This window comes from Streptomyces sp. NPDC050509 (genome assembly GCF_044457965.1).
Lineage (GTDB): Bacteria > Actinomycetota > Actinomycetes > Streptomycetales > Streptomycetaceae > Streptomyces.
Map to the genome: position 1 here is coordinate 284160 of NZ_JBITHL010000009.1, position 56722 is coordinate 340881.

Annotated in this window: 49 protein-coding genes, 1 tRNA gene and 3 pseudogenes (1 of these 53 running past the window's edge); 32 read left to right on the forward strand and 21 right to left on the reverse strand. The window is 71.3% G+C overall.

Annotation, left to right across the window (positions count from 1 at the left end; all coding sequences use genetic code 11):
- Positions 1-367: 367 nt before the first annotated feature.
- The 3 genes from ACIBJC_RS26290 to ACIBJC_RS26300 all read right to left on the reverse strand — a co-directional run bounded on the left by ACIBJC_RS26290 (position 368) and on the right by ACIBJC_RS26300 (position 3704).
- The gene (locus tag ACIBJC_RS26290; RefSeq protein WP_399296455.1) at positions 368-1570 is read right to left on the reverse strand and encodes a serine hydrolase domain-containing protein; all 1203 of its coding nucleotides are present in this window, start codon (positions 1568-1570) and stop codon (positions 368-370) included.
- Between the two features lie 183 nt (positions 1571-1753).
- Positions 1754-2398 (reverse strand): response regulator, encoded by a 645-nt coding sequence (locus tag ACIBJC_RS26295; RefSeq protein ID WP_399296457.1) that lies wholly within the window; start codon positions 2396-2398, stop codon positions 1754-1756.
- 4 nt (positions 2399-2402) lie between these two features.
- A complete protein-coding gene (locus ACIBJC_RS26300; protein WP_399296459.1) occupies positions 2403-3704 on the reverse strand; it encodes a sensor histidine kinase in 1302 nt (433 codons plus the stop codon).
- A gap of 106 nt (positions 3705-3810) precedes the next feature.
- Here ACIBJC_RS26300 and ACIBJC_RS26305 point away from each other — a divergent pair, with 106 nt between their 5' ends.
- Both ACIBJC_RS26305 and ACIBJC_RS26310 read left to right on the forward strand, forming a co-directional pair.
- A complete protein-coding gene (locus ACIBJC_RS26305; protein WP_399296461.1) occupies positions 3811-4626 on the forward strand; it encodes an ABC transporter ATP-binding protein in 816 nt (271 codons plus the stop codon).
- Positions 4623-7268 carry an FtsX-like permease family protein gene (locus tag ACIBJC_RS26310; RefSeq protein WP_399296463.1) on the forward strand — a complete coding sequence of 882 codons (2646 nt, stop codon included), beginning with the start codon at positions 4623-4625 and terminating at the stop codon, positions 7266-7268. Before ACIBJC_RS26305 ends, ACIBJC_RS26310 begins: the two co-directional genes overlap by 4 nt.
- 512 nt (positions 7269-7780) lie before the next feature.
- Here the strand turns inward: ACIBJC_RS26310 and ACIBJC_RS26315 are convergent.
- A complete protein-coding gene (locus tag ACIBJC_RS26315; protein WP_399296465.1) occupies positions 7781-8848 on the reverse strand; it encodes a DUF5937 family protein in 1068 nt (355 codons plus the stop codon).
- Positions 8849-9045: 197 nt separating this feature from the next.
- Here ACIBJC_RS26315 and ACIBJC_RS26320 point away from each other — a divergent pair, with 197 nt between their 5' ends.
- The 3 genes from ACIBJC_RS26320 to ACIBJC_RS26330 are packed head-to-tail and all read left to right on the forward strand — an operon-like array spanning position 9046 to position 13838.
- Positions 9046-10833, forward strand: coding sequence for a CocE/NonD family hydrolase (locus ACIBJC_RS26320; RefSeq protein ID WP_399296467.1), 1788 nt, complete (start codon positions 9046-9048; stop codon positions 10831-10833).
- Entirely contained in the window at positions 10830-12155 is a 1326-nt protein-coding gene (locus ACIBJC_RS26325) for a CapA family protein (protein ID WP_399296469.1), read from the forward strand. The genes ACIBJC_RS26320 and ACIBJC_RS26325 overlap by 4 nt, the downstream gene beginning before the upstream one ends.
- 30 nt (positions 12156-12185) lie before the next feature.
- Positions 12186-13838, forward strand: coding sequence for an AbgT family transporter (locus tag ACIBJC_RS26330; protein ID WP_399296471.1), 1653 nt, complete (start codon positions 12186-12188; stop codon positions 13836-13838).
- A gap of 568 nt (positions 13839-14406) precedes the next feature.
- Here ACIBJC_RS26330 and ACIBJC_RS26335 read toward each other — a convergent pair.
- Both ACIBJC_RS26335 and ACIBJC_RS26340 read right to left on the reverse strand, forming a co-directional pair.
- The gene (locus ACIBJC_RS26335) at positions 14407-15309 is read right to left on the reverse strand and encodes an MBL fold metallo-hydrolase (RefSeq protein ID WP_399296473.1); all 903 of its coding nucleotides are present in this window, start codon (positions 15307-15309) and stop codon (positions 14407-14409) included.
- Positions 15310-15359: 50 nt separating this feature from the next.
- Positions 15360-16640, reverse strand: coding sequence for an MFS transporter (locus ACIBJC_RS26340; RefSeq protein ID WP_399296475.1), 1281 nt, complete (start codon positions 16638-16640; stop codon positions 15360-15362).
- A 129-nt stretch (positions 16641-16769) separates the two neighbouring features.
- Here ACIBJC_RS26340 and ACIBJC_RS26345 point away from each other — a divergent pair, with 129 nt between their 5' ends.
- The 3 genes from ACIBJC_RS26345 (at position 16770) to ACIBJC_RS26355 (ending at position 19103) form a co-directional block, all read left to right on the forward strand.
- A complete protein-coding gene (locus ACIBJC_RS26345; RefSeq protein WP_399296477.1) occupies positions 16770-16979 on the forward strand; it encodes a hypothetical protein in 210 nt (69 codons plus the stop codon).
- Complete coding sequence (locus tag ACIBJC_RS26350; RefSeq protein ID WP_399296479.1) at positions 16966-18357, forward strand: amidase; 1392 nt, start codon at positions 16966-16968, stop codon at positions 18355-18357. The genes ACIBJC_RS26345 and ACIBJC_RS26350 overlap by 14 nt, the downstream gene beginning before the upstream one ends.
- Positions 18358-18524: 167 nt before the next feature.
- Entirely contained in the window at positions 18525-19103 is a 579-nt protein-coding gene (locus ACIBJC_RS26355; RefSeq protein WP_399296481.1) for a TetR/AcrR family transcriptional regulator, read from the forward strand.
- 340 nt (positions 19104-19443) lie between these two features.
- Here the strand turns inward: ACIBJC_RS26355 and ACIBJC_RS26360 are convergent, their stop codons facing one another.
- The 6 genes from ACIBJC_RS26360 to ACIBJC_RS26385 form a co-directional block, all read right to left on the reverse strand.
- Positions 19444-19794 (reverse strand): type II toxin-antitoxin system VapC family toxin, encoded by a 351-nt coding sequence (locus ACIBJC_RS26360; RefSeq protein WP_399296483.1) that lies wholly within the window; start codon positions 19792-19794, stop codon positions 19444-19446.
- Between the two features lie 74 nt (positions 19795-19868).
- The gene (locus tag ACIBJC_RS26365) at positions 19869-20117 is read right to left on the reverse strand and encodes a hypothetical protein (protein WP_399296485.1); all 249 of its coding nucleotides are present in this window, start codon (positions 20115-20117) and stop codon (positions 19869-19871) included.
- Positions 20118-20824: 707 nt separating this feature from the next.
- Positions 20825-20909 (reverse strand) — tRNA-Ser (locus ACIBJC_RS26370).
- A 56-nt stretch (positions 20910-20965) separates the two neighbouring features.
- Positions 20966-21448: a tRNA adenosine(34) deaminase TadA gene (tadA, locus tag ACIBJC_RS26375; protein ID WP_399296487.1), complete on the reverse strand. Its 483-nt coding sequence runs from the start codon at positions 21446-21448 to the stop codon at positions 20966-20968.
- On the reverse strand, positions 21449-22006 hold the full coding sequence (locus tag ACIBJC_RS26380; protein ID WP_399296489.1) for a hypothetical protein: 558 nt from the start codon (positions 22004-22006) through the stop codon (positions 21449-21451). It lies immediately after the preceding gene.
- Between the two features lie 256 nt (positions 22007-22262).
- A complete protein-coding gene (locus tag ACIBJC_RS26385; RefSeq protein WP_399296491.1) occupies positions 22263-22487 on the reverse strand; it encodes a hypothetical protein in 225 nt (74 codons plus the stop codon).
- A 149-nt stretch (positions 22488-22636) separates the two neighbouring features.
- Between ACIBJC_RS26385 and upp the strand changes: the two genes are divergently transcribed.
- Positions 22637-23272 (forward strand): uracil phosphoribosyltransferase, encoded by a 636-nt coding sequence (upp, locus tag ACIBJC_RS26390; RefSeq protein WP_399296492.1) that lies wholly within the window; start codon positions 22637-22639, stop codon positions 23270-23272.
- Positions 23273-23356: 84 nt separating this feature from the next.
- On the opposite strand, the gene ACIBJC_RS26395 is transcribed toward upp, so the two are convergent.
- Positions 23357-23980 (reverse strand): LytR C-terminal domain-containing protein, encoded by a 624-nt coding sequence (locus ACIBJC_RS26395; RefSeq protein ID WP_399296494.1) that lies wholly within the window; start codon positions 23978-23980, stop codon positions 23357-23359.
- A gap of 125 nt (positions 23981-24105) precedes the next feature.
- Positions 24106-24408 carry a type II toxin-antitoxin system VapB family antitoxin gene (locus tag ACIBJC_RS26400; protein WP_329827479.1) on the reverse strand — a complete coding sequence of 101 codons (303 nt, stop codon included), beginning with the start codon at positions 24406-24408 and terminating at the stop codon, positions 24106-24108.
- A gap of 1044 nt (positions 24409-25452) precedes the next feature.
- On the opposite strand from ACIBJC_RS26400, the gene ACIBJC_RS26405 reads away from it, so the two are divergent.
- The 3 genes from ACIBJC_RS26405 to ACIBJC_RS26415 all read left to right on the forward strand — a co-directional run bounded on the left by ACIBJC_RS26405 (position 25453) and on the right by ACIBJC_RS26415 (position 27439).
- Positions 25453-26400 (forward strand): Scr1 family TA system antitoxin-like transcriptional regulator, encoded by a 948-nt coding sequence (locus tag ACIBJC_RS26405; RefSeq protein ID WP_399296497.1) that lies wholly within the window; start codon positions 25453-25455, stop codon positions 26398-26400.
- Entirely contained in the window at positions 26357-26488 is a 132-nt protein-coding gene (locus ACIBJC_RS26410) for a DUF397 domain-containing protein (RefSeq protein ID WP_399296499.1), read from the forward strand. Before ACIBJC_RS26405 ends, ACIBJC_RS26410 begins: the two co-directional genes overlap by 44 nt.
- 171 nt (positions 26489-26659) lie before the next feature.
- Positions 26660-27439 (forward strand): VOC family protein, encoded by a 780-nt coding sequence (locus ACIBJC_RS26415; protein WP_399296501.1) that lies wholly within the window; start codon positions 26660-26662, stop codon positions 27437-27439.
- 93 nt (positions 27440-27532) lie between these two features.
- Here ACIBJC_RS26415 and ACIBJC_RS26420 read toward each other — a convergent pair whose 3' ends face one another.
- Complete coding sequence (locus ACIBJC_RS26420; protein ID WP_399296503.1) at positions 27533-29080, reverse strand: M28 family peptidase; 1548 nt, start codon at positions 29078-29080, stop codon at positions 27533-27535.
- Between the two features lie 149 nt (positions 29081-29229).
- Positions 29230-29889: an HhH-GPD-type base excision DNA repair protein gene (locus tag ACIBJC_RS26425; RefSeq protein ID WP_399296505.1), complete on the reverse strand. Its 660-nt coding sequence runs from the start codon at positions 29887-29889 to the stop codon at positions 29230-29232.
- 189 nt (positions 29890-30078) lie between these two features.
- Here ACIBJC_RS26425 and ACIBJC_RS26430 point away from each other — a divergent pair, with 189 nt between their 5' ends.
- From ACIBJC_RS26430 to ACIBJC_RS26460, 7 genes are all read left to right on the forward strand, one after another.
- Positions 30079-32466 carry a germacradienol/geosmin synthase gene (locus ACIBJC_RS26430; RefSeq protein ID WP_399296507.1) on the forward strand — a complete coding sequence of 796 codons (2388 nt, stop codon included), beginning with the start codon at positions 30079-30081 and terminating at the stop codon, positions 32464-32466.
- Positions 32467-32542: 76 nt separating this feature from the next.
- Positions 32543-33826: a beta-ketoacyl-ACP synthase 3 gene (locus ACIBJC_RS26435; RefSeq protein ID WP_399296509.1), complete on the forward strand. Its 1284-nt coding sequence runs from the start codon at positions 32543-32545 to the stop codon at positions 33824-33826.
- Positions 33810-35177: a beta-ketoacyl-[acyl-carrier-protein] synthase family protein gene (locus ACIBJC_RS26440; RefSeq protein WP_399296511.1), complete on the forward strand. Its 1368-nt coding sequence runs from the start codon at positions 33810-33812 to the stop codon at positions 35175-35177. Before ACIBJC_RS26435 ends, ACIBJC_RS26440 begins: the two co-directional genes overlap by 17 nt.
- Positions 35178-35319: 142 nt before the next feature.
- Positions 35320-37548: an acyl-CoA dehydrogenase gene (locus ACIBJC_RS26445; RefSeq protein ID WP_399296513.1), complete on the forward strand. Its 2229-nt coding sequence runs from the start codon at positions 35320-35322 to the stop codon at positions 37546-37548.
- A 40-nt stretch (positions 37549-37588) separates the two neighbouring features.
- Positions 37589-37846: an acyl carrier protein gene (locus tag ACIBJC_RS26450; RefSeq protein ID WP_399296515.1), complete on the forward strand. Its 258-nt coding sequence runs from the start codon at positions 37589-37591 to the stop codon at positions 37844-37846.
- Complete coding sequence (locus ACIBJC_RS26455; RefSeq protein WP_399296517.1) at positions 37843-39081, forward strand: beta-ketoacyl-[acyl-carrier-protein] synthase family protein; 1239 nt, start codon at positions 37843-37845, stop codon at positions 39079-39081. Before ACIBJC_RS26450 ends, ACIBJC_RS26455 begins: the two co-directional genes overlap by 4 nt.
- 168 nt (positions 39082-39249) lie before the next feature.
- Complete coding sequence (locus ACIBJC_RS26460; protein ID WP_399296519.1) at positions 39250-40107, forward strand: SDR family oxidoreductase; 858 nt, start codon at positions 39250-39252, stop codon at positions 40105-40107.
- A gap of 145 nt (positions 40108-40252) precedes the next feature.
- Here the strand turns inward: ACIBJC_RS26460 and ACIBJC_RS26465 are convergent.
- Positions 40253-40354, reverse strand: a pseudogene (locus tag ACIBJC_RS26465) (LysR family transcriptional regulator); the annotation flags it as partial.
- On the opposite strand from ACIBJC_RS26465, the gene ACIBJC_RS26470 reads away from it, so the two are divergent.
- Positions 40326-41276, forward strand: coding sequence for an LLM class flavin-dependent oxidoreductase (locus tag ACIBJC_RS26470; protein WP_399296521.1), 951 nt, complete (start codon positions 40326-40328; stop codon positions 41274-41276). The pseudogene ACIBJC_RS26465 and the gene ACIBJC_RS26470 sit on opposite strands and share 29 nt — an antisense overlap.
- Positions 41277-41328: 52 nt before the next feature.
- Here ACIBJC_RS26470 and ACIBJC_RS26475 read toward each other — a convergent pair whose 3' ends face one another.
- On the reverse strand, positions 41329-41532 hold the full coding sequence (locus tag ACIBJC_RS26475) for a DUF397 domain-containing protein (protein ID WP_399296523.1): 204 nt from the start codon (positions 41530-41532) through the stop codon (positions 41329-41331).
- Positions 41529-42410 (reverse strand): helix-turn-helix domain-containing protein, encoded by an 882-nt coding sequence (locus tag ACIBJC_RS26480; protein WP_399296524.1) that lies wholly within the window; start codon positions 42408-42410, stop codon positions 41529-41531. Before ACIBJC_RS26480 ends, ACIBJC_RS26475 begins: the two co-directional genes overlap by 4 nt.
- Before the next feature lie 250 nt (positions 42411-42660).
- Here ACIBJC_RS26480 and ACIBJC_RS26485 point away from each other — a divergent pair, with 250 nt between their 5' ends.
- The 6 genes from ACIBJC_RS26485 (at position 42661) to ACIBJC_RS26510 (ending at position 48548) form a co-directional block, all read left to right on the forward strand.
- Complete coding sequence (locus ACIBJC_RS26485) at positions 42661-43113, forward strand: ATP-binding protein (RefSeq protein ID WP_399296526.1); 453 nt, start codon at positions 42661-42663, stop codon at positions 43111-43113.
- On the forward strand, positions 43110-43361 hold the full coding sequence (locus ACIBJC_RS26490) for a hypothetical protein (protein WP_399296528.1): 252 nt from the start codon (positions 43110-43112) through the stop codon (positions 43359-43361). The genes ACIBJC_RS26485 and ACIBJC_RS26490 overlap by 4 nt, the downstream gene beginning before the upstream one ends.
- Positions 43362-44092: 731 nt before the next feature.
- Complete coding sequence (locus ACIBJC_RS26495) at positions 44093-44992, forward strand: aminoglycoside phosphotransferase family protein (protein WP_399296530.1); 900 nt, start codon at positions 44093-44095, stop codon at positions 44990-44992.
- Between the two features lie 575 nt (positions 44993-45567).
- A complete protein-coding gene (locus ACIBJC_RS26500) occupies positions 45568-46329 on the forward strand; it encodes a 3-oxoacyl-ACP reductase family protein (RefSeq protein WP_399296532.1) in 762 nt (253 codons plus the stop codon).
- Positions 46330-46519: 190 nt separating this feature from the next.
- Positions 46520-47365, forward strand: a complete 846-nt coding sequence (locus ACIBJC_RS26505) for a PP2C family protein-serine/threonine phosphatase (protein WP_399296534.1) — start codon at positions 46520-46522, stop codon at positions 47363-47365.
- Between the two features lie 79 nt (positions 47366-47444).
- Positions 47445-48548, forward strand: coding sequence for an MASE1 domain-containing protein (locus ACIBJC_RS26510; protein WP_399296801.1), 1104 nt, complete (start codon positions 47445-47447; stop codon positions 48546-48548).
- Here ACIBJC_RS26510 and ACIBJC_RS26515 read toward each other — a convergent pair.
- A pseudogene (locus tag ACIBJC_RS26515) lies at positions 48545-49397 on the reverse strand (triphosphoribosyl-dephospho-CoA synthase). The gene ACIBJC_RS26510 and the pseudogene ACIBJC_RS26515 sit on opposite strands and share 4 nt — an antisense overlap.
- A pseudogene (locus ACIBJC_RS26520) lies at positions 49394-49965 on the reverse strand (protocatechuate dioxygenase); the annotation flags it as partial. The pseudogenes ACIBJC_RS26520 and ACIBJC_RS26515, both read right to left, overlap by 4 nt.
- Before the next feature lie 338 nt (positions 49966-50303).
- Between ACIBJC_RS26520 and ACIBJC_RS26525 the strand changes: the two are divergent.
- The 6 genes from ACIBJC_RS26525 to ACIBJC_RS26550 form a co-directional block, all read left to right on the forward strand.
- Positions 50304-51119, forward strand: a complete 816-nt coding sequence (locus ACIBJC_RS26525) for an endo alpha-1,4 polygalactosaminidase (protein ID WP_399296803.1) — start codon at positions 50304-50306, stop codon at positions 51117-51119.
- A 318-nt stretch (positions 51120-51437) separates the two neighbouring features.
- Positions 51438-52724 carry an ABC transporter substrate-binding protein gene (locus tag ACIBJC_RS26530; protein WP_399296535.1) on the forward strand — a complete coding sequence of 429 codons (1287 nt, stop codon included), beginning with the start codon at positions 51438-51440 and terminating at the stop codon, positions 52722-52724.
- A 224-nt stretch (positions 52725-52948) separates the two neighbouring features.
- Positions 52949-53977 (forward strand): carbohydrate ABC transporter permease, encoded by a 1029-nt coding sequence (locus ACIBJC_RS26535; RefSeq protein ID WP_399296537.1) that lies wholly within the window; start codon positions 52949-52951, stop codon positions 53975-53977.
- A gap of 35 nt (positions 53978-54012) precedes the next feature.
- The gene (locus ACIBJC_RS26540) at positions 54013-54879 is read left to right on the forward strand and encodes a carbohydrate ABC transporter permease (RefSeq protein ID WP_399296805.1); all 867 of its coding nucleotides are present in this window, start codon (positions 54013-54015) and stop codon (positions 54877-54879) included.
- Positions 54880-54936: 57 nt separating this feature from the next.
- On the forward strand, positions 54937-55989 hold the full coding sequence (locus tag ACIBJC_RS26545; RefSeq protein ID WP_399296539.1) for a carbohydrate kinase family protein: 1053 nt from the start codon (positions 54937-54939) through the stop codon (positions 55987-55989).
- A protein-coding gene (locus tag ACIBJC_RS26550; protein WP_399296541.1) for an alpha-glucosidase/alpha-galactosidase crosses the window boundary here: on the forward strand, positions 55986-56722 show its 5' portion. Its footprint extends 589 nt past the window's final position; only the first 737 of its 1326 coding nucleotides appear in the window; its start codon is at positions 55986-55988; its stop codon lies off the right edge, out of view. Before ACIBJC_RS26545 ends, ACIBJC_RS26550 begins: the two co-directional genes overlap by 4 nt.

The window sequence follows — 56722 nt, forward strand, 5'->3', positions numbered from 1 at the left end:
GTCGCGAGAGTCTAACCGTATGAACGGCAATGCCCTGAGGCCGCTTTTCCCTTGACGCGGCATTTATGGACCAAGGACCCGGAAGTCCGGGCCCTTCGCCTGGTAGCGCGCGTCAGGGAGGGCCGCACGATGGAGGGGCGCCCCGCGGATCCGGCAAGAGTCCGCGGGCGACGAACCGGCCTCCCTCTGCGGGGTCCGTGCCGCGCACTCCCCCCTGACGCGGTGCGGACCCACGAGGCCGGTTCCCCAGGGGGAGCGGCATCATCCCCCCCGATGCCGCTCCCCCTGCCAGGTCGCCTCCGGGCCCGAGCACGGGCCCGCGCGCCCCCGCCCCGCCTCGCTCCCCGTCCCAGCGGCCTCAGCGGTCTCAGCGGCAGAGCGCGCCGTCGACGGCGTCCTCCATCTGCTCCAGGTCGGACAGCTCGGACGGCAGAACGGTCACCGCGAAGTTGACGGCCCGGCCCTTCTCCGTGACGCCGCCGCGGGTCTCGTACCCCGGGATGTCCCCGCCGTGCCCCCAGTAGACGCCGCCGCAGGACAGCGGCTTGCTCATCAGGCCGAGTCCGTAGCGGGCGCCGGGCGACGGGTCCCCGGTGGCCGGGACCGTGGTGCGCATCGCGTCGAGCTGCGCCGGCTTCAGCAGCTTGCCGTCGAGCAGCGCGGTGAAGAACCGGTTCAGGTCGCGGTTGGTGGAGACCATCGCCCCCGCCGCCCACGCCGAGCTGGGGTCGGACACCGAGACGTCGCGCAGCGGCCCGCCGGGCTGGTCCGCGTGGTAGCCCTTGGGGTGCTTCTCGCGGATCCTCATCTCCCCGGCCTGCGGGAAGTACGTGTGCTGGAGCCCGATCCGCCGGACGACCCGCTGGGTGATCTCCTCGCCGAGCGGCCGGCCGGTGACCTTCTGCACGATCAGCCCCGCGACGACGTAGTTGGTGTTGCTGTACCCCCACTGCTCACCGGGCTGGAAGGCGGCCTTCCCCTTCAGCGCCATGTCGATCAGGTCGCGCGGCTCCATGTAGCGGTGCTGGAAGTCGGCGTAGTCGCCCGCGATGGCCTCGGTGTACTCCGGCAGTCCGCTGGTGTGCTGGAGGAGCTGGCGCACGGTGATCCGGCGCCCGTCGACCCCGTCACCCCGGAGCAGGCCCGGCAGATACGTCTCGACCGGCTCGTCGAGGCCGATCTTCCCCTCGCCGACCAGTTGCAGCACCACCACCGAGGTGAACGTCTTCGTGTTGCTCGCGATCCGTATCTGCCCGTCGGCCGGGACCGGGGTACGGGTCGCGAGGTCGCCGACCCCGGCGGCGTACGTCCGCGTACGGCCGTCCCGCTCCTGTGTGGCGGCCAGGGCACCGGGGCGTGCGCCGTCGCGTACCAGGTCGTCCACCAGCCCCCGCATCACGTCCTCGCCCTGCCGGTCCCGCTTCTCCTGGTGGGCGCCGCGGCCCGTGTCGGCCGCCGCGTACGCGGTCGGCAGCCCCAGGCCGGCCAGCAGCGTGAGGGCGACCAGCGCGGTGACCTTACGGGAACCGCGGCGGCGGACGGGAACGGCGGCGGGAACGTGCTCGGACATGCGGAAACTCCTCCGGGACGGGCGGCCGGGTCGGTGGTGACCGGGTCGGCCCTCAGCATGTCCGCGAAGCCGGTGCGGCCGTAATCCCGCTCGCTGGGGTATGGAGGGTGGTGCTGACTACACCTCCGGCCCGCGCCTCGGACCGCCCACGACGCTCTCAGGCCGCCCACCGCCCTCAGGCCGCTACGCCCTCAGATAGGTGAGCACGGCCAGCACCCGCCGGTGACCGGCGTCCGTCGTGGGCAGCCCCAGCTTGGTGAAGATATTGCCGATGTGTTTGTGCACCGCGCCCGCCGAGACGGTCAGCAGACCGGCGATCGTCGCGTTCGAGTGGCCCTCCGCCATCAGCCCCAGCACCTCCCGCTCACGCGGGGTCAGGCTGTGCAGCGGGTCGTCGGCCCGGCGGCGTACCAGCAACTGGGCGACGACCTCCGGGTCCATCGCCGTACCCCCGTCGGCCACCCGCTGGAGCGCTTCGAGGAAGTCGCCGACCTTCCCCACCCGCTCCTTGAGCAGATAGCCCACCCCGCCGCTGCCGTCGGCCAGCAGCTCGGTGGCGTAACTGTCCTCCACGTGCGCCGACAGGACGAGCACCGCGAGCCCCGGCTGCCGGCGCCGCGCCTCCACGGCGGCGCGCAGCCCCTCGTCGCGGTAGGTCGGCGGCATCCGTACGTCCACGAGCGCGACGTCGGGCCGGTCGGCGGCGACGGCGGCCAGCAGGTCGGTGCCGTTGTCGACGGCGGAGCTGACCTCGATGCCCTCGGCGCGCAGCAGGTGGGTGAGGCCCGCCCGCAGCAGGGCGTCGTCCTCGGCGATCACGATGCGCACGGGCTCACACTCCTAGGGGGATGACAGCGCGCAGCACGGTGGGACCGCCGCGCGGGCTGGTGAGCCGGGTCGTACCGTCGAACGCGGCGACGCGGCGCTCGATCCCGACGAGCCCGGTGCCGAGGGCGTCGTCGGCGCCGCCGCGGCCGTCGTCCGTGACCTCGACCGTGAGCAGGTCGCCCTCGGCGTGGAGCGCCACGGAGATCCGCCGCGCCCCGCTGTGCTTGACGGCGTTGGTGAGCGCCTCGGCCACCACGAAGTAGGCGGCGGCCTCGACGGCGGCGGGCGCGCGCGGCAGCTCCCCCGCGTCGAGGGTGCAGTCGATGGCGCAGTGCGCGACCAGCGCCGCCACCGCGCCGGAGAGCCCGCGGTCGGTCAGTACGGGCGGATAGATGGAGCGGACCACCTCACGCAGCTCGCCGAGCGCCTCGGTGGCCGCGTTCTGGGCGGTGAGCACCATGGGCAGGGCGGACTCCGGGTCGCGGTGCAGGGCGCGTTCGACCATGCCGAGGTGCATGACGACGGCGACGAGACGGTTCTGCGTCCCGTCGTGGAGGTTGCGTTCGATGCGCCGCAGCTCGGTGCCGTGCGCTTCGAGCGCGGCGGCCCGGGTGGCGGTGACCTCGGCCAGGCGCTCCACGAGCGAGGTCTTCGGGGGCGCGAGCCGCGCGGCGCTGATCCGCGCGTACCAGCGGGCCAGCGGCGGGACGAGGAGCGCGCCGAGCGCGCCGTACCCGGCGGCGGTGGCCAGCGCGAGTCCGGCGTCGTCCCAGGACGCGACGGGGGCGTCCAGCGTGGTCACGGAGCCGGGGACGACCGGCCAGAGCGCGGCGATCACCACGTTCTGCACCACGCCCGCGGGCGCCCCGACGCCCACCAGCCCGGTCAGCGTGCCGAGCGTGGCCTGAAGGGTCAGCCAGCCGGTGTCGCGGCGGATGCCGGGGCTGGTCAGTACGGCGGCGAAGTCGGCGTGGTCGTCGGCGGGCTCCCGCGCGGGCGAGGGGATCGGCGTACCGAGGAAGCCGCCGGTGCGGCGCCGTTCGAACGCGGCGAGCCGGCGGACGGCCCTGGCGGTACGGGGCAGCAGCGGCAGGGTGACGACCGGCGCCACGCTCAGGACGAGCGCGACGAGGGCGAACCAGGAGGCGATGCCGGAGACGACGCCGATCGCGAGGAACCTCACCTGCCGGGGTGTCTCCCGCGCCCATGTCTGAAGCCGGGGCCGCTGTCGGCCCGGGGCGGGGTCGGTCACGTCGGGGCTGCTCCCTGGCACGCGCATGGTGGAGTGGGCTCTACCTTCGATCATGGCACGCACGGGATGGTTCGTGTCAATGGCTCCGACCTACCGTCAGGGCGTCGACGCGGTCTGGCGGTCGACTCCACTGTCGAACGCACGGACGAAGGGTCGGGTCATGGCGCTGAAGGGGTGGCTCAAGGAGCCGGGAGGGGCGCGTCCGCCGGTGGCGCCGTCGCACTTCGCCGTACGGCTGGAGGCGGCGACGGCGGTGTACGGGGCGGGCAGTTCGGGGCGCGCGGGCGGCTCCGGCGGTTCTGCTGAGGTCACCGCGCTGCGCGAGGTGACGGCCGGGATCCACCGCGGCGCGTTCACCGCCGTCATGGGCCCCTCCGGCTCCGGCAAGAGCACGTTCCTGCACCTGGCGGCCGGTCTGGAACGGCCCGCGTCAGGACGGGTGCTGCTCGGCGACACCGACCTGTCCACGCTGAAGGAGACCGCCCTGACCGAGCTGCGGCGCGACCGGATCGGCTTCGTCTTCCAGGCGTACAACCTGATCCCCGCGCTCGGCGTCACCGACAACATCACCCTGCCGCTGCGCTTCGCGGGCCGCGCGACCGACCCCGCCTGGCTCGCCGAGATCGTCTCCGCGGTCGGGCTCGACGGCCTGCTGGACCGGCGGCCGAACGAACTCTCCGGCGGACAGCAGCAGCGCGTGGCCATCGCCCGCGCGCTGGTGACCCGCCCCGACGTCGTCTTCGCCGACGAGCCGACCGGCGCGCTCGACACCAACACCGGCGCGCAGGTGCTGCGGCTGCTGCGCCGGCTGGTCGACATGCTCGGCCAGACGGTGGTGATGGTCACCCACGACCCGGTCGCCGCCTCGTACGCGCACCATGTCGTCTTCCTCGCGGACGGCCGGATCGTCGGCGAACTCGACGCGCCCACACCGGAGTCGGTGGCGGCGCGGATGACCCACCTGGGGGAGCGGTGAAGAACGTCAGGAGTTCCACGCTCTCCTTCGCCTGGCAGTCGATCCGCGCCCGCCGCACCGAGTTCGTCGCGTCGTTCCTCGCGGTGCTCGGCGGCGCGATCCTCGTCACGGCCTGCGGGGTGCTGCTCCAGTCGGGCCTGTTCGCCGGGATCGCCCCGCAGCGGTACGCGGCGGCCCCGGTCGTGGCCGGTGCCGCCCAGTCGGTCACGGCGGAGGTGCCGGAAGGCCCGGACCTCGTGGAGACGCTGCCCGAGCGGGCCATGCTGCCCGCGAAGCTGGTGGAGACGGTCGCGGCGGTCCCGGGCGTCCGCCGGGCGATCGGGGAACTCGGCTTCCCCGTCACGCTGATGACCGCAGGACAGGGCGGCCACGGTACGACGCTCGGCCACGGCTGGGGCTCGGCCGCCCTCACCCCGTACACGCTGCGCGCCGGCGCACCGCCGCGCGGCCCCGGCGAGGTCGTGCTGGACGCCGGGACCGCCGGGCGCGCGGGCGCCGGCGTCGGGTCGACGGTACGGATCGCCACGGCGGACGGCGCCGTACCGTACCGGGTCGCCGGGGTGGCGGCGCCGCCGGGCGCCGACGCGCTGCCGCGCCAGTCGGCCCTGTTCTTCACCGACGACCGGGCGCGTGAACTGTCGGGCCACCCGCGGGAGGTCGTGGCGATCGGGGTCCTCGCGGATCCGGGCGTACGGACCGACGCGCCGGCCGGACTGGCCGGACTGGCCGGACTGTTCGAGGGGGCCACCGACGACACGCTCACGCACCGCGTCGAACAGGCCCTGGCCGCCCAGGGATACGGCGCCGAGCGGGCGGTGGTGCGGTCGGGCGTGGAGCGCGGCGAGGTCGAGTTCCTGGGCGCGGCGCAGTCGCGCTCCGTACTGACCCTGGTCTCGGGATCGTTCGGCGGCTTCGTCCTGATGATCGTCCTTCTCGTCGTGGCGGGCACGCTCTCGCTGGTGGTGCACCAGCGGCGGCGCGAGGTCGCCCTGCTGCGCGCGGTGGCGGCCACCCCGCGGCAGATCCACCGGATGCTCGCGACCGAGGTACTGCTGGTGGCGGGCGCTGCGGCGCTGCTCGGTATCGCGCCGGGGTATCTCGCGGCGCAGGCGCTGCGCGACGGGTTCGCCCGGATCGGCGTGATCGAGGAGGGCTTCGCGCTCTCGGTCGGCCCGGTGCCCGCGGCGGCCGCCGTACTGCTGTGCCTGGGTACGGCGCGGCTCGCGGTGTGGGCGGCGGCCCGTAAACAGGTACGGGTCGGTCCGGTGGCGGCGCTGCGGGAGTCCGTGGTGGAGCGCCCGGACATCGGGCGCGGCCGGATCACCGGCGGATACGTCGTGCTGGGACTGGCGGTCGTGTCGCTGGGCGCGGTGGTGGCCGTACCGCAGAGCCTGGCCACCGTGCCCGCGGTGCTCTGCTCGATGCTCGCCCTGATCGGCATCGCGCTGCTCGGCCCGCGCCTGACGGCCGCGCTCGCCCGGATCGCCGGCGCGGGGCTCCTGCGGCGCTTCGGCGTGGCGGGCTACCTCGCGGCGGCCAACAGCGCGGCGGGCTCGCGGCGGCTGGCGGCGGCGGTGATGCCGCTGGCGCTGACGATCGGCTTCGCGAGCAGCCAGTTCTACAGCCAGACCACGCTGTCGGAGGCGACGCGCTACCAGGCGCGGGCGGCGACGGTCGCGCCGTACGTGGTGACGGGCGCGGGCGGAGTCGCCCCGGACGTCGCGGCGGCGGTGCGCCGCGTACCGGGCGTGACGGCGGTGACCCCGCTGGTCGCCACCGAGGTGGTGGCGGTCGAACAGACCCTGTTCGACGAGCCGTTGTCCCGCTCGACGGCGTACGGCATCGACGCCGCTGGCGTCCGGGGCACGCTGGACCTGCCGGTCGCCTCGGGGACCCTGGACGACCTGCGCGGCGACACCGTCGCGCTGAGCGAGACGGAGGCGCGCTGGCTGGGCAAGGCCATCGGCGACCGCGTGACGCTCGCCCTCGGCGACGGCACGCGCGTGAAGCCCCGGGTGGTCGCCGTGTACCGCGCCAACCTGGGCTTCGGCGACGTCCTGCTGCCGGCGGCCACCGTCCTCCCGCACACCACGGACCGGCTCGCGGACGCGGTCCTCGTCGCCACGGCGTCCGGCACGGACGGGCCCGCGCTGACCGGCGCCCTGCTCCCCCTGTCGAAGGACCATCCGGGCCTGGCGGTGAGCGACCGCACGTCCCTCCAGGCGGCCCAGGACGCGCAGACCCGCTCCCAGGACTGGCTGAACCGCCTGCTGCTCGCGGTGATCCTCGGGTACGTGGCCCTCTCGTCGGCGACGACGCTGGTCACGACCACGACGGCCCGGACCCGCGAACTCGCCCTGCTCCGCCTCTCTGGCGGCACCCGCGCCCAGATCGCCCGCATGCTGACGGCGGAGACCACGCTCCTGGCGGCGACGGCGGTCCTCCTGGGCACGGCGACGGCGGCCGTCCCCCTGACCGCCCTCTCCCTCCGCCTCACCACGAACCCCGTCCCTGCGGGCCCGCCCTGGGTCTTCGCGGCGATCGTGACGACCACGGTCCTGACGGCGCTCCTGGCCATCCGCATCCCGGCGGGCCGCGTCCTGCGGGCCCACCCTCTGGAGGCGATGCGCACCCCGACCTGACGGCCGCGGGTGACGGCATCCCGTCCGGGAGTCAGGGCCGCCGAAGGCCGGGCCAAAGATTGGCGTGTTCACGGCGATATGCGCGGGGCGCCGGCGCCCATACTGCTGTCCGTCGGCTGGTCCGGCTGGTCGGCACACGACAGCGGCGCGGCGGGCCCAGCCGTCGCGCCCACGAATTTCGAGCAGACTCTCGTATGAGGTCATTACGGATGCCCGGACGTCCGAGATCGCTGGCCCACGTCCTGGCCGCAGGCGCGTTCATGGTCGCCGGCCTGTCCGGTACGGCGGCGTACGCGACGGAAACGGCCCCGCTCAGCGCCGCTCCGCAGCTCGGCATCCAGTTCAACGCCGACGGCGATGCGGGCCAGTGCGGCGGGAGGACCGGGGAGCAGTGGGCCGCCTCGCCGGAGTGGACGCAGGCCATCCGCTTCGACACCGACAGCCGTCCAGGCGGCTGCCAGTTGGCGTTCGGCGTCCACGACCCGGACAGCACCCTCGCGGGCTTGCTCGATTCAGCGAACTATGACCCGGAGAAGTTCTACGCCGATGTGCATGAGGTGGTTCACATCGATTCGGTGGTAGACGTTCCTGCCACTTCTCTCCGACGTCAGGAGTCCGGCCGAGCGGAGTTTCGCGAGATGCCGTGAAACCTGCGGTCGCGTCATGTTCGCGCGACGAGCGAGATCCGATGTCGTGATCGCTTCATTGACCATATGGCGGCACAGGATCAGGCGTGCGGGGTCGGAAAGGGTCAGCAACCGCTGGCGTACCTCGTCGATGGAGGGCGGTTGGCGCTGCCATGCCACCGGGTAATGCAGCACGACCGGGAATCCTGGTTCGCCTCGAATGATGAGGTGGGGGCGGCCGTGAATGGTCGGCACGAGGAAGACATGGTTCCCGCGGAGTGGGACATTGAGGTCCTGGAACTTGTCGAAGCGTACGCCTCTGCCGCCCTGAACCACCTGTGCGGCCGGGCTCACCGAGGAGATCAGCTCCGCGAGGGGCAGCTTTCGTAGCCTGGAACGTTTCTGCTCGGCCTCGTCGCGCAGGCGGTCGCGAATGCGTTCCCATTCCTCCGCGAAGAACTCCTCCACGGAGTCCTCCAGTATCCGTACCAGGGTTTTCCGGAACGCCTCCGGATCGTCGATCAATCTCTTCGCCAACTCGCCTCGGGAGAACGAGCGTGCTTCGCATGCCGTGACGAAGTCGGCCGGTTGGGTGAGCGCTCCGCTCGGGTCGAAGGCTCCGCCATGAATCGCGTAGGCGGCGGCCTCGACGAACGTGGTCTCGTCGAGTCGCGACAGGCGATCGATCTCCGTCTCGATTTCCGCGTCGAGCGGAGGGCTCAGCGGGAGCATGAGGCGGCAGCGGCGGCGGGCCCAGAGCGGCGCGAATCGCGTCAGTCCATGACGAAATTCCCGTGGAAGGGATTCGCTGACCCTTGTCAGCCATGACCGGGAGTCCAGGTGGTGGTCGGGCTCGGCCAGTGAGTGCAAGCAGGCCTGAAGCTCGGAGATCGGAGAGGTTCCGATGGTCACGTCCGAACTCTTCGCGCCCCTGAGATCGAGGAGTACTGGCATCCGGTGACTGTAGACGAACAGTTACCGCCCTCGCGGTAACGATCGGGCTCACGGTTCCGCCCGCGACCTAGAGTCCCCGCTCATCAGTGGCACAACGTTGCGAGGGAATGAACGTGGTCGACAGTCCGGGGACAGACAGCACCTGGCAGGCCGTCCCGGAGCCGGGATCCGGATGGCGCCGGGTGATCCGCCTACCGATGCGCGATGGAACCGAGCTGGTCACGGACGTCTACGCGGCCGACCCGGACCCGGCCCCGCGGCCCGTACTGCTGGAGCGCACGCCCTACGGGCGCCGGAAGGCGCGCGGCTCGGACGGGGCCTTCGCGTCCTGGAACCCGCCTCCGCCGGAGGCGGTGTGCCGGCGCTTCGTCGAACGCGGCTACCACGTGGTCCGGCAGGACTGCCGTGGCCGTGGTGACTCCGGCGGTGAGTTCGTCAAGTACCTCAACGAAGCCGAGGACGGCTACGACACCGTCGAATGGATCGCGGCTCAGCCCTGGTGCGACGGTCGGGTGGCCACGATGGGCGTCTCCTACGCGGCACACGTACAGGCCGCGCTCGCCTCGCTGGGGGCACCGTCCCTGTCGGCGATGTTCCTCGACTCCGGTGGCTTCGCCAGCGCCTACGAGACCGGTGTCCGGCTGGGCGGAGCCTTCGAACTCAAGCAGGCGACCTGGGCCTTCGCCAGGGCGAGGACCAGCTCGGCGACACTGGCCGATCCGGTGCGGAGCGACGCGCTCGGGAGGGAGTCGATCGAGGAGTGGTTCAGGCAGCTTCCGTGGCGGCGCGGGCACTCACCCCTGCGGCACGCCCCGGAGTACGAGGACTATCTGTTCGAGCAGTGGGAGCACGGTCGGTTCGGGCCGTACTGGCAGCAGCTCGGCATTTACGGGCGGGGCTATTTCGACCATTTCCCCGACGTGCCGAGCCTGCACATCTCCAGCTGGTACGACCCCTACATCCGGACCGCCGTCGAGAACTTCCACGAGCTGGGGGTCCGCAAGACGAGCCCGGCGTATCTGGTTCTCGGTCCGTGGACGCACGGCCGGCGCAGCGTCTCCTACGCCGGGGACGTCGATTTCGGTCCTGAGGCGACCCTGGACGGCAACCTGGCGGCCGACTACGTCGAGTTCCGGGCGAACTGGTTCGACGCGCAGCTCTCCTCGACGCCGCCGACGGACCCGGCTGTTCGCTACTTCAGGATGGGTGGCGGGTCGGGCGAGCGCACCGCGGACGGCCGGATCGACCACGGCGGTCGCTGGGAGGTCAGCTCGGCCTGGCCGCCGCACGACGCACAGGCCACGGAGTTCTCCCTCACCGCCGGCGGGGAACTCACGCCGGAACCCGGGGCGCTCACCGGGTACCTGGAGTACGACCACGACCCCCGCGATCCGGTGCCGACGATCGGCGGGCAGGTGACGTCCGGCGAACCGGTGATGGTGGGCGGCGCCTTCGACCAGCGCCCCGACGACCGGACGTTCTCCCTGGTGGGGTCGCGGTTGCCGCTCGACGCCCGTCCCGACGTGCTCACCTTCCAGACCGCTGTGCTGGAGCGGGACGTCGTCGTGGCCGGCCCCGTCGTCGCCCGGCTCGCGGTCTCCTCCAGCGCGGCCGACACCGACTTCACGGTGAAGCTGATCGATGTCCACCCGCCGAGCGACGACTACCCGGCAGGGTTCGCCATGAACCTGACCGACGGCATCCTGCGCTGTCGGTACCGCGACTCGTACGAGAAGCCGTCACCGCTCGAACCGGGGCGGGTCTACGACATCACGGTCGAGGCCCCCGACACCGCCAACCTCTTCGCCCGCGGTCACCGGATCCGGATCGACGTCAGTTCCAGCAACTTCCCCCGCTTCGATGTCAACTCCGGCACCGGCGAGGCCGAGACCACCGACCGTCGCCGGGTGGTCGCAACGAACCGGGTGTTCGTCGACGGACGCTCCACGATCACCCTGCACCTTCTCCCGGAGGACTCGGCATGAGCATCCGTACGGGAATCACACTCGCCGCGGTCGGCGACCTCGTCCTCGATGACGACGTCCTGACCCCCCGCCTGGAGGTGACCGCGCCCGGTCTCCTCGACGTCCTGCGCGGCGCGGACGTCACCATCGGGAACTTCGAGACGACCGCGATCGACTTCGACCGTTTCCGCGGCTGGCCGGAGGCCGAGCCGGGGGGATCATGGCTGGTCACCTCGGTCCGTAGCGGAGCTGATGTCCGGGCCATGGGCCTGGACATGGTGTCGAGGGCCAACAATCACGCCACCGACTGGGGGGTGGCCGGCCTGCGCTCCACCAGCGCTGTCCTTGAGGAAGCCGGACTCGTCCACGCGGGCGCGGGCGAATCGCTGACCGCCGCACGGGCGCCGCGCTACCTCTCCACCCGCCAGGGGCGGGTCGCGCTCGTGTCGGCGGCGACCCGCTACCAGCCCATGTCGTTGGCCAGTGACCCGTTCGGCATCGTGCCCGCGCGCCCCGGCATCAACGGCCTGCGCACCAAGAAGTGGTTCGCCGTCCACCCCGCCGAACTCGCGGTCATGGCCTCGATCCGCGACAGTCTCCCACCCGAGTCCCTGCACCACACGGCACGCGGCGCGGACGCACGGGACGGCTCCGTGACGCTCCAGGGAACCGCGTTCATCTCCTCCGACACCACCGGCGGCCGGGTCGGACCGTACTGGCGGGTCGAGGAGGAGGACATCGCCGCCCTGCGTACCAGCGTGCGGCAGGCCAAACAGAGCGCCGACATCGCCGTGGTCGCCCTCCACACCCACGAACCCGGCAACTACAGCGCCGAGCCGCCCCCCTTCATGCGGGAACTCGCGTACGCGGCCGTCGACGAGGGGGCGGACGTCGTCCTCGGCCACGGTCCGCACCAGTTGCGGGGCATCGAGGTGTACCGCGGCCGTCCGATCTTCTACTCGCTCGGCAACTTCGTCTTCATGCAGAACCGGCAGTTTCCGTTGACCCGCGAGGCGTGGCGGCGCACGGGCCTCGACCCGACCCGCCACACCTCCGGCGAGATGCTCGAACAGAAACGGACCAAGGGGCCCTTCGCCGGTCAGGTCTGGTTCGAGAGTGTCGCGGTCACCCTCACCTTCACCCGCTCCGGGCACCTCGACATCGCCCTGCTCCCCCTCACGCTCACCTACGACACACCGCACCACTCCGACCGAGGAACGCCTCAGTCGGCGAACGCCTCCGCAGCGGTGCGAATCCTCGAACGTCTCCGCGCGCTGTCGCGGGCGTACGGTACCGAAATCCTCCTTGACCAGGGTCAAGGTGCCCTTCGCATCGACATATGAACTTGACCCTCCGGCAAAGGAGTCAGAAGCGTGATCCCCACATCTGATCCAGCACAGTCCGAGCCACCGCAGCCCGAACCACAGCGATCCGGTCCGGCGCAGCCCGAGCCACAGCGATCCGAACCACCGCAGCCCGAACCACAGCGATCCGGTCCGGCGCACCCCTCGGGAAGCCTCACCCGTCTCCTCGACAGGGTCGAACGAGTCGGCAACAGACTGCCTCACCCGTTCTGGCTGTTCTCCATCCTCTTCGGTGTCGTCGCCGTCACCAGCTCGATCATGGCCGCGGCCGGTGTCTCGGTCGAGGATCCGGCGACCGGCGACCCGTCTCCGGTCAAGAACGCCCTGTCGGTCGTCGCGATACGCGAGCTGCTCCTGGGGGTCGAGGAGTCGTTCCTGACCTTCGGCCCGCTGGGCACCATGATCATCATCATGCTCGGCCTCGCGGTCGCCGACCGCTCCGGCATGCTCGAGTCCTTGGCCCGGCATGCCCTGGGCCGGGTGAGCCCCAGCTACGCGGTGTTCGCGGTCTGCCTCGCCGGGGCGCTGTCGAAGTTCCTCTCCTACAGTGCGTACGTCATTCTCATACCCCTGGCGGCCCTGGTCTTCAAGGCGGTCGGTCGATCTCCCATGCTGGGCATGATCGTGGGCTTCCTGTCGATCAACGCCGCCGGTGACGCGAACCCGTTCATCGCTCCCGGCGACGTCATCTTCGCCAGGATCGCCACCGAGGCCGCGCAGATCGTCGACCCGGACACGGTCGTCCGGGCCACCGACAACACGTACTTCACCACCGCCTCCGCGGTTCTCCTCGCGATCGTACTCACGGTGGTCACCGAGAAGGTCCTGTCCAAGCGCGAGCACGAACTCGTCCCGGACGACGGCGCCACGGGCCCGGCCACGGGAACCCGGGCCGACACCGTTCCCGCGGAGGTCGAGCTGCGTGCGCTGCGCGCCACCGGCATCGTCGCCGCGGTCTTCCTGGGACTGCTGGCGGTAGGAATGATCCCGGCCGGTTCCCCGCTCCGCGGTGAGAACGGTGCCATCCTCGACTCCACGCTGTTCAACAGCATCGCGGTGGTGCTGAGCGCGTTCTTCCTGGTCATCGGGGCCACCTACGCCCACCGGACCGGCCGGCTCACGAGTTCGCGCGACATACCGAACTTCATGGCAGACGGCCTCAAGTCCATCGCGCCGCTCCTCGTACTGTTCTTCGCGGTCTCCCAGTTCCTGGCTCTGTTCGAGTGGACCGCCATCAGCACCGTCGTCGCGGTCCGGGGAGCGGAGGTCCTGCAGGGGCTGGACGCGCCGATCTTCGTGGTGCTCATGCTGCTCATCGCCGGCATCGCCCTGATGAACTTGCTGATCACCAGTGGGACCGCACTATGGGCGCTCCTTGCTCCCGTGCTCATACCCATGACCATGCTCATCGGGGCCAACCCCGCGACGGTGATGGCCATCTACCGGATCGCGGATTCCTGTACGAACTCCATCACCCCGATGAGCGCGACGTTCGTCCTCACCGTCGGCTACCTCCAGACGTACCAGAAGAAGGCGGGCATCGGCACTCTGGTGTCGTTCACGCTCCCGGCCGCGATGGCGATGATGGCCGCCTGGATCGCGCTGTTCGCGGTCTGGTACGCCCTGGGGTTGCCGCTGGGCCCCGGTGCGCCGATCCGCTGAGCAGACGGTACCGAGGCGGTACTCGGGCCAGGAGCCCGTCCTCACGAAGGACCGGTGCGCCCGCGGCCGTGTGGGCGCCGGTGGACGCCGTTTCACAGCGTCTCTCAGGGGCGCGGATCAATCCAGGCGGATCGTCACAGGGCGTAATGATGCTGCCGTGTGGCGCGGCTCCTGATGCGCGAGATCACGGCAGCATCGCTTTGCCGGGAGGGCTTGCGCGGCAGGTGGACCGGAGGAGTCGTGTCCCCGCGGGCGCGGGGCCGACGTTCGGCTCGCGCGCCCCGGCGTCCCATCCGGGGGAACATCCCCGCAGGTGCGGGGACCACTATTGGGGCGGTGGATCAGTGTCAGCCCTTCGTGGTCCTTGGGGTGCCATGCGTGATCGTGGGTCTCGAATGTGCAGCCCAGTTCGTTGTTGGTCCGGTGGATGAGCAGGGCCCGTCCTTGGCCGGACTGCGGTGAGGAGTCTCGTCTCCCCACCGGATCTCGCCCTGGAAGCGGGCAGGGGCCTCTTCCTCGTCGCGGCCTTGGCCACACCTGCGGTGACCGGGACGGCGTGGCAACGGCATCAGGAAGCGGGGACGGGCTCCAGACGGTAGGCGTCCCCGTGGGCGACCACGCGGCCGGCGGTGGGCGGTGCGAAGTGGGTGCCGAGGAGGAGGGTGTCCGTGCCGGCGAGGGAGCCGAGCAGCTTGCGGCGGGTGGCCTCGGACTGCCGCGGGTCGATGTCGACGCAGGCGCCGATGGCGGGGTGGGCGAGCTGGACGGGGTGGTGGACGCAGTCGCCGGTGATCAGCGCCGTCTCACCCTGGCTGGTCAGTTCCACGGCGACGTGGCCGGGGGTGTGGCCGGGTGTCGGGATCAAGCGCAGGCCGGGGGCGATTTCGGCCCCCTTGTGCGGGACGTCGACCGTGCTCAGCAGACCCGCCTGTTCGACCGGGATCACGGAGTCGCTGAACATCTGTTCGCGTGCCTCCTCCATGTCGTACGTGGCCCAGAACTCCCGCTCGGTGCGGGAGGTGAGGTAGCGGGCGTGGGGGAAGGTGGGGACCCATTCGCCGTTCACCTGCTGTGTGTTCCAGCCGACGTGATCGGCGTGCAGGTGGGTGAGGATCACCAGGTCGACGGAGTCCGGGGGGAATCCGGCGGCGGTGAGGCGCTCCAGGAAGTCGGTCCGCAGGTTGTGCCAGGCCGGGTTGGCCCGCTCCTTGCCGTTGCCGATGCCGGTGTCGACGAGAACGCGCAGCCCGTTCACGACGAACGCGAAGCTGTGGCTGTCGATGTGCAGAATCCCGTCCTGGCCGGCGAAGTGGGGGTGCAGCCAGTCCTGGGCGGTTACCACCTCAGGGGTGGCGTCGGGCAGCAGCCAGGGTCCGGTCGCGGGCGGCAGGGCGACTTCGTCGATGCGGTGGACGGTGACGCCGCCCACGGTCCAGGAGGGGATGGGGGTGGCGGTGGGGGAGGTGTGCATGGTGTGTTGTTCCCTTCGTTCTCTTCAGCGGAAGCGGTCGGTTGTTCTCTTCAGTGGGAGCGGTCGGCTTCGGGGCGGGCCGCCCCGCGTCGGGACGCGGTGAGTGCCGCCAGGGCCGCCAGAGTGAGGAGAGCGGCGGTGATGGCGTAGGCGTGTGAGGTGGTCCCCAGTCCGTAGTGCTGGGTGGCGGCGCCCGCGGCGACGGCGGGCAGGCTCATGGAGAGGTAGCTGAGGATGTAGTAGGCGGCCAGTGTCGCGGCGCGGTCCCGCTCGTCGAGCGAGGCGAGGAGCATACGCAGCGCCCCCTGGGAAACAGCGCCGAAGGCGATGCCGGCCAGCACCGCGCCGCCGTAGACGGCGGGCAGCCCGGCGCCGTGCAGACCGCTCAGGGTCAGGGCCGCGGCGGGCAGGACGGACAGGCAGCCGCCGATCGCCGTGGCGCGGGGCGGCCTGCGCCGCAGCGCCCATACGGTGAGCGCGGCGGTGGCGCTGAGGGTGAAGAAGACCATGCCGCGGGCTGCTTGCGGGGCGTCGGGGGCCACCAGGCGTACGAGGGCCGGGCCGAGGGAGGAGTAGAAGCCGCCCAGCGCCCAGACGGTGCCGACAGCGGCGCCCGTGGCCAGCAGGGTGCGGCGGACCGGGGGCGGGACGCCGACCCGCGGGCGCAGCGACCGCAGCGCTCCCGCGCGGCGGTGGGCCGTCTCCGTGGTGAAGGTGGCCGCGATCGCCTGGGCGAGGAACAACGCCGCCAGCAGTACGTAGACGGTGACGGTGGGGGCGGGGGCGAAACGGACGAGCAGGGTGGAGACGAGCACGCCGGTGGCCATGCCGGCGGCCGGGGCGACGCTGTTGGCCAGGGCGGATCGGCCCGGACGCCGGGGGTTTTCCAGGTCGAGGAGCGCCGCGCCCGCGGCGCTGGTGGCCGCGCCGGTGGCCGCTCCTTGCAGGACCCGGGCGATGGTCAGGGAGCCCGCGCCGTCCGCTGAGGCCAGGAGGACCATGGAGGCGGCCGCCATGAGCAGGGCGCCTGCCAGGACGGGGCGTCGCCCCAGGTGGTCGGAGAGCGCTCCGGCGGTGAGCAGAGCCAGCAACAGGGCCAGAGCGTACGCGCTGAAGACCACGGTGACGGCAAGCGCGGAGAGGCCCCACTGGTCCTGGTAGAGAGGGTAGAGCGGGGTCGGAGCGCTGGACGCGGCCAGGAGGGCCGCGACTATCGACACATCGAGGGCGAAAGAAGCCGTGCGGCGCTTCGTATGTGCGCGGGCGGCCCGATGGGCGAGATGTGCGGGTGCGTCCGCCACCGCGGGGGCGTCGGACATGACGCCGGGCATAGGGGGCTCCTTCCGTAAATGCAATGCATTTGCTTTAAGGAACCGTAGAGCCTACGCTCGGGTTAACGCAAACTGTTGGCTTTTAGTGCGGGGCGCTTCGTTTCCACGCCCCCTGATCAGGAGAAACCCGTGCCCTCCGTTGAGCTCGCGCCGCCCGAGGCCGCCCGCTGGGCCGCCCGTGCCGGACTTCCACTGCCCGATGACCGCCACGCCGCGGTCGCCGCCACCGCCAACCACATCCACTCCGTCGTCGCGGTCCTGCGTGAGCTGGACTTCGGGGACACCCCGCCCGCCGGCGCCTACCGTGCCGGAAAGGAGAAGCACGATGCAGCCGTATGAATTGACCCTCGCCGACGCCGCGCAGCAGATCCGGGCCCGCCGGCTGTCCCCCGTCGAGCTGGTGGACTCGGTCCTCGACCGCATCGACCAGGTGGACCCGCACGTCGAGGCGTACGTCGCGGTCACCGCGGAGCAGGCCCGCGGCGCGGCGCGGGAGGCCGAGCGGGAAGCGGCCCGCGGTGTGTTCCGGGGGCCGCTGCACGGCGTCCCGGCCGGGCTCAAGGACCTGATCGACGTCGCCGGTTCGCCCACCAGTGCCAGTTCCCGGGTCCGAGCCGGCCACCGCGCCGCCGCCGACAGCACGGTCGCCGCCCGGCTGCGGGCCGCAGGCTCCGTCCTGGTCGGCAAGACCCACACCCACGAATTCGCCTACGGCCTGACCACCCCGCAGACCGGCAACGCCTGGGACCGCGGCCGGGTCGCGGGAGGCTCCAGCGGCGGGTCCGCCGTCGCGGTGGCGGCCGGGGCGGCGACCTTCGCCCTCGGCACCGACACCGGCGGGTCGATCCGGGTTCCCGCCGCGCTGAACGGGGTCGTCGGCCTCAAGCCGACCTACGGGCTGGTGCCGCGCCACGGCGTCACGTCGCTGTCCTGGTCGCTGGACCACGTCGGCCCGGTCACCCGCACCGTCGAGGACGCGGCCCTGGTCCTGACCGTCCTCGCCGGGCACGACCCGCGTGACCCCGCCTCGCTGGACACCCCCACCGTCGACCACCGGCCGGAACGGGAGCCGGACCTGGCGGGCGTGCGCGTCGGGGTGCCGCGCAATTACTACTTCGACCATGTCGACGCGGAGGTGGAGGCCGCCGTCCGCCGGGGCATCGCGCAGCTGGAGACGCTCGGCGCCCATCTCGTCGGGATCGACATCCCGATGACCCGGTACATCCAGGCCACCCAGTGGGGGCTGATGGTGCCGGAGGCCACCGCCTACCACGAGGGCACGCTGCGTACGGTCCCCGAGCTGTACCAGGCGGACGTCCGCATCCTCCTGGAGGCCGGTGAGCTGATGGGCGCGGGCGACTATCTGCGTGCCCAACGCTCCCGGACGCTCATGCAGGAGGAATGGGCCCGCATTCTGGAGAAGGTCGACGTGATCGCCGCCCCGGCGGTCCCGATGACCGCGGTGAAGGCCGGTCAGGAGAGCGTCACCTGGTCCGACGGCTCAACCGAGGCCGTCTCCGACGCCTACGTGCGTCTGTCCTCCCCGGCCAACATCACCGGAGTGCCCGCTCTGTCCGTCCCGGTGGGCCACGACACGGCGGGCATGCCGATCGGCATGCAGCTGCTCGGGCGGCCCTTCGGCGAGCGGCAGCTGCTGCGGGTGGGCCACGCCTACGAGCGGACGCAGTCCGCCCGATCGCTCGCGCCGGCCGCCTGACAGCGGCATGCGGGCCGGACGGTTCCGGCGCGGCCCATATGCCGTTCGGCTCCGGTCGGGATCAGGACCGGATGCCCGCAGGGAGGAGACCGGCGAGGGAGCCCTGGCGCGGCCGTCAAGCCGGCATGCTCCTCCTAAACGCAATAACCGTGCTTTAAGGTGGAGTCATGAGTCGTAAGCCGATGGTGCGCCCCGGCGGGCGCAGTGCACGGGTCCAGGCTTCGGTGCACACCGCTGTCCGCGAAATCCTGTCGGAGCGGGGCCGTGACGCGGTGACCGTCCCGCTGGTCGCCCAGCGCGCCGGAGTCACCCCCTCGACGATCTACCGCCGCTGGGGCGACCTTCAGGAGCTGCTGTCGGACGTCGCGGTGGAGCGCCTGCGGCCCGACACCGCGCCGGAGAGCCACGGCGACCTGCTGTCCGACCTGACGGCCTGGGCCGAACAGTTCCTCGACGAGATGTCGTCCCCCTCCGGCCGCGCCTACATCCGTGACGCTCTGCTCGGCGACCCGGACGGCAGCAACGCCGGTCAGTGCTCGGCCTACGCGGCCGAACAAGTCGACGTCATACTCGCCCGCGCGATCGGCCGCGAGGAGAACACTCCCGACGTCGAGACGGCGATGGACCGCGTGGTCGCCCCCATGATGTACCGCATCCTCTTCCGCCCGGCCGGACTCGACGCCGCGTACGCCCGTCGGCTCGTGACCGAGCTCCTCGACGCGGGCGAAGAACACCCCCTCCCATGATCCAGATTCCTCGCGGCCCGCGCAGGGGGATCGCCAAGGCAAGCGCTGCTAACACGCATCCAGGGCTCATCCCCGAATTCCCCCCTCGGGCGCGGGGCCGACGGCACGCGGGCGTCACGGGTTGGGGTCGGCGAGGGAGCATCCCCGCGCCCTTCGGCGATGCTGACCGTGGAGATCGCGGCTGCGTACCCCTCGGCTTCGGCGACCTTGAGCATCAAGGTCATTCCGCGGTCCTGGTCGGCCAGGGCGGGGATGGTCCCTGAAGTGTGGGTGGTGTGGGCTGAGGAGCCCGGATCGGCATGTCGTGCCCCTTCAAGGCGCGGGCAAGGCCGGACAGTGGTCAGGCTCGGACCCATTCCACTGGGCTGCTGCGGCCCATGGATGCCGCGTGGCAGAGCTTCGGAATGTGGGAACCGTCGGTGGAGGCGACCTTCATCGGTCCGTCCGAGCAGGCCGCTGTGGCGACCACGAGCGCGTCCACGACGTTTTCGTGACCGTCCAGACCGGTGTCCTCCAGTAGTTCTGCCGCGCGGTCGGCGATGATCTCGGTCGCGGGGATGACGGTAAGCCGGGAGCGGAGCCAGCGTAGGTGGTTCGCTGCCTGTCCGGTGCGGCGGACTTCGGCGATGCTGACTGTGGAGATCGCGGCTGCGTACCCCTCGGCTTCGGCGACCTTGAGCATCAAGGTCATTCCGCGGTCCTGGTCGGCCAGGAGAGACAGTGGCTGCGCGTCGAGGATGAGGAGAGCGCGGGGGAACGCCGGGGCTACTCGCCGTGCCATGTCCGGCGGGCCTCCTCGATCTCCTCGGGAGTGAAGGAGCCGTGTTCGTCCTCGTAGGCCTCGACGATCTCCCTCGTTTTGGTCAGGGCGAGAGCGTGTTCGACGGCGTCGGAAACGAAGCGAGAGAAACCCCGGGCGCCTGTGCGGGCTTCGACCTCGCGGGCAAGCGACTTGGGGATGGTGACGGACTTCTTGACAGTGGTCTCGTCCGGAGGCGCGTACTCGATAGCCATGCCCGCATTATCCCACCAAGAGTAGGACTTCTGTCCAGCCGGGTTCTTCGTAGGCGGCGCAGCCGCATCTGAGTGGGCTCATCGTGATGGCGGACTTGATCGGGCTGCGGGGCCGACCGCCCCGGCGGCCTCCATGCGCAGCCGCTCGACGGAACACCCCCGCAGGCGCGGGGCCGACGACCAGGGTGCGCCAGCGGTCGCGGGTTTCCTGAGAACACCCCCGCAGGCGCGGGGCCGACACTTGCTGGCCTGGGCTTTTATCTGAGGTCGGCCTTGATTTCTTTCAGTGGGATCGGCCAGGGACGTTGATCGGGGCTCTGTCGACAGGCGGCCGGAAGGAGCAATCTGGTTGTCCCTCATGCGTTGTCAGCGCCAGCATTCAGGTCGTTCCATCACCTTACTGAACTGACGGGAGTTGGTTTTGGTGACCTGGCTGAGGTGAGGCGGGACGGGGCCATGCGGACGGTGCGGCTGGATCTGCGGGCGCTCGTCGTGATGGCGGACGGGATCGCCGGTTACGTGGCCGGGCTGTGGGGATGTCCTCGGAGGGACCGCAGGGGTAGATCCCTCCGTGGGAAGGCGCAACGTGCCGCCCGGGCGGCGCCGGTTGTGCTCCTGTCGCCTCCGGTGCCGTACAGCCGTGCGGCACGTGCCTCACGCAAAACACCCCCCTGACTGCGTTTCCGCAGGTCAGGAGGGTGTGAGAGCGGTAGCGGAGGGATTTGAACCCTCGGTGAGTTTCCCCACACTCGCTTTCGAGGCGAGCTCCTTCGGCCGCTCGGACACGCTACCGAGGGAGAGCTTAGCCCACGGTGGGCCGTGCTTTGAAATCGATAGTCCGTCGGGGGTCAGCGGGATCGGAAGAAGGTGGTCAGGAGCGTGGCGCACTCCTCGGCCAGGACGCCGTGGATGACTTCCGGGCGGTGGTTCAGACGGCGGTCGCGTACGACGTCCCAGAGGGAGCCGGTCGCGCCCGCCTTCTCGTCGAGCGCGCCGAAGACCACCCGGTCCAGCCGGGACTGGACGATGGCGCCCGCGCACATCGTGCAGGGTTCGAGCGTCACCACCAGCGTGCAGTCCGTCAGGCGCCACGCGCCGAGCTTTCCGGCGGCTCTGCGGATCGCCAGGACCTCCGCGTGGGCCGTCGGGTCGCCCGTCGCCTCGCGTTCGTTGTGAGCCGTGGCGAGCGTCGTGCCGTCCGGGGACAGCACGACGGCGCCGACCGGTACGTCACCGGACCTGCCCGCCCGTACGGCCTCGTCCAACGCGAGGCGCATGGGCGCGAGCCACGGTGCGCGTACCGGGTCGGGCGCCGGGTCGGACTCATCCATCTAGCGCACGGTCTCCAGTACTTCGGCCGCGCCCAGCGCCTCCGCGATCTCGGCCATCGCGTCGGTCTCCAGCGCCAGCAGATCGGCCTCGGAGAGGCCCAGGTCGGTCAGGATCTCGCGGTCGCCGACGGCGCCCGTGGGCACGGTGTCGGTGGCCGTGGCGGGGGGGTCGGTTTCGGTGTCGGTGTCGGTATCGGTTCCTTCGTACTCGTCGTCCGGTTCGCCGTCCTCCGTACCGTCGAGGTCCAGCGCGTCGAGGTCGTCGGCCGGGTCGTCGTCGTCCCTGCCGAGCAGTTCATCAATGAGGATCTCCCCGTACGAGGAGCGTGCGGCCGCGGCCGCGTCGGAGACGTAGATACGAGGGTCTTCCTCGCCCTCCACGCGGAGGATGCCGAACCAGGCGTCCTCCTGCTCGATGAAGACGAGCACCGTGTCCTCGTCCACCGAGGCTTCGCGGGCCAGGTCGGTGAGATCCGACAAGGTCTCCACATCGTCGAGCTCTGTATCGCTCGCTTCCCACCCGTCTTCGGTGCGCGCGAGCAGTGCGGCGAAGTACACCGTGACTCTCCCACTGGTCAGAGGTGTGACGGTCCGGCGGTGCGCTGCTCGGCGCCGCCCACTCGGAATCGTGGCAGAAACCGGCGCTTCGCGAGAGGTCTTCCGCCGTTGCGTCGTGGCGCCATTTTATTGGCCCCCTGTTCGGACCCGGTCGCAGGATGGCTTCCTCCGGGCCCGGGGGTGGGCAGGAGGCCGCCGGGATCCGGTCTCGTGGCCGGGCGTGGCTCCCGGCCGGCCCGGGCGTGGCTCCGCGTGGCTACCAGCGGAACGTACGCATCCGCATCTGCTGGCGCATCCGTGCCGCGCGCGCCTGCCGGGGCTTCACGCGCTCGCGGAGCGCCTTGGCCTCGTTCAGCTCCCGCAGGAACTGCGCACGGCGCCGGCGGCGGGCCGCCTCGGGCTCGCTCTCGCCGTCGGCGTTGCCGTCGCCCGTGGGCTCCGGACCCGTGGGCTCCGGACCCGAGGGTGACTCGGGACTCATCGACGCCTCACCACCTCAAGGCTGTGTCCTGGGCCCTTCTACCTTCCCTCGCCCACGGGGGTTGATGCCAGCCGGTTCCCACCCGTTCCCGGCATTCCGCACGTTCCTGGCAGCGCGTAATGCCTTGGCCCCCGGTTACTGTGGACGCCATGCGGATTCACGTCGTCGACCACCCGCTGGTCGCGCACAAACTCACCACCCTGCGCGACCGGCGCACCGACTCCCCGACCTTCCGGCGGCTCGCCGACGAACTGGTCACCCTGCTGGCGTACGAGGCCACCCGGGACGTACGGACCGAACAGGTCGACATCGAGACCCCGGTGACGGGGACGACGGGGGTGAAGCTCTCCTACCCGCGTCCGCTGGTCGTCCCGATCCTCCGGGCCGGTCTCGGCATGCTGGACGGCATGGTGCGGCTGCTCCCGACCGCCGAGGTGGGCTTCCTCGGCATGATCCGCAACGAGCAGACGCTCCAGGCGTCCACGTACGCGACCCGGATGCCCGAGGACCTCTCCGGCCGCCAGGTGTACGTACTGGACCCGATGCTCGCGACCGGTGGCACGCTCGTCGCGGCGATCCGGGAGCTGATCAAGCGCGGCGCCGACGACGTGACGGCCGTGGTGCTGCTCGCGGCGCCCGAGGGCGTCGAGGTGATGGAGCGCGAGCTGGCGGGCGCGCCGGTGACGGTCGTGACGGCGGCGGTCGACGAGCGGCTCAACGAGAACGGCTACATCGTTCCCGGGCTGGGCGACGCGGGCGACCGGATGTACGGCACCGTCGACTAGGACTCGGTGCGACAGGACTCGGTCCGACAGGGCTTGGTGCGAAGGGTCGTGCCCTCCCCGCGGGGAGGGCACCACCCTTCGGCTTCAGCAGGACGGCGTCACCGGGGCGCTCAGCGTGGCCAGTGCCTGGTCCGCGTCCTTCTGGACGTTCAGCGTCTTGAAGGCTGAGCCGATGATCAGATCGACGTCCTTCGTCGTACGGGTGTCGGCCTTCGGCGTGGCGTCCTTGAGCTGGGTTCCGAGGACGGTGAGGGCGCTGTCCGAGGCGGTCGTCGCCCCGAGGAGCATCCCGGTGCCCGGGACCTTCTTGTCGTACGTCTCGGGGGCGTTGCCCACCTTGCCGATGACGAAGCCGCGTTTCCTCAGCTCGTCGGCGGTGGTCTTCGCGAGTCCGCCCCGCGAGGTCGCGTTGTAGACGTTGACCGTGATCTGGCCCGGCCTGGGGAGCGCCTTCGCGGGCGTCGTGGGAGAGGGGGACGGCTTGCAGTCGGGTGTGTTCCGTCCGCTGGCGGTCGTGGTCTTCGTGCTGTCGCCGGAGAAGACGTCGATGAGCTGGAGCGTTCCCCAGCCGGCCAGGCCGAGGGCGACGACGGCGGCGACGGCCGCGAGCACGATCCTGCGGCGGTGACGGGGGCGGCGCATACGCGGGTACTTGGACCCCGTGATGCGGTACTTTCCGCCCATGCCGGGGGGAGTGAGCATGCTCATGGGCGCAGCGTAGTGCGCGCCGTGCGTGTTTCACACTAAATGATCAACCGTTTGGGCGATCGGGGGTGGTCAAAGAGCCCGAAAGGCTCAGTGGGAGCCGCTCCGGGGCGCGGAACCCGGCCCCGTCAGCCCATGTCCAGCTCCAGCACGCGCGCGTGCAGCACCTGACGCTGCTGGAGCGCGGCGCGTACGGCGCGGTGCAGCCCGTCCTCCAGGTAGAGGTCGCCCTGCCACTTCACGACGTGCGCGAACAGGTCCCCGTAGAAGGTGGAGTCCTCGGCGAGCAGCGTCTCCAGGTCGAGCTGACCCTTCGTCGTGACGAGCTGATCGAGGCGGACCGGGCGCGGCGCGACATCCGCCCACTGCCGGGTGCTTTCCCGGCCGTGGTCGGGATACGGCCTCCCGTTACCGATGCGCTTGAAGATCACACGGAAAGCCTACCGGGCAAGCGGCTCCGGGCGCAGCCATGGCGCAGGAGCGCAAAGGTCGCATTCGGTGTCAAAGGGGGAGCGAAGCGAGACCGGAGAGGGAGCGGAGAGGGAGCGGAGAGGGACGGAGCGGGAGGCAAGGGCCGGGGAAGGGCTGGGGAAGGGCCAGGGAGGGGTGGTGGAGGGGCAGCGGAAACGGCCCCTCCGGAGAGCGGAATCGGGCCCTCCGGGCAGCGGAATCGAGCCCTCCGTCTCCGCCGCCCCCTCCGCCTCGTCGTCCTCCGTCCCGCTGCCCTTCGCCTCGCGCGCCGCGCCGCTGTACCGGCCCGCCGGGACGTCCGAGAGACCCTAGACCGGCGGCGTGCCCGGCGGGGACTGGCGGTGCGGGTGGGGCGGGGTGTGCGGGCCCGGGTGCGGGGAGAGCGGTGGGCGGCCCGGGTGGCCGTGTCCGCTGTCGCGCGCGGGCACTTTCACTCTTACCCGGCGCGGCATGAGCCCGTAGATTCCCAGCGGCGGAAACAGGTCGACCCGTCTCGGATAGTTTCCCTGCGCGCATTCGAGGCAGAGAAGATCTCGTGTGCCGTCCGGTGTGGTGCGTACCGCCTCGACGCTGTTTTTCCAGCATGCCTCGCAGTACCAGCAATCCATTTTCGACAGCAGCACGGTCGCCCTGGGCAAGGGGTCCCCTTTCCTCGGCGGAGTCCGTCCCGTTTCCGCAGAAACGGTCATTCGTAAAGCGGCCCGAACGGTCCGAACGGTCAGAGAGGGGCGGTGCGCGCGGTGGGGGCGGTGAGGGCCGTGGGGGCGGCAGGGGCGCCCGGGGAGGTGCCGGGGACATGAAGGGACGGGAGAGGTGCGAGCGGCTTCGCCACGACGGGGCCCAATTCCGGTGTGGGGATAGGGATTGCGTTCGAATCACTGCGCATTGTCGTCCTCGGGGCGATACAACTACATTGCGTGGGACCAGCGTTGCCCTGCGCCAGGCGGGTGCGCAACGTCGTGTGCGTGCCAGACAGGATCTGTCACCTGAGGAAGGAAGAGCGAATGGGGCGGCGCAATGCGGAAGGCGGGGAGAAGACGGCCGGTACGGCGGCCGTATTCGGTGAAGTGCTGAAGCATTCACGGGACTCCGTCGGCCTCACCCAGGCGGGACTCGCGGAGAGAGTTCCGTGTGACCGGTCGTTCGTAGCACGTGTGGAGGCGGGGACGCGCGTTCCCGACGACAAGTTCACCGACACGTGCGACACGGTCCTGCGGACCGGCGGGATCCTGCGCAAGCTCTGGGACAGGATCGACTGGTATCCGGAGGTGGAGCATCCGGACTGGTTCAAGCGCCGCGCCGCCATGGACGCCCAGGCGGTGGCCCTGCGGGAGTACCAGAACCAGGTGATGCCCGGACTGCTGCAGAACGAGGAGTACGCGCGCGCCCTCTTCGCCCAGGTCTACACGGGCGACGAATTGGAGGACATGGTCCGCGCGCGCCTCAGCCGGCAGCACCGGTTCCTCTCGACCGGAGGGCCGCTGCTCATCGCCGTACTGGACGAAAGCTGTATCCGGAACATCGTCTTCAGCAATGCCGTCATGCGGAATCAGTGTGCGCATCTTCTCCGGGTGGGGAAGTTGCCCAACATTCGTGTGCAAGTCGTCCCGGCCGGCTCCCCGAGCGTGGTGCGCCCCAGTACGTCCATGTCGCTCATCACCATGCCCGACGGCCAGTTCTGGGTGTACTCGGAATCGCTCGACCGCGGGCACTTCAGCGACGATCCGGCGGTTACCGCCCGTCATGCGCAGTCCTATGATGTGCTCAGGGCGGATGCCCTGTCCGCTTCCGAGTCTGCCGCGCTGCTCCGTGACGCGATGGAAGGGTATGACCACCATGAGGAACCGCGATGTGACAGCGGCGGCGTGGGTCAAGAGCAGCTACAGCAGCAACAGCGGCGGAAACTGCGTGGAAATAGGCCTCGGTATCCCCGGATCCGTTCCTCTTCGTGACAGCAAGAGCGTCGAAGGTCCCGTGCTCGTTTTCCGTACCGGCGCCTTCGGCACCTTCCTTTCAGGTGTCAAGAGACCCCTCCCCTGATCCCTCCCCTGATCCCCCTCCTGATCCCCCTCCTGATCCCCCTCCTGATCCCCCTGTTCCTCCGTACCGGGCCTCCTGGCGTTTCGGCGGCATCCTTCCGGTCAATTCCGCCGTAATCTCTGGCCGAATGGACACGGAATGCAGGAATGCAGGAAAGGCAGGGTGTACGACGTGCTCAGCACCGAATTCGTGACCGGCTCCCCCAACTGGCTCGATGTCGCCAGCCCCGACATCGCCACCTCGGCCGCCTTCTACAGCGCCGTCTTCGGCTGGACCTTTCAGCCGGCCGGCCCGGACGCGGGGGGCTACGGCTTCTTCCAGCAGGACGGCAGGACGGTCGCGGCCCTCGGGCCTCTCACCGAGAACGGCGCCGACGCCGCCTGGACCGTGTACTTCAAGAGCCAGGACGCCGACGCCACCGCCCACTCCGTCACACGGCACGGCGGCACCGTACGGGTCGACCCCATGGATGTGATGGACGCCGGGCGCATGGCGTGCCTCACCGACCCCCAGGGCGCGGACTTCGCCGTCTGGCAGCCCGTCTCCGTACGCGGGCTCGAATCCACCTCCGAGCGCGGCACCCTCTGTTGGGCCGAACTGCACACGGACGACGGCGCGGGCGCGCTCGCCTTCTACCGGGCCGTCCTCGGCTGGCGCTTCCAGGAGCTGCCGGTGCCCGGCATGACGTACACCGTGCTCTCCACCGGCGAGGGCGACCAGGAGGACGCCACGTTCGGCGGGGTCGCCCCGGTCCAGGGGGACGAACGGTCGCGCTGGCTCCCGTACTTCGCCGTCGACGACGCCGACGCCCTGGTCTCCGCGGTGCGGGACAACGGCGGCTCCGTCGTCATGCCCGCCATGGACGTGCCGGACGTCGGCCGCATGGCGCACCTCGCCGATCCCTTCGGCGCGCGGTTCGCCGTCATCAGGCCCGCCCCGCCGCAGGGGTAGGGGCTGCAGGGGACGGGTCCACGGACAGGGCACGCCGCGTTCTCCGTGCGGCGTGCCCTGTCCCTGTGCCCGTCCTGCGGGTTCCCCGAGCGTCTACGAGGCCGGTGTGTGGCCCTTGTCGCGTGCCGGAGCCGTCTTCTTGGCGGACTGCGCCGGCTGCGCCGACTGCGCCGACTCTGCCGTCGCCGGCTTCTTCAGCGAGCTGAGGTCATGGGCGTACGTGCCCACGGCGTTCGCGATCACGTCGACGTTGATGTCGAGGGCCCGCATGCTGATGTTGGAGAGGTCGTCGCAGGCCGCGTGGTAGCACGCGTCGTACGCCACGCCCGCCTCGCCCCCGTACCGATTCGCCTGCTCCTGCGACTTGATGCCCTCCGCGCCCGTGAACGTGCCGCCCGAGGCGATGCCCGCGTCCATGAAGGGGCCGTAGTCGGAGCGGCCGTCGAAGTCCGTTCCCTCGTGCGGAACGTTTCTGCTGTCGAGGAAGTCGGTGATGCCCTTCTCGATCTGTGCCGAGCCCTCGGGTCCCGCGCCCGCGCCCTCGCCGTCCGAGTCGTCGCCGTCGTAGACGAACTGGGCGTGGTTCGGCGAGGCGATCATGTCGAAGTTGAGGTAGAGCGAGAGGTCTGCGCGCTGCTGGTCGGTGAGCTTTCCGACGTACGACTCGGCGCCCAGCAGGCCCAGTTCCTCCGCCGACCACCAGGCGAAGCGCACCTTGTTCGCCGGCTTGTCGTGCGTCTTGGCGAGCTTGAGCGCGACCTCCAGCAGGCCCGCGGAGCCCGAGCCGTTGTCGTTGATGCCGGGGCCCTCGGTGACCGAGTCGAGATGGGCGCCGAGCATCACCGTACGGTCGGACCTGCCGCCCCTGGTCTCGGCGATCACGTTGCGGGTGGTGCGCTCCTCCTGGAGCTGGCGCACGTCCAGTGAGACCGTCACGGGGCCGGCCGCCACGTCGGCGGCGAGCGCCTCGCCCGCTTCCCTGGTGACGCCCCCGGTGGGGATCACACCGGCCTCAGGACCGCCGAGCGTGCCGCTGAGCGCGCCCTCGGTGTTGTTGTAGATGATCGCGGCGACCGCCCCCGCCGCGCCCGCCACCCGCTGCTTGTCGGCGAAGGCGCAGCCGCCGCGCTGGATGAGCGCGATCTTGCCGGTGTAGTCGGCGGAGGCGTAGTCGCCCGCCTCGCACCCGGTCGTCGCGTCGAGCGGTACGGCGGCCAACTCGGCCTCCACACCGCCCTCCGGGGTGGACCTGGTGTACGACATGGCGGTGATCGTGACGTCGCGCGGCGTCGGCGCGGTGACCGTCAGTTTCTCGGCGAGGGTCTCGATGTACGTGATGTCGAAGGTGTCGTACGAGACCTTGTAGCCGGCCTTCCTGAGCTGGCCGTACACGTAGGCGGCCGACGCGTCGTGGCCGATCGTGCCCGCCGCGCGGTTGCCGTTCGACTCCTCGGCGATCTGCTGGAACTTCTCCAGATGCCGGTACGCGTCCTTCGCGGAGGCCGAACGCACCAGCTTCTTCGAGAGTTTCGCGGCGTTCCGCGCGGCTTCCCTCGCCGGGTCGTGTGCTCGCGCGGCGGCGGGGGAGGAGGCGGAGAGCAGAAGCGGGGCGGCGAGCGCGGTGGCGGTCGCTGCGGCCATGAGTCTGCGGGACGTTGCGTTCACAAGGGTCCTTCCGGTGCGAACGAATGTGAGCGAATGTCGGAGAAAAGTAGCGAGCGCCGCGTCTTCTGGGAACAGATGTGGCGCAGGTCACGGAACGTTCCGGTCGATTCCGTACTCCGCGTGGATCAGCGACTCTTGGTCGGCTTCTCCGTCTTCTCCGTCTTCTCTGCCCTCTCCGTCTTCTCCGGCTTTGTGGCCTGTGCCGACTTCGCAGTTTTGGCCGCGCGCTTGGCCTCCTGCTTGAACGCCCGTACCTTCGCGAGCGATTCGGGGCCCGTGATGTCCGCCGCCGAGCGGTACGCGCCCTGGTCGCCGTAAGCGCCCGCCGCCGCGCGCCAGCCCTCCGGCCGTACCCCGAACTGTTTGCCCAGCAGCGCCAGGAAGATCTGTGCCTTCTGCTTCCCGAAGCCGGGCAGCTCGTTCAGCCGGTCCCGTAGCTCCGTACCGGTGGTGACATCGCGCCAGACCGACGTGGGGTCGCCGTCGTAGTGCTCGACCAGGTACTGGCAGAGCTGCTGGACGCGCCGGGCCATCGACCCCGGGTAGCGGTGCACGGCGGGTTTGTCGGAGAGCAGGGCGGCGAAGGCGTCGGGGTCGTACGCGGCGATCGCGTGCGCGTCGAGATCGTCGCCGCCCATACGGACGGCGATGGTGTACGGGCCGGAAAATGCCCACTCCATCGGTACCTGCTGGTCGAGCAGCATGCCGACCAGGGCGGCCAGGGGGCTGCGGCCGAGCAGTTCGTCGGCCTCGGGCTGCTGTGCGAGCCGGATTGTGGTGCTCATGGGCCGATGATCACCCGGGGCCGGAGGGACGCGCGGACAACACGCGCTGACGATGTGGTCATATGACTATTTTGTGGTCCGTATGGGCGAGCAAAGGGACGGGTAGATCGCGGTGCAGGCTGAGGCCGCCCGCATGGCCGGGTGGTCTGCATCGCTCATGTTTCGTGATTCGTGAAAGGCCGCTCACCCGTGTCGCACCCCTTTGAACTGCCGGATTTCTACCTGGCTTATCCGGCCCGCCTCAATCCGCACTTGGAGGAGGCCAGGAAGCACTCCAAGAAGTGGGCCAGGGATATGGGCATGCTGGAGGGCTCGGGCGTCTGGGACGAGCACGACCTCGACTCCCATGACTACGCGCTGCTCTGCTCGTACACCCATCCCGACTGCGGCGGACCGGCGTTGTCGCTGGTCACCGACTGGTACGTGTGGGTCTTCTTCTTCGACGACCACTTCCTGGAGGTCTACAAACGGCCCCAGGACCGCGAGGGCGGCAAGGCGTATCTCGAACGGCTCGCGGCCTTCATGCCGATGGACCTGTCGGCCGGATTCCCCGAGCCGACCAACCCCGTCGAGGCGGGGCTCGCCGACCTCTGGGCGCGTACGGTCCCGAGCATGTCCCTGGCCTGGCGCGAGCGGTTCGCCGAGTCGACGGAGAACCTGCTCAACGAGTCCGACTGGGAACTGGCGAACATCAACGCGGAGCGCGTCGCGAACCCCGTCGAGTACATCGAGATGCGCCGCAAGGTGGGCGGGGCGCCCTGGTCCGCGGGGCTCGTCGAGTACGCGGCGAACGCCGAAGTCCCCGCCGCCATCGCGGACTCCCGGCCGCTGCGGGTGCTGAAGGAGGCGTTCTCGGACGCCGTACATCTGCGCAACGACCTCTTCTCGTACGAGCGGGAGATCGAGGAGGAGGGCGAGCTGAGCAACGGCGTACTCGTCCTGGAGACCTTCCTCGGCTGTACGACGCAGGAGGCGGCGGACGCGGTCAACGACCTGCTGACCTCCCGTGTCCAGCAGTTCGAGAACACGGCGCTGACCGAGCTGGGGCCGCTCTTCGCGGAGCGCGGGCTCGGCCCGCAGGAGTGCGCCGACACGCTCGCGTATGTGAAGGGGCTCCAGGACTGGCAGTCGGGCGGCCACGAGTGGCACATGCGCTCCAGCCGCTACATGAACGGGGTGGGCGAGGGCGGAGGCGCCGGGGCGGGTGCTCCCGGGACCGGGACCGGGACCGCAGGTGCTCCCGGGACCGGGGCCGGGGGCGGCGGCGCGGGGCTGTCGTTCTCCATGACGCCCGTCGGGCTCGGGACGACCGCCGCCGACATCGCGCGCGCCATGGGGCTGGGGACGATCACCCCCCGGAGCATCGCCGCGGGCGCGCCGGCGCGGGCGCGCAGCCACAGCCATGTCCCCTTCCAGCACGTCGGAGCGTCCGTGCTGCCCGACTTCGACATGCCGTTCGCGCTCTCGCTGAGCCCGCACCTCGACCACTCGCGCGAGCACGTGGCCGAGTGGGCCCACCGGATGGGCATCCTGGAGGCGCAGCCGGGGATGCCCGGTTCCGACGTCTGGGACGAGGAACGGCTGCGCAGAATCGATCTGCCGCTCTGCTCCGCCGGTATCCATCCGGACGCCACCCCGGAGGAGCTGGACCTGACGTCGGACTGGCTGGCGTGGGGGACGTACGGGGACGACTACTTCCCCGTCGTGTACGGCAACGCGCGGGATCTCGCGGGCGCGAAGGCGTGCAACGAACGGCTGGCCCTCTTCATGCCGGTCGACCTGTCCCCGACCCCACCGCCGGCCACCGGGCTGGAGCGCGGGCTGGCCGATCTGTGGGTCCGTACGGCGGGCCCCATGGAGGAGTCCGCGCGGCGCACGTTCCGTAAGTCGGTCGAGGACATGACGGCGTCGTGGGTGTGGGAGCTGGCCAACCAGGTGCAGAACCGTATCCCCGACCCGGTCGACTACATGGAGATGCGCCGCGCGACCTTCGGCTCGGACATGACGATGTCCCTGTCCCGGCTGAGCCACGGCCGCCAGGTGCCGCCGGCCGTCTACCGCACGGGGCCGATGAAGTCCCTGGAGAACGCGGCGCAGGACTACGCGTGTCTGCTCAACGACGTCTTCTCGTACCAGAAGGAGATCGAGTTCGAGGGCGAGGTGCACAACAGCGTGCTCGTCGTGCAGAACTTCTTCAACTGCGACTACCCGACCGCGCTTTCCATCGTGGACGACCTGATGAAGTCGCGGATGCGTCAGTTCCAGCATGTCGTGGCCAACGAACTACCCGTGCTGTACGACGACTTCGCGCTGGACGACGACGCGCGTCGGGTGCTCGACGGCTATGTGAAGGAGCTGGAGAACTGGCTCTCCGGAATCCTCAACTGGCACCACGGGTGCAAGCGTTACAAGGAGCACGAACTCCTGGAGGACCGGGCCGGGATCACGCGCTGGGTTCCTCCGGTCCCGACCGGGCTCGGTGTCTCGGCGACGCGCACCCGGCTCCCGGGGTGGGCCCCGACCGTCGGGGCCGTGCGCCCCGCGCCTCCGTCGGCTGTCCCCCAAATGGCGCAGTAACCCCCCTGCCCGGCAAGGAGTTTGACATCCGGTCGACGTGGTCGACGGTGATCGTGAACCGGATGGGGGCCCTTGAGTGGCGAGCGGGCAGGTCCGGGGAGCCCGGGGTGCGCGGACGGCGGTGCTGGAGGCCGTCGCCGGATGGGTTCCGGGCGAGCCGGTCCGTAACGACGCGCTGCCCGCCGCGTGGGGCGTGGACGACGCGTGGATCCGCAGGCGAACGGGCATCGGGGCCCGCCACCGCGCCGGGCCGGGGACCGCGACGGGGGACCTCGCGTACGAGGCGGCGCGCCTGCTGATCGGCGACGGGGGCGGGGGTGGGGTCCAGGGGGGTTTCGGGTTCCACGGGGTCCCCGCGGCCCCCGGGTTCCACAGCGGCCCCGGGGCCCCCGGGGGCGGCTGTGCACGCGCGGCGTGTGGCGCGGCGGTGGACCGGGCCGTGGACGGTGTCGACATCGTGGACGCCGTCGTGCTGGCCACGGCCACCCCCGACCACCCCTGCCCCGCGACGGCGCCCGAACTGGCGGCGCGGCTGGGGCTCGGCACCGTGCCCGCCTTCGATCTGGGCGCCGTGTGCAGCGGCTTCGTCTACGGCCTCGCCGTCTGCCACGGCCTGGTGGTGTCCGGGCTCTACGACCGGGTGCTGCTGGTGGGCGCGGACACGTACTCGACCTGGCTGGACCCCCGGGACCGCGCGGCGGGCGTGGTGTTCGGGGACGGCGCAGGGGCGGCCCTGATCGGCGCCGGCAGAACCGGTTCCCCTGGCGAGTTGCTCGGGTTCGACCTGGGCAGCGACGGCTCGGGACGGGAGCTGATCACCGTGGCCGGAGGCGGCTCACGGGCCCGCGCCCAGGCCCGGCCCCCGGACCCGGAACGGTCCGATCCGGCCGGCTCCCCGGACCGGACGGGGCCGGCCGGCCCGGCCGCCGGGGGCGACGCGTACTTCCGGATGCGCGGCCGGGCCGTCTACCAGCACGCGGTCGAGCGGATGACCGCCTCCTGCCGCACCCTGCTGCACACCGTGGCCTGGGACCCGGCCCAGGTGGACCACTTCGTACCGCACCAGGCCAACGCCCGCATCCTGCGGGCCGTCGCCGACCGGGTGGGGATCGGCGCCGACCGCTGCGTCACCCACCTCGACCGCGTCGGCAACACCGGCGCGGCCTCCATCCCCCTGGCCCTGGCGGACGCGGCGGCACGGGGGCGTCTGCGCGCGGGCGACCGCGTGCTGCTCACCGCCTTCGGCGGCGGCCTCACCTGGGGGACGGCGGCCCTGACCTGGCCCGGAACCGTACGGGCCGCGCCTCTCGACGGAAGGTACGCACCATGGGAAGGAACGCATCATGACGGGGACGGCTGAGCGGGTGGCGCGGGCCGGGGTGGCGGTGACCGGGCTGGGGGTGGTGACGCCCGCGGGCATCGGCGAACCGGCCTTCTGGGCCGGGCTGTGCGCGGGACGGTCCGTCGCCCGGCGGCGGCCCGAACTGGCGGGCATGCCGGTCGACTTCGTGTGCGCGATCGGCGACCCGTCGGATCCGGAGGTGGATACGGGGGCGGGCGCGGCACCGTACGACACGGCGCCCGGCACCCCGTACGCAGCACACGCCCCACGCACCCCGCACGTCCCGCACACCCCGTCGTACAGCGTGCTCGATGTGGACGCGGCGGTGGGCGGGCGCTCCGTGTGGCGCATGGCGCGGTTCGTGAAGCTGGCGCTGATCGCCGCGCGGCAGGCGGTCGCCGACGCCGGTCTCGACCCGGCCACCTGGGACGGCGGCCGGGTGGGGGTGGTCCTCGGGGTGGGCGTCGGCGGTGTCTCCGTACTCGCCGACAACGCGCTCAAGCTCCAGGCGCACGGGCCGCAGTCCGTCTCGCCGCTGCTGGTGCCGATGATGATCCCGAACGCGGCGGCCGGCGAGGTCGCCATCGCGCTCAAGGCCCGGGGGCCCAGCCTGGCCCCGGTGACCGCCTGCGCGTCCGGGGCGACCGCGCTCATCCTCGCCCGCGACCTGCTGGTCGGCGGGCAGTGCGACGTGGTGGTCGCCGGGGGCGCCGAGTCCGTACTGACCCCGCTGGTGGTGACGGCGTTCGCGCGGATGGGCGCGCTGTCGACGCGTACGGACGACCCGGCCGGTGCGTCGCGGCCGTTCGCCGCCGACCGGGACGGGTTCGTCATCGGGGAGGGCGCCGGGATGCTCGTCCTGGAACGGGAGGCGGACGCCCGCGCCCGGGGCCGGGTGCCGCGCGCGCTGCTGGCGGGCGCGGGTGCGAGCACGGACGCGCACCATCCGACGGCGCCCGCGCCGGACGGCCGGATCGCGCAGGTGGCGGTGGAGACGGCGCTGCGGGAGGCGGGGTGGAGCGCCCACGACGTCGAGCACGTCAACGCGCACGGCACCTCCACGCCGCTCAACGACGCCATGGAGGCGTCGCTGATCGAGCGGGTCTTCCCGCACGGGCCGCCGGTCACCGCGGCGAAGGGCGTGGTGGGGCACACGCTGGCGGCGGCGGGGGCGATCGAGGCGGTGGCGACCGTACTGACGCTGGAGCACGGGCTGATCCCGCCGATCGCCAACCTGGACGCGCCCGCGGTCGAGTTCGACCTCGACTGTGTGACGAAGCAGGCGCGCCGGCAGCGGGTGCGGAGCGCGGTCAGCCACAGCTTCGGCTTCGGGGGGCACAACGTCGCGCTGGCGTTCGAGAGGGTCTGACGGGGTACGGGGCGTGCGGGACGTGAGGAACGCGCTGGTGGCGGGCGCGCGGAGCGGATCGGCCGAACGAATGTCTTGTGGCCCCGAGTGCGGCAAAGTCGTTTCTTCATCAACCGTCGCTCGTTCTTCTCAGGTGAGCGTAATGATCAACAGCGGTGCCGTGGACGCGGGAAAGGCGACGGCGAGGCGGCTGACGCGCGTGCTGTACGGAGACGGTTTCGAGCGGGAGCACGGACCATGGCGGCGGTTCGCCGCCGACGGCCTCTTCCGCAGCCGCCCGGACTCGACACCCCCGGAGCGGCTGTCCCTGGCGTACGAACGGCTGCGTGCCGTGAACGGGGCGCTCGACAGCCCGGCGGAACTGGCCGCCGACCCGCGCGGGGTCGCGGCGCTGCACGAGTGGCTGGGGCCGATCGACCCGTCCTTCACGACCGTGGCGGGGATTCACTACAACCTCTTCCTCGGCAGCCTGCTCGACCACGACCACGCCGCCGACGGGGACCCCGGCGCCGCCGAGCGCGATCTGGCCGACTTCCTGACGCTGCGCCGGATCGGCACCTTCCTCTGTACGGAGGTGGCGCACGGCAACGACGCGGTCGCCCTGGAGACGACGGCCACGTACGACCGCGTCAGGGACGGCTTCGTCCTGCACACGCCGCACGCGGGCGCGCAGAAGTTCATGCCCAACACCAGCACCACGGGCGGCGCGAAGAGCGGGGTGGTGGCCGCCCGGCTGCTGGTGGACGGGGCCGACCACGGCGTCTTCCTCTTCCTGACGCCCCTGACGGACGGCTCCCGCACGCTCCCCGGGGTGCGGGTACGGCTGCTGCCCGAGCGGTTCGGCAGCCCGCTGGACCACTGCGTGACCTCGTTCGACCGGGTCTTCGTCGCGCGGGACGCGCTGCTGGGCGGCGTACGGGGGCAACTCGGCCGGGTCACCGGGGACGGCGCGTTCAGCAGCGCGGAGAGCAACCGGAGGCGGCGCTTCCTGGCCTCGATCGGCCGGGTCACCGCCGGGAAGCTCTCGATGAGCGCGGGCGCGCTGGGCGGGGCGCGCGTCGCGCTGGCGCTCGCCGTACGGTACGGCGGCCACCGGCTGATCTCGGGGCCCCGGGCGGTGGAGCGGGTGCCCGTCTTCGCGCACCGCAGCCACCACGGGCCGCTGACCGGGGGGCTGGCGACGGTCTTCGCGATGACACTGCTGCACCGTACGGTCGTCGACGCGTGGGAGACGCGTACGGAGGCGAACCGGGGCGAGACCGAGCGGCTGGTGGCGGTCGCCAAGGGGTGGATCACCTGGCGGGCCCGCGAGATCATCGTGGAGTGCCGTGAACGGTGCGGCGCCCAGGGGCTGTTGGAACACAACGGCATGACCGAGATGCTGGCGAACATCGAGGGCGCGATCACGGCGGAGGGCGACAACACCGCGATCTACGCGAAGGCGGCGGCGGAGCTGCTGTTCTCGGCGAGGGCCCCGGAACGGAATCCGGGAACGGCGGCGGGGGCGGCGCCGGATCCCGCGGCGGATCGCGACGCGGATCAGGACGTGGATCGGGACGCGGATCAGGACGAGGATCGGGACGCGGCCGGGAGCCCCGATCCGGACGCCGATCGGAGTGCGCACCGGGGTGCGGATCCGGGCGCGGATCCGGGCGCGGATCCGGTGGAATGTGACGCGAATTACGTCTCCCTGGAGCTGTCCGACACGGGCCATCTGGGTGATCTCCTGCTGGCGGTCGAGCAGTTGTGGCTGGACCGGGCCCGCCGCCGGATGGGCCGCGCGCCGCAGGGCGACCCCCTCGCCCGATGGAACGCGGCGTCCGGCGCCGCGCTGCGCGCCGTGGAGGCGCACGCGTACCGGCGGGCGGCCGAGGCGTACACGGCGGCGGAACGGAAGCTGTGGGAGCGGGAGCTGAGGGATACGGAGCCGGGCGCGGAGGCCGGGTCCGTATCCGTCTCCGCGCCCGGCTCGGCGCCCGCTCTGCTCCGCTCGCTGCACCGGCTCTTCGCGCTCCAGTGGATCGACCGGAACAGCGGTGACCTGCTGGCCCATGGTCTGCTGACGGCCGGTCAGCTCGACGAACTCCCCGATGTGATCGAGCGGCTCATCGCGGAGCTGGCCACGTACGCGACCACCCTGGTCGAATCCTTCGCACTGCCCGAGGAGATGCTCGCCGACCGGCCCATCGCCGGCGCCGGGTACGCCGACGCGTACGACGATCCGGAGGGCGCGTGGACCGTACCGGAGGCGCTGTCGCGGTGCGCGGCCTGCCGGCAGTCGCCGCCGTCTTCCGTGCCCGTATCAGATCGATTTAGCATTGTCCATCGGCTTTTGAGGTTTATCAACAATTTGAGAAACTTGCCGCACTGAGCCCCTTGAGTGCCTTGAGTACCTTTTGAAAGGACATGCCATGAATGCGACCCGTCAGGCGATTCATCCGAAGATCACAGAGGTCCTTGCCGAGACCTTCAAGGTGCCGGCCGTTGAGATCCACCCCGAAGCCACCATGGACAGCCTGGAGATGGACTCCCTCGCGGTCGCCGAGTTCGCCGTCATCATCAAGGAGAAGCTGGGCGTCGACGCCGACTCGGAGACGCTGCTCAAGGGCGCCACGCTCGCCGAGATCACCGCGTTCCTCGACAAGGCGGCCGTGGGCGTCGGCCGATGACCGGTGAAGCCAGGCCCGCCGTCGCCGTCACCGGACTGGGGATGATGACCCCGGCCGGGAACGACACGGAGTCCACCTGGAGCGGGGTGTGCGCGGGCGTGTCCCCCGCGCGTACGGTGCCCGAACTGCGGGGCTGCGTCGTCGACTTCGCCTGTACGGTCGGCGGCGTCGACCTGGACGAGGCGATCGGCGGGCGGACGGCCTTCCGGATGGGCCGCCATGTGAAGTTCGCGCTGCTCGCCGCGCGCGAGGCGGTCGCCGACGCCGGGCTCGACCCGCAGAGCTGGGACGGGACCCGGGTCGCCGTCATCGTCGGGACGAGCAGCGGGGGTTCCGCGAGCGTCACGGAACAGGCCGTCGCGCTCGACCGGCGCGGCGCCGAGGCCATCTCGGCGACGGGCACCCTGCTGACCATCCCCAACATGGCGGCGGCCGAGATCGCCATCAAGATGCGGGCCACCGGGCCCAGCATGGCGCCGTGCACCGCCTGTTCCTCCGGGGTGACGGCGCTGTCCGTCGCCCGCGACCTGCTGACCACCGGACAGTGCGACATCGCCGTGGCGGGGGCCACGGAGGCCACCGTCTTCCCGCTCGCCATGACCGGGTTCGCCCGCTCGGGCGCCACCGCGATCGCGGGACCCGGCGACGACCCCGCGCTGCTCTGCCGCCCCTTCGCGGCGGACCGCGCCGGGCTGGTCATGGGCGAGGGCGCCGCGATCATGGTGCTGGAGCGGGAGCGGGACGCGCGGGCGCGTGGCGCGCGCCCGCGTGCGCTCATCGCGGGCGCCGGCGCCACGACCGACGCCCACCACCCGACGAGCCCGCACCCCTCGGGCGCCGTCGCGCAGCGGGCCGTCGAGGTGGCGCTGCGCGACGCGGGCTGGCGGTCCGGCGACGTCGAGCACGTCAACGCGCACGGCACGTCGACCCCGCTGGGCGACGCGACCGAGGCCGCGCTGATCAGCCGCGTCTACCCGCACCGGCCGCCGGTCACCGCGCCCAAGGGAGTGCTGGGGCACTGCATGGGGGCGGCCGGGGCGATGGAGGCGGCGCTGACCGTGCTCACCCTCCAGCACGGAGTCGTACCGCCGATCGCCAACCTGGACGCGCCCGCCGTCGAGTTCGACCTCGACTGCGTGACGAAGCAGCCGCTGCGGCAGCGGATCGACCGGGCGGTCAGCCACTCGTTCGGCTTCGGCGGCCACAACGCGGTGCTGGCACTGGAACGCGCCTGAGCCCCGACCAGACCAGACCAGACCAGACCAGACCAGACCAGACCAGACCCGACCCGACCCGTACGCCTCGTGAGGCACGACGAGGCGTACGGCACCACACGCCCCGTGCTCATTCCACCCCCCGGTTCTCACCCCACCCCCCTGTTCAACCTGTTCGGAGGCCCACCCATGCGCAGGCACCCGCCCCTCCGGGGCCGTACCGTCGTCATCACCGGCGCCGCGCGCGGTGTCGGGGCACAGCTCGCCCGTACCCTCTCCGCGCGCGGCGCCAGGGTCGCCCTCGTCGGCCTGGAGGAGCGTGAACTGGCATATATCGCAACCGAGTTGGGCGGCGAGACCGCGTACTGGCACGTCGATGTCACCGACGCGGACGCCCTGCTCCGTACGGCACGGTCCGTCGAGGCGCTCTTCGGTACGGTCGACGCCGTCGTCGCCAACGCGGGCGTCGCGACGGGCGGCCTCTTCCGCCACTCCGATGCCGAGGTGTGGCGGCGCGTCGTCGAGGTCAACCTCTTCGGCAGCGTCAACACCGCCCGCGCCTTCCTCCCCGCGCTGATCCGGTCACGCGGCTACTACCTCCAGATCGCCTCGCTCGCCGCCTTCGCGCCTACGCCGCTCATGACGGCCTACTGCGCCTCGAAGGCGGCCGTGGAGGCGTTCGCGCACTCCCTGGAGGCCGAGACCGCCCACCACGGCGTACGCACCGGGGTCGCCTACCTGAGCTGGACGGACACGGACATGGTGCGCGCCCCGGAACAGCGGGCCGCGCTCGGCCGCCTCCGCGCCGACCTGCCCTGGCCCACCGGCCGCACCTACCCGCTGGCCCCGGCGGTGGACCGCATCGCCACCGGCATCGAACGCCGCGCCCGCCACGTCTACGCCCAACCCTGGCTCAGAGCCGCCCAGTTCCTCCGCGCCACCCTCCCCACCCTGGCCACCCACAACGCCCGCCACGCCGTGGCCGAACTGGAGTCCCGGCCGGGGGTGCCGGTGCCGACCCCGGCTCCGGCTCCGGCGGTTCCGTAGCGGTTTCCGTAGCGGTCCTGGAGCGGTCCTGGAGCGGTCCTGCTCAGGCCGCGGTCCCGGGCTCGGCCTCGGGCCCGCCCGTGTCCCCGGTCCGCTCCGTCGTCTCCCGTGCGTACGTCTCCGCGCTCCGTACGAACATGGCGCTGACGCTGAAGTCGGTCAGGACCGTGGCGCCCAGGCCCTCCGCAACCATCAGTTTGCCCATCTGCGCGCCATCCGTGGAGTACGAGAAGGTCGTGCTGCGCCCACTGGAGTTCCTCGTCGCGTTCCGGCCCGGCTTCGTCTCCCCGACCCTGGCCGCCCAGATGGCCGCCACGTTCCAGCGCCACGCGCCGGGCCGGCTGCTGCTGAACGTCGTCACGGGCGGCGAGAGCCACGAGCAGCGCGCGTACGGCGACTTCCTCGACAAGGAGGCCCGGTACGCCAGGACCGGGGAGTTCCTGGCGATCGTACGGAGGCTGCGGGCGGGCGAGACGGTGACGTACCCCGGGGAACACCTGCGCGTGGAGGACGCCCACCTGGCCCGCGTCCCCGACCCGGTGCCGCCCGTCTACTTCGGCGGCTCCTCCCCTGCGGCGGGCGAGGTCGCCGCCCGGCACGGCGACGTCTACCTGACGTGGGGCGAGCCCCCGGCCCAGGTCGCCGAGAAGATCGCCTGGATCCGGTCACTGGCGGAACGGCAGGGCAGGGCCGTACGGTTCGGCATCCGGCTGCACGTGATCACCCGGGACACCGCCGACCAGGCATGGGCCGAGGCGCAGCGCCTGCTCGACGGCTTCGACGCGGACGCGATCAAGGCCGTACAGACGGGCCCGGCGCGCAGCGAGTCGGAGGGCCAGCAACGGATGCTGGCCCTGCACGGCGGCTCCACCGACGGGCTGGAGATCTCACCGAACCTGTGGGCGGGCATCGGCCTGGTACGGGGCGGCGCGGGCACGGCGCTGGTGGGCAGCCACGCGGAGGTGGCGGAGCGTATCGCGGAGTACCACCGCCTGGGCATCGACGAGTTCATCATGTCGGGCCACCCGCACGTGGAGGAGGCGTACTGGTTCGGGGAGGGCGTGCTGCCGAAGCTGGCGGGGGCGGGGTTGTGGGCGCACCCGGATTCGGGCGGCGGCACGGCTGTGACTCCCGCCGCGGTGCCGTTCGCGACGGAGGTACGGCGCTGACGCGGCCCTGGGGGAGCGGGCTCCGGGGCCGCGTGCGCGTGGCTCGGGGTGCTCAGGTGCGGTGCGAGCGGTTGGCGTTGTCGGCTTGGAGGGTGGTGTGGAATGTGCGCCAGGCAGTAGGGGTGACGCGGAGGATGGGGCTGGGCCCGGTCTTGGAGTCACGTATGGCGACAGTGCCGACTATGTTGTCGGCGACCTCGACGCATTCACCCCCAGAGGCGCTGTAACTGGACTTCACGAAGACGAAATCACTCACGGGTACATCCCCTTGCAGATGCTGTGGATCAGGCTGACCGAGTTCTTCGGGGCGAGACTCAGCCGGGCTGTGCGGTCGAAGAACGTGCTGTACACAGCGCCTTCTTCCTCATTCTCCACCCAGACGGTAGAAACAATCGTGTCGGTGTGGACAACGTCCACCGCCTCGTTCTCGGCAAACGAGATGATGTTGAACGTACTGGACACGCAAGGATGTCCACCCGCCTGGAACGGCATCACCTGAAGGCGCACATTGGGCAACTGGGCTACTTCCAGCAGGCGTTCCAACTGCTTCCTCATCACCTGAGGGCCGCCCACCTGCTGACGGAGCGCGGCTTCCCAGACCACCGCGTACACCTCCAGCGGGTTCTCTCCCATAAGCCGCTCTTGCCGCTTCATCCGTACTTCGACGATGCGCTCGATGTCGTTCGGGTCTTCCCACACACCATCGCTGACGGCCAGCGACCGTGCATAGTCCGACGTCTGGAACAGGCCGGGAATCAGCGAGAGCTGCCATGTCCGGACGCGGCGGGCCACGTCCTCCATCGCGATGTACTCCGCCAGCGCGCCCGCCTGCGGAGAGTGTTGCCACCAGCCCTGAGCCTTACGGCGTTCCCGGTCCAGCTTGGCGAGTTCCAGCAGCCGGGCCGTGTCCTTCGCGTCCGCTTCGTAGAACTCGCACAGCACCCGGAGGTCCGGGTCCCGCATGGGCACCAAGCCGCGCTCCATCTTCACGATCTTCGAGTTCGTCGCGTTGATGGACGCTCCGGCTTCGAGCTGGGTCTTCTCCGCCGCGTCACGCAGCCGGTGCAGTTCTCGCCCGAGCCTGCGCGCAAGGACAGTTGACGCTCTGTTACCGAGTTTCGGTGATTCAGTCACAGGCCAAGTGTGGCGCCGGAGGTACCGGCCAGTCGACCAGCTTCCCTCCTTGGGGCTAATTGGCCCCAAGTTTCTTGCCTTCAAGATAGGCGAGTGGTTACGTTCGGTGCGTAACCGCGCGCACAGCGGCGCCATTTGGTGGAAGTGCACCGCGCTGCCCTGCGCCAAAGCGCAGTCGTGTGACGCGGCATCGCCACTGCCATGCGCATTCCGTACGGGCAGCCCCGACCGCACGTGGAGGTGCGCGTCCATGTCCTCTCCCTTTGAAAGCCCTGAGCCGGAGCCGGTGTTGTACGAGGACCGGTTGAACTACACCCCCGTGGCCGGCAGCGTGAGCCTGGCGCGGCATCGGACGTCGCGGCTCATTGCCGAGTGGGGGCACCCCGAACTCGCCTGGGTTACGGGCCTGGTCGTGAGTGAACTCGGGACCAACGCCCTGCTCCACGGGTGTCTGCGGGACCGGCTCTTCCAGGTCGCCGTCGTTCTGCGGTCCACGCTCTTGCGTATCGAGGTCAGCGACCCGCGTGGGGAGCGGCTGCCGATGCTGCGGACCGCCAACGACAGCGAGTGCTTCGGGCGCGGGCTGCCGCTGGTCGTCCAGGTCACCGACCGGTGGGGAACCGAGCCTCGGGTCGTCGGCAAGACGGTCTTCGCGGAGATCGACCTGAAGCCCGTGCGGCCCGACTCGCTGCCCCGGCGGTGACCGCCGCCATGGTCGACGAGACGTTCTGGGGAGTCGTCGCGCTCTCCATCAGCCTGACCGCGCTGGTGTTCGGCGTGCTGTACGCGGCCCATGGGCGGCCCGGATCGGAAGAGGGCGCCCCGGATCCGCCGTTCGTCGCGGAGGAGACGTACTCGTACACCTGCCACTGCCATCGCGAACCGGTGCACATCACCATCCGCGCCCGCCAGATCCCCCGCATGGTCGGGCGGGGGCGGTGGTTGCTGTGACGGTGTCGGGTGCGGGTTCGGGCGGGTCTGTCGGGGTGGGCCGGATTCGAGAGGGTACGGCAGGCCCGCCCCCTCCCTGGTCCGATGATCGCGGCTCCGGGGTGTGCGTCAAGGGCGCTCCTGCGTCGCGTCGGCTTCGCCGATTCCGCTTCGCTCCACCCTTGACCCACACCCCTGCACCGCTGGAAAAGGCGTGGGGAGGGCGCGGGGGGGAGGGGTCCCCTGGGAAACACCGATGTCCCTGGGGTCCGTTCCAGGCTTGCGGGCCGGTTCGCCCTGCGGGGCGCGCGGTCGTGGAGTGGGGCGGTGGCGGCTTTCGTCAAGCGGCTCCCCTCCGGATGACGGCTGGGCTTCATGCCCCGCTGGTCACTCGCCGTGGGTGGGAGGGGTCGGGTGGAGTCGGGGTGGATGTGACGTGCGGGGCGGGAGGGGTGCGCAACAGGGATCTGTGTGCCGAGAGTCCCGGCACAGTGCGCTGGCTGCGCGCAGTCACGGAACAACGGACGACCAACCCCCATTCGATCAACCTTAATTGGGGCATAAGGGTCAGTGAATGGTCAGGGAGACGCCCGATCGGCTTTTCGGTGCCGTATGAGTGATCGGCGGGCGCGTGGAGTTCGCGCAGCGGAGGGCGGGTGGCGGAAAACCGGTCGACGGGGAAGCCCGCGAGGTCGTGTGATGGCTTCGACTGCCCGCCGCATGGGAGTGGGCCGACCGCAGGAGCTGATGTCGTGACAAGCGGGAGAGCCACGGTGTCCCGGGCCCCGATCGATGCTGCTCTGGCCAGGCGACTGGTCGATACGCAGTTCCCGCAGTGGGCCGGGCTGCCTCTCAAGCTGCTCGACCCGGCGGGCTCGGACCATGTGATCTACCGGCTGGGCGAGGAGTTGTCCGTACGGCTGCCCCGCCACACCGGGGCCATCGGGCAGGCCAGGAAGGAATCCGAGTGGCTGCCCCGGCTCGCTCCGCACCTGCCACTGGCCGTCCCCGTACCGGTGGGGGTGGGGGAGCCCGGCTTCGGATATCCGTGGCCGTGGGCGGTGTCCCGCTGGCTGGACGGCGAGGTGGCGACCGCCGAGGCGCTGGCCGACTCGTCCAGTGCTGCCGTCGAGCTGGCGGAGTTCCTGACCGCCCTTCAGCACTTCGCGCCTGAGGACATCCCGGCCGAGGGCGCTCGCGCGGACCTCACCGGTCTGTCGCTGGCCGACCGGGACCGCACGACGCGGGCCGCTATCGCGGAGGTCGGCGGCGTGTTCGACAGGGCGGCCATGACCGAACTGTGGAACGCGGCGCTGGGCGCCCCGGGATGGGATCGTCCTCCGGTCTGGTTCCACGGGGACTTCCACACCGGCAACCTGCTGACCTTCGAGGGCCGCCTCAGCGCGGTCATCGACTTCGGCGAGCTCGGGATCGGCGACCCGGCATGCGACCTGACCATTGCCTTCACCCTGATGTCCGCAGGGAGCCGGGCCGCCTTCCGCGCGGCGCTCGGCGTGGACGACGCCACCTGGACCCGGGGCCGGGGCTGGGCCTTGACCACCGGCCTGAACGCCTACACCTCGTACGCCGCCGTCAACCCCCGGGTCGCCGCGCAGACCACCCGACAGATCACCGGGGCCCTCATCGGCTAGGCAAGCCGCCGTACCGGCGCTCCTCGGCAGGCCGATCGGCCACCCGGTGTTGCGCTTCTCCAGCCGTCCATCCAGCCATCCACCATCGCTCCCACCCACGGCGAATGACCAGCGGGGCATGAAGCCCAGCGCACGACCGGTCGACGGACGCTTGACGAGACGCGTCACCACCCCACTCCACGAATGCGCGCCCCGCAGGGCGAGCCGACCGCAAGCCTGGAACCGACCCCAGGAACATCGGTGTTCCCCAGGGGACCCCTCCCCCCCGCCCCCTCCCCACGCCTTTTTCAGCGGTGGAGGGGTGTGGGTCAAGGGTGGAGCGAAGCGGAATCGGCGCAGCCGACGCGACGTAGGAGCGCCCTTGAGGCGCGGCCCGGAGGCGCGATCATCGGATCAGGGAGGGGGCGGGCCGCCCGTCATGAGACGCCCCGGGCCCGCCCCGACAGGCCGGCCCGCACCCGCACCCGCGCCCGCTTGGCCTCAGGGTGACGTCTGAATGCCGCCGGACTCCTCGCCTGCGGCGCGGAAGCATCGTCATGTACGCGAACCCCTACCGAGAGAAGAGATGGGCGAACATGACAGCGATGACAGCGGTGACTGCCGTGCTTGGCGGCAAAGTGGCATTCGTGACCGGCGGCAGCCGGGGTATCGGCGCGGCCGTGGCGCTTCGGCTCGCCGAGGACGGTGCCGATGTCGCGCTGACCTACCAGCACAGTGAGGTGCGGGCTGCGGAGGTGGTCGACCGGATCAAGGCGCTGGGGCGCCGGGGCTGGGCCGTGCGGGCCGACAGTGCGGATCCGGCGGCGGTGCGGGCGGCCGTGGACCGGGCCGCCGAGGAGCTCGGGCGGCTCGACATCGTGGTCAACAACGCGGGGATCGGGGTGCTCGGCCCGGTCGAGGACCTGGCGCTGGAGGATGTCGACCGGGTGCTGCGCATCAATGTGCGGGCGCCGTTCGTCGTGTCCCAGGCGGCGCTGCGGCACATGGGCGCGGGCGGCCGGATCATCAACATCGGCAGTTGCATGGCCGAGCGCGTCGCGTTCCCCGGCGGTTCCCTGTACGCGACGAGCAAGTCCGCGCTCGCCGGGCTGACCAAGGCGCTCGCCCGTGAGCTGGGCCCCCGGGAGATCACCGTCAACCTGATCCACCCCGGGCCGGTCGAGACGGACATGAACCCTGTCGGCGGCCCGGGTTACGAGTTGCAGAAGGGCTTCACCGCGCTCGGCCGTTACGGGCAGCCCTCGGACGTCGCCGCGACCGTGGCCCACCTCGCGGGGGACTCCGGCCGGTACGTCACCGGGGCCGCCATCGCGGTGGACGGCGGCTTCGCCGCGTAGGGCGTACGGCGTGGGTCCGCACCGGGTCTCGTGAAGCGGAATGGGCGGGCCGGAAATATGATGAATGAGGTGATTCGTGCGGGCTGTGCTGACGGCTGTCCGCGCGGGTCGCCGTACGTACGCCGCCGCGCGGAGAACCCGGGGCGGTCCATGACAGACGGTCCATGACGGACGTACCTCGGAGCGGTGGATGAGCCGGCGTCGTCCCACACGGTCCACCCCCGCCACGAGCGCCGACGACCTGCTGACCACTCTCGGCCGGCTCACCGCCCAGGCGCGTCGGGGCGCGGAGCTCCAGCACGCCCGGGTGGAGCTGGCCGAGGCGTTGCAGCGCGAGATGCTGCCCGCCGTCCTGCCCGCGCTTCCCGGGCTGCGGACGGCGGCCCGGTACGCGCCCGCGCGTACCGGGCTCGACATCGGCGGGGACTGGTACGACGGCTTCACGCTGCCCGACGGCACGCTCGCCCTCTGCGTCGGAGACGTACAGGGCCATGATGTCGAGGCCGCCGCGATCATGGGGCAGGTACGGATCGGGCTGCGGGCGGTGGCCGCGACGGCGACCGACCCGGGCGAGGTGCTGAGCCGCGCCAACGACCTGCTGCTCTCGGTGGGCTCCAGCCTCTTCGCGACCTGCTCCTTCCTCCGCTTCGACCCGGCCACCTGGGAGCTCCAGAGCGCGCGGGCGGGCCATGTCGCCTCCGTATGGGCCACGGCAGACGGGCGGTCGGGGGTCGCGGAGGACGCGGGAGGGCTGCCGCTGGGCATCCAGCCGGGCGAGGCGTACCCGGTGACCCGGCGCAGGCTGACCGAGGCGGGCGTCTTCGTGCTGCTGACGGACGGGGTGGTGGAGGGCCCCTCGTTCCCGATCGAGGAGGGGCTGGCGATGGTGGCGGGGGTGCTGGCCCAGGGCCTGCGCGCGGGCTCGGATCCGGGGGAGCTGGCGGCCGAGGTGATGAAGGTGGCCGAGCTGACGGGCCACTCGGACGACGCCGCCGTCCTCGTTCTCTGCCATGACGCGGGACCCCCGGACGGCTAGACAGGGCCTGGGGTCTTTCGCTGGCGTGTCATGGCCGACCTGGGCGGAGCGCGGCGGCGGGCATTGTCTGATGGCCGGTGTGGTGCGTACCGAGCAACTCCGCCGTCTCACCGTCCGCGCTCTCCCGGCCCTCGGCGTCGCCGTCGCCTATTACGCGGTCGGGCAGCTCGGGCTGGTGAGACAGGTGAGGGTCGAAGGTGCGATCGTCACACCGCTGTGGCCGCCGACCGGCGTCGCCCTGGGCTGCCTGCTCCATCTGGGCCTCGGCGTCTGGCCGGGGATCTCGCTCGGCGCCCTGCTGAGCATCGTCACGATCAGCGTCTTCCACCCCACGGACATCGTGATCATCGCGGGGAACACCCTCGCCCCGGTCTGCGCGTATCTGATGCTCCGCCGGGCCGGCTTCCGCCTTGAGGTGGACCGGCTGCGCGACGGGGTGGCGCTGGTGTTCCTCGGCGCGCTGGGCGGGATGCTGATCAGCGCCACCGTCGGTACGGGCGTGCTGGTGCTCAGCGACCGGCTGCCGAGCCACGGGTTCTGGCCGACATGGACCGCGTGGTGGACGGGCGACGCCATGGGGGTCCTGGTGATCACCCCGCTGCTGCTCCTGCTGCGCCGGGTCCGGCTGCCCGGGGCGGGTGACCTGGAGCGCGCCGGGCCGGACCAGGGAGGGGACCACGGCCACGGGCGGCGCGGGTGGCGCGGGCGGCGCTGGGGGGAGGCGGCGGCCCTGCTGGTCACGGCCGTCGTCGTCACCCCGGTGGCCGCCAGAAGCCCGCTCTGTCTGCTCTTCCTCGTCTTCCCGCTGCTGATCTGGGCCGCTCTGCGCTTCCAACTGGTGGGCAGCGCCCTGTGCGTCCTGCTGGTCTCCGTCGTGGTGATCTGGGCGGCGACCGACCATGTCGGCCCGTTCACCCACCACGACCTCACGGAGACGATGATCAGCCTCCAGGCCCTGAACGGCTCGGCCGCGCTGACCGGGCTGCTGCTGGCGGCGATCGTCACCGAGCAGCGGAACATCCGGCGGAAGGTGGAGCAGGCCTGCATGGAACTGGCGGAGGTGGTCGGCCGCCTCGCCCCGGACCCGCCGGGACGGCGCACCGGCCCCGGCGTCTCCGGCAGAACCGCCGAAGGAAGCGACGCCGGAGGCAGCATCGACGAAGGCAGCGCCGACGAACCCTAGTTCGTGGCGGTACGGGCTCGTGGAGGGACGCCGCGTACGCCGCGCCACCACAGCCCGTCCACGAAGAGCGTCGCGGCCAGCAGATGCGCGCTGCCCCTGGGGCGCAGCCCCGCCGCGCGCAGCCGGGTGTCGAAGGCGTCCAGCGCGGACCGGCCCGCCGGGGTGGCCGTACCGCCCGCGTCGAGGACGTCGCGGGCGCCGTTCTGCACCAGGCGCAGCCCGTGCGGGCCCGCCGTGTGGAGCGGGCCGGTGTCCTGGAGGGTGGACATCACCGTGAGCAGGGCGTCCAGCCGGGCCCTGGGTTCCCGCGCCCCGGCCTCCCGCGCGCTCCGCAGGGCCGCCAACGCCTTGCGTACGTGCGGGAATCCGGCCCGTGCCTCGCCGCGCGCCCCGGCCGCGCCGTACCGGGAGGCCACCGCGGAGCCGGGGGTGGGGCGGCGCGGGGCCGATGCGTCGGTGAAGGTGACGATCCGCCGGGCGACGGCGGGCAGTTCGTCCGGGGCCTTCGCCGGTTCCAGCGCGGCGGAGGCCACCAGCAGGCCCAGCGGCCAGAGCGCGCCGTGGTGCAGCGCCGTACCGGGCGTTGGCGCGCGCCATGGAGCGTTCGGTGGAGCGGCCGATCGAGCCCAGCTCCGCCCGTAGCTGACGGCTCGGTCCCTCTGCCGTACGGCGGGCCGCGGCGGCCATCGCCGCGAGACCGGGCACCAGTGACCCGGCCGACCAGCGCAGGGCGCCGAAGTCGGCCTCGCGGGTGTCGGGGAGACCGGGCTTGGGGGTCAGCTCCGCCTCCGCCAGCAGGGCGTCCGACGCGGCCCGTGCCAGCGCCTCGTCCTCGCGGCGCACGGCTATGAGGTGGCGGAGGCGGACGAGGACGCGGGCGCGGAGGGCGCGTCGCTCGGCGGCGTACCGGTCGGGGGCGTACCGCCGCCACCGCCCGCGCCGGTGTTCTCGGCGTCCGGGTCGATGCCGAGGACGATCGTGCCCCTGAACCCCTTCGACGGGTTCTTCCTGTGGACCGGCGTCAGGGTGAGCAGCCCGCTCGTGGCGCCGTTCCCCTCGTACACCAGTCGTCGTCGATCTTCGTGTACGTACCGGTGTGCTTCGCGTAGGGCTCCAGGGTGAAGACCTGCTCGGCGGTGGCGTCGTCGAAGAAGAGCTGCCCGGTGAAGTTGACCTTGCCGCCCTCGTACGTGCCGTCCGCCTTCGCGCCGCCCGTGTGCACCTTGACGTGGATGTGGCAGGTGCGGGGCGTGTACCAGCCGGGGAAGATCGTGGTGAACGTGACGGCCCCGTGGGCGTCGGCGACCTGGTAGCCGCGCAGATACGTCCGGTCGTCGGCGGTGGAGCCGTCCTCGTTCTCGGCGGGCGCGCTGCCGCCCGGGTTCGCTGTGGTGTAGCCCGAGTAGTAGCCCCAGGCTGTCAGCTTCCTGTGAGCCAGTTCCCTGTGAGCCCAGCTTCCTGTGTCGCGCGGGCCCGTTTCACCCTCACCTGATGTCCGTATCGTCCCGGACTCGGGTCCTGTGGGGCGGAGTTGTATTCCTGGGGTCTGTTGACACGGGGGAGGCCCGCTCGCTTTACTCCTCGAAACGCCGGAGCTGAGCACCTAGAGCGCTGAGTCTGCGGCACCAGAGGTACGCCTAGCCGGTGAGCGTCAGGGCCCCCACGGCCCCGCAAGCCCGGACAGAGTCGCCAGGATCACTCCAGGGTCCGAGGCGGGGACGTGCCCCCCACTCCTTCTGGAGCTCGACAGTGAGCATCAACCGTGCCCGTACCCGCCGGATCTCCGCCGCGGTCGCGGCCATCACGGCAGCGCTGGTCGCCCCTCTCCTCTCCGCCTCGCCCGCGGGCGCGGCGGCAGCCGCCGCGCCCCTCCCCCCGGTACACGCCGGGTTCGACTACCAGATCGGCGGCGCGTACACCCCGCCGGCCGGGGTGACCGTGGTCAGCCGTGACCGCGAGGCGTCGCCCGCCCCGGGCCTGTACAACATCTGTTACGTCAACGCCTTCCAGGTGCAGCCGAGCGAGCTGGACGAGTGGGACGCCGACCTCCTCCTGCGGGACTCCGCGGGCAACGTCATCATCGACGAGGAGTGGGACGAGGCCATCCTCGACGTGAGCACGGCCGGCAAGCGCGACCGGATCGCGGCCAAGGTGAACGGCTGGATCGACGGCTGCGCCGCCAAGGGATTCCAGGCGATCGAGCCCGACAACTACGACAGCTACGACCGCAGCCGGGGCAAGTTCGGCACCGACGCCGCCATGGCGTACATCGCCAAGCTCTCCGCCCACGCGCACGCGAAGGGTCTGGCGATCGCGCAGAAGAACACCGCCGAACTCGCCGAGTACCGCACCACCACCGGGCTCGACTTCGCCATCGCGGAGGAGTGCGGGGAGTGGAACGAGTGCGACTCCTTCACCGACTACTTCGGTGACAACGTCATCGTCATCGAGTACACCTCCAAGGGCATGACGACCGCCTGCAACGGGTGGAAGGACAAGCTGTCCATCGTCCGCCGGGACATGGACGTCTCCCCGATCGGCAGCAGCGGCTACCTCCGCCGGACCTGCTGACCCCGCACCCTCCCCGTCCGGAACTCCGGCTCGCCGGCCTTCTTGGAGGAAGGCCGGCGGCCCTCCGTGAACAGGGCCCTTGGTGAACTTCGGCGAACTTCGGCGAACTTCGGTGGGCTTCGGCCAACTTCGGTGAGCTTCGGTGAACAAGGGCCTTCGGCGATACGGCACGGCGTGCCCCGCACGCCTTCCAGGGAGGTAGACATGGCCGCGGACTCCCGCATGCCCAGCTCGTCCCCGTCTCCATCCCCATCCTCGGCTCCGTACCCGTCCCACCTGCCTCAGTCGCCTCACCCATCCCTCCTGTCCCGGCGCGGGATGCTGCGCACCGGCACCGGACTCGCGCTCGGCGCCGCCGCGTCGGCCGCGCTCTCCGGGTGCGCCGCCGGCACGGCGGACGGGGTAGACGCCGACGGCCGGGTCACGGTGGAGCTGTGGCACGGCCAGACCGACTCAGGCCGCGCCACGATCGAGGCGCTGGTACGGGAGTTCAACCGCGGCCACCCCGGGATCCGGGTCAGGCCCGGCGGCGGTGTCCTCGCCGACGCGATGCTCCAGAAGATCACCGCGGCGCTCGCGTCCGGTTCCTTCCCCGACATCGCGTACGTCTTCGGCTCGGACCTCGCCAGCGTCTCCCGCAGCCCCTCGGTGGTCGACCTGAGCGGTACGGTCCGCTCGGGACCCGTCCCGTGGGACGACTACTGGAAGCCCGCGCGGGACGCCGTCACCGTCAACGGGCGGGTACGGGCGGCCCCCGCCCTGATCGACTCGCTCGCCGTCGTCTGCAACAAGAAGCTCTTCCGCGACGCCGGCCTGCCCCTGCCCCAACCCGGGTGGAACTGGCAGGAGTTCACCGACACGGCGGCGCGCCTCACCGACCGGCGGCGCTCCGTCTTCGGCACCGGCTGGCCGGGCGTGGGGGACGAGGACACGGTGTGGCGGCTGTGGCCCATGGTGTGGGACCTGGGTGGTGAGGTCATCGCGCCGGACGGGAAGTCGATCGGCTTCGCGAAGACCGGCGTACGGGCGCTGGAGACGGTGGACACGCTCGCCCGGGCGCGGAGTGTGTACGTCGACCCCAAGCCCGGCAGCGAGCAGATGTACCAGGTCTTCCTCTCCGGGCGGATGGGCATGGTCGTCACCGGGCCGTGGCAGCTCCCCGACATCCGCGAGGCGGAGATCGACTACCACGTCGTCCCGCTCCCGAGCTACAGCCGTCGTCCGATGACCATCTCAGGGCCCGACACCTGGACGGTCTTCGACAACGGTTCCGCCCGGGTGCGGGCCGCCCGGACCTTCCTGACCTGGCTGATGCAGCCGGACCAGGACGTGCGCTGGGACATCCAGGCGGGCAGCCTGCCGCTGAGCCGGCCGACCGCGGCGCTGCCCGCCTGGCGGAAGCAGGACGCGGAGACCGAAGGGCTCTCGGTGTTCACCCGGGCGCTGGACACCGCCCGGGTGCGCCCCGCTCACCCCGCGTATCCGCAGATATCGCAGGCGCTCGGGCAGGCGATCGCCGCCGTACTCCTCGGCAGGAGCAGTCCGGCCGAGGCGCTGCGCCGGTGCGCGCGGGAGGCCGACGCCGCGCTGCTCATCCCGCGCTGACCGGTACCCCGGCGCCGGACATGTGACCGGCGCCGCCCGTAACCCGGCGCCGGTCAGGTGGACGGTGCCGCCCTGGACAGTGCCGCCTGTAACCCGGCGCCGGTCAGGTGGACGGTGCCGCCCGGGACAGCGCTGCCCGTATCCCGCGCCGGTCAGGTGAACAGTGCTGCCCGCACCCGGCGTCGACCGTGTAGTCCGCGTACACCGCGCTCAGGAGAACCGTCATGCCGCGACTGCCCGCCCCGCTCACGCTTCCCGACGCCGCCCGAGACCGCCGTACGGGCGGACAGGACCCCGGCGACCCGGCCGCCGGAGCCCGCTCCCGCCTGCCCGGCTTCCTCCGCCGCCCGGGTGGCTCGCCGCTGCGCCGTGGTGAGTCCGTCACGGCCTGGGCGTTCATCGCGCCCGCCGTGCTGATCATCCTCGGGCTGAGCATCGTCCCCGTCGGCTGGTCGTTCCTGCTCTCCTTCCAGGCGGACGACCTGGTCACCCCCAGCCGCTGGGTCGGCCTCGACAACTACCGGGCGCTGCGCCTGGATCCGCACTTCAGCCAGGCCGTACGGAACACCCTGCTCTACACGGCGCTGTACGTGCCGCTGTCCATCGTCCTCGGGCTGGCGCTGGCCCTCGTACTGAACCGGCGCATCCGGCTCGTGGGGCTCTACCGGACCCTGATCTTCGTGCCGTTCGTCATCTCGGCCACCGCGCAGGGCGTGCTGTTCTCCTTCATCCTCGACCCGGAGTTCGGTGCCGCCAACTCCGTACTGCACACGCTCGGCATCTCCCCCCAGGGCTTTCTCTCCGACCCGGGACAGGCCCTGCTGGTGCTGGTGGCGATCTCGCTCTGGAGCGGCACCGGCTTCTGCGTCGTCGTCTACCTCGCCGCCCTCCAGGACGTCGAGCCGTCCCTGATCGAGGCGGCGCGGCTGGACGGCGCCGGGCGGTGGCACCTCCTGCGGCACGTCAAGCTCCCCGCGCTGACACCGGTGAGCGTGTTCCTGCTGGTGTGGCAGACCATCAACGCCCTTCAGGTCTTCGACCTGGTGTACGTGACGACCAAGGGCGGGCCGCTCGGCTCCACCACCGTGATCGTCTACTTCATCTGGGAGCAGGCGTTCAAGAACTTCACGGCCGGTTACGGCGCGGCGGCGGCCTATGTGCTCGCCGTGGCGCTGGGCGTGGTCACCGTGGGGACGCGGCTGGTACGGCGCCGTTCCGCACGCCCCGTACCCGTCGAAGGAGCCGACAAGTGACGGTCAGCAGCGCACCCACCACCGCACCCACCACCGTGCCCGCCACCCCATCCGCGTCGCGCCCCAAGGGCCCCCGACAAGGCCGGTCGTGGCTGCCCTTCAGCGCCTGGCACCTGCTGCTCGCCCCGCTCGCGCTGGTCTTCGCGGTGCCGCTGATCTGGCTGGTGCTCAGCTCCGTGATGAGCAACGCCGAGATCAACCGCTTCCCGCCGGCCCTGTGGCCCTCGGGGATCGACCTCGGCGGCTACCGCTATGTGCTCGGCAACGCGATGTTCCCCCGCTGGTTCGCCAACTCGCTGATCGTCTCGTCGGTCGCGGTCACGTCCAACCTGGTCTTCGGCGCGCTCGGCGGGTACGCGTTCGCCCGGATGCGGTTCGCCGGGTCCCGGCTGCTGATGGGGCTGATGCTGGCGACGATGGCGATCCCGTTCCAGCTCACGATGATCCCCACCTTCCTGGTCATGAAGCGCCTCGGGCTGATCGACACCCTCGGCGCGCTGATCGTGCCGTCGCTGGTCACGCCGTTCGCGGTGTTCCTGCTGCGGCAGTTCTTCCTCTCCCTGCCCAGGGAGCTGGAGGAGGCCGCCTGGATGGACGGCTGCTCGCGGCTGCGCGTGCTGTTCCTCATCGTGCTGCCGATGTCGCGGCCCGCGCTGAGCACCGTGGCGGTGCTGACCTTCCTTACCACCTGGAACGACCTCACCTGGCCGCTGATCGCCATCAACCACGACACGCAGTACACGCTGCAACTCGGGCTGACGACCTTCCAGGGCCTGCACCACACGCAGTGGGCGGCGGTCATGGCGGGCAACGTGATCACCGTGCTGCCGGTGCTGCTCGCCTTCCTCTTCGCGCAGAAGTCGTTCGTCCAGTCCATCACCTCCTCGGGGCTCAAGGGATGAGACGGCGCTGAGCCGGACCACCGCCCCGCCCACCCCTCCGTACTTCAGGGAAGCCGGATGCCGCAGCACGCCACACCTCACACTTCGCACTCCTCTCATACCTTCGATCTGCTGGTCATCGGGGACGCCAACCCCGACATCGTGCTCGGACCGCTCGACGCGCCCCTCGCCTTCGGCCAGCGCGAACAGCTCGTGGACACCGGCCTGCTGACCCTCGGCGGCTCCGCCGCGATCATGGCGTGCGGCGCCGCCCGGCTCGGGCTCAAGGTCGCCTTCGCGGGGCGCGTCGGGGACGACGAGGCGGGCCGGTTCGTCGTGGCGGCGCTCGCCGCGCGGGGCGTCGACACCGGCGCCGTACGGCTCGACCCCGCCCTGTCGACCCCGCTGACGGTCGTGGTGACGCGCGGCGACGGCGACCGTACGATCCTCACCGCGCCCGGCACCCTCACCGCCACCAGCGCCGACGACGTACCCGAGGCACTGCTCGGCGACAGCCGCCATGTGCACGCCGCCTCGTACTTCCTGCTGCCGAAGCTCGCCGGGGCGCTGCCCGCGCTCTTCCGTACGGCCCGCGCGCACGGGGCCACCACCTCGCTGGACACCAACGACGACCCGGCCGGGGCCTGGGACGCGGGCGGGTCCGGCGAGCTCGGGGCGGTGCTCGCCGTCACCGACTTCCTGCTGCCGAACGCCCGCGAGGCCCGCGCGCTGGCCGGGCTGCCCGAGGACGCGCCCGTGGCGGAGGCGGCACGTCAACTCGCCGCCCGTGGGCCGCTGGTGGCGGTCAAGGACGGGGCGGACGGCGCCCTCCTGCACGACGGCCGCACCGTGTTCCGTACCCCCGGCATCCCCGCCGAGCCGCTGGACACGGTCGGCGCGGGCGACAGCTTCGACGCGGGCTTCGTCGCCGCCATGCTGGCCGCCCGGTCCGTCCCCGAAGCCCTCGAACTGGCCGCCGTCTGCGGGGCCCTGTCCACCCGGGCGTACGGCGGCACCCCTGCCCAGGCCACCTGGGACGAGGCGTGCGCCGCGCTCCCCGCCGATTCCTCCGTCTCCTCCGTCCCGCCCGCCTCCTCTGACTCCACCCGCAACGGAAAGTACGTGTCATGACCACCACGTCCACCACGAAGATCGCCTTCATCGGCGCCGGAAGCGTCGTCTTCACCCAGGGGCTCCTGACGGACCTCTTCGCCTTCCCCGAACTCCGCGACCTCCACATCGCCCTGCACGACATCGACCCGGAACGGCTGGAGACCGCCGAGGGCGCGGCCCGCCACATCGCCGACCAGGCCGGGATCACCCCGTACGTCACCGTCAGCGCGCACGCCGACCGCCGCGAGGCGCTGGCCGGCGCCGACTTCGTCATCAACATCGTCCAGGTCGGCATGGGCGAGTCGACCCGTACCGACTTCGACGTACCGGCCGCCTTCGGCGTGCGCCAGACCATCGGCGACACCCTCGGCGTCGGCGGCATCTTCCGCGCGCTGCGCACCTTCCCCGTACTGAAGGCGCTCGGCGCGGACATCGCGGAGCTGTGCCCCGACGCCTGGCTGCTCAACTACACCAACCCCATGGCGATGAACGTCCAGTACCTCACCGCCGCCACCGGGCTCACCCGCGTCGTGGGCCTGTGCCACTCCGTCTACTGGACACTGCGCGACCTGTCCGCGCTGCTCGACGTGCCGTACCAGGAGGTCACGTACCGCGCCGCCGGGGTCAACCACCAGGCGTGGATGCTGCGGTTCGAGCACAACGGCGTGGACCTCTATCCCCGGTTGGACGAACTCATCGCGTCCGACCCGCAGTTGCGGCGCCGCGTACGCGTCGACATGTACCGGCGCCT

Coding starts and splice junctions, on each gene's coding strand:
- ACIBJC_RS26305 (WP_399296461.1), top strand. CDS start 3,811: ATGGCGCTGAAGGGGTGGCTCAAGGAGCCGGGAGGGGCGCGTCCGCCG.
- ACIBJC_RS26420 (WP_399296503.1), bottom strand. CDS start 29,080: ATGGCCGCAGCGACCGCCACCGCGCTCGCCGCCCCGCTTCTGCTCTCC.
- ACIBJC_RS26440 (WP_399296511.1), top strand. CDS start 33,810: ATGACGGGGACGGCTGAGCGGGTGGCGCGGGCCGGGGTGGCGGTGACC.
- ACIBJC_RS26505 (WP_399296534.1), top strand. CDS start 46,520: ATGAGCCGGCGTCGTCCCACACGGTCCACCCCCGCCACGAGCGCCGAC.
- ACIBJC_RS26385 (WP_399296491.1), bottom strand. CDS start 22,487: ATGAGTCCCGAGTCACCCTCGGGTCCGGAGCCCACGGGTCCGGAGCCC.
- ACIBJC_RS26300 (WP_399296459.1), bottom strand. CDS start 3,704: ATGATCGAAGGTAGAGCCCACTCCACCATGCGCGTGCCAGGGAGCAGC.
- ACIBJC_RS26425 (WP_399296505.1), bottom strand. CDS start 29,889: ATGAGCACCACAATCCGGCTCGCACAGCAGCCCGAGGCCGACGAACTG.
- upp (WP_399296492.1), top strand. CDS start 22,637: ATGCGGATTCACGTCGTCGACCACCCGCTGGTCGCGCACAAACTCACC.
- ACIBJC_RS26355 (WP_399296481.1), top strand. CDS start 18,525: ATGAGTCGTAAGCCGATGGTGCGCCCCGGCGGGCGCAGTGCACGGGTC.
- ACIBJC_RS26315 (WP_399296465.1), bottom strand. CDS start 8,848: ATGCCAGTACTCCTCGATCTCAGGGGCGCGAAGAGTTCGGACGTGACC.
- ACIBJC_RS26455 (WP_399296517.1), top strand. CDS start 37,843: ATGACCGGTGAAGCCAGGCCCGCCGTCGCCGTCACCGGACTGGGGATG.
- ACIBJC_RS26395 (WP_399296494.1), bottom strand. CDS start 23,980: ATGAGCATGCTCACTCCCCCCGGCATGGGCGGAAAGTACCGCATCACG.
- ACIBJC_RS26365 (WP_399296485.1), bottom strand. CDS start 20,117: ATGGCTATCGAGTACGCGCCTCCGGACGAGACCACTGTCAAGAAGTCC.
- ACIBJC_RS26485 (WP_399296526.1), top strand. CDS start 42,661: ATGTCCTCTCCCTTTGAAAGCCCTGAGCCGGAGCCGGTGTTGTACGAG.
- ACIBJC_RS26340 (WP_399296475.1), bottom strand. CDS start 16,640: ATGCCCGGCGTCATGTCCGACGCCCCCGCGGTGGCGGACGCACCCGCA.
- ACIBJC_RS26460 (WP_399296519.1), top strand. CDS start 39,250: ATGCGCAGGCACCCGCCCCTCCGGGGCCGTACCGTCGTCATCACCGGC.
- ACIBJC_RS26290 (WP_399296455.1), bottom strand. CDS start 1,570: ATGTCCGAGCACGTTCCCGCCGCCGTTCCCGTCCGCCGCCGCGGTTCC.
- ACIBJC_RS26445 (WP_399296513.1), top strand. CDS start 35,320: ATGATCAACAGCGGTGCCGTGGACGCGGGAAAGGCGACGGCGAGGCGG.
- ACIBJC_RS26535 (WP_399296537.1), top strand. CDS start 52,949: ATGCCGCGACTGCCCGCCCCGCTCACGCTTCCCGACGCCGCCCGAGAC.
- tadA (WP_399296487.1), bottom strand. CDS start 21,448: ATGGATGAGTCCGACCCGGCGCCCGACCCGGTACGCGCACCGTGGCTC.
- ACIBJC_RS26530 (WP_399296535.1), top strand. CDS start 51,438: ATGCTGCGCACCGGCACCGGACTCGCGCTCGGCGCCGCCGCGTCGGCC.
- ACIBJC_RS26405 (WP_399296497.1), top strand. CDS start 25,453: ATGGGGCGGCGCAATGCGGAAGGCGGGGAGAAGACGGCCGGTACGGCG.
- ACIBJC_RS26325 (WP_399296469.1), top strand. CDS start 10,830: ATGAGCATCCGTACGGGAATCACACTCGCCGCGGTCGGCGACCTCGTC.
- ACIBJC_RS26450 (WP_399296515.1), top strand. CDS start 37,589: ATGAATGCGACCCGTCAGGCGATTCATCCGAAGATCACAGAGGTCCTT.
- ACIBJC_RS26350 (WP_399296479.1), top strand. CDS start 16,966: ATGCAGCCGTATGAATTGACCCTCGCCGACGCCGCGCAGCAGATCCGG.
- ACIBJC_RS26320 (WP_399296467.1), top strand. CDS start 9,046: ATGCGCGATGGAACCGAGCTGGTCACGGACGTCTACGCGGCCGACCCG.
- ACIBJC_RS26500 (WP_399296532.1), top strand. CDS start 45,568: ATGACAGCGATGACAGCGGTGACTGCCGTGCTTGGCGGCAAAGTGGCA.
- ACIBJC_RS26545 (WP_399296539.1), top strand. CDS start 54,937: ATGCCGCAGCACGCCACACCTCACACTTCGCACTCCTCTCATACCTTC.
- ACIBJC_RS26335 (WP_399296473.1), bottom strand. CDS start 15,309: ATGCACACCTCCCCCACCGCCACCCCCATCCCCTCCTGGACCGTGGGC.
- ACIBJC_RS26360 (WP_399296483.1), bottom strand. CDS start 19,794: ATGACCTTGATGCTCAAGGTCGCCGAAGCCGAGGGGTACGCAGCCGCG.